This is a genomic window from Alitiscatomonas aceti (assembly GCF_025567195.1).
In the GTDB taxonomy this organism is placed as follows: Bacteria; Bacillota; Clostridia; order Lachnospirales; family Lachnospiraceae; genus Alitiscatomonas; species Alitiscatomonas aceti.
In genome coordinates, this window is the sequence record NZ_JAOQJF010000004.1 from 57,137 (window position 1) to 114,807 (window position 57,671).

The 57,671-nt window shown below is 49.4% G+C and carries 53 protein-coding genes and 1 other RNA gene (2 of these 54 running past the window's edge); 48 read left to right on the forward strand and 6 right to left on the reverse strand.

The annotated features are described in order from the left end of the window. The 15 genes from OCV69_RS02955 to OCV69_RS03025 form a co-directional block, all read left to right on the forward strand. Nucleotides 1-865: the 3' portion of an AEC family transporter gene (locus OCV69_RS02955; RefSeq protein ID WP_158357537.1), read on the forward strand. Its footprint begins 95 nt before the window's first position; only the last 865 of its 960 coding nucleotides appear in the window; the start codon falls outside the window, past its left edge; its stop codon occupies nt 863-865. Nucleotides 866-932: 67 nt separating this feature from the next. Continuing rightward, entirely contained in the window at nt 933-2,681 is a 1,749-nt protein-coding gene (locus tag OCV69_RS02960) for a S8 family peptidase (RefSeq protein WP_158357535.1), read from the forward strand. A gap of 44 nt (nt 2,682-2,725) precedes the next feature. Then, nucleotides 2,726-3,298: a type IV toxin-antitoxin system AbiEi family antitoxin domain-containing protein gene (locus OCV69_RS02965; RefSeq protein WP_158357533.1), complete on the forward strand. Its 573-nt coding sequence runs from the start codon at nt 2,726-2,728 to the stop codon at nt 3,296-3,298. A 14-nt stretch (nt 3,299-3,312) separates the two neighbouring features. Further along, nucleotides 3,313-3,633, forward strand: coding sequence for a hypothetical protein (locus OCV69_RS02970; protein WP_158357531.1), 321 nt, complete (start codon nt 3,313-3,315; stop codon nt 3,631-3,633). A 16-nt stretch (nt 3,634-3,649) separates the two neighbouring features. Continuing rightward, on the forward strand, nt 3,650-4,519 hold the full coding sequence (locus OCV69_RS02975) for a KilA-N domain-containing protein (RefSeq protein ID WP_158357529.1): 870 nt from the start codon (nt 3,650-3,652) through the stop codon (nt 4,517-4,519). A 330-nt stretch (nt 4,520-4,849) separates the two neighbouring features. After that, a complete protein-coding gene (locus OCV69_RS02980; RefSeq protein ID WP_262562964.1) occupies nt 4,850-5,653 on the forward strand; it encodes an AAA family ATPase in 804 nt (267 codons plus the stop codon). 85 nt (nt 5,654-5,738) lie between these two features. Further along, a complete protein-coding gene (locus OCV69_RS02985; protein ID WP_262562965.1) occupies nt 5,739-6,791 on the forward strand; it encodes a hypothetical protein in 1,053 nt (350 codons plus the stop codon). A gap of 226 nt (nt 6,792-7,017) precedes the next feature. Further along, nucleotides 7,018-8,025 (forward strand): deoxyguanosinetriphosphate triphosphohydrolase, encoded by a 1,008-nt coding sequence (locus OCV69_RS02990; protein ID WP_158357527.1) that lies wholly within the window; start codon nt 7,018-7,020, stop codon nt 8,023-8,025. Between the two features lie 17 nt (nt 8,026-8,042). After that, a complete protein-coding gene (gene dnaG / locus OCV69_RS02995; protein ID WP_158357525.1) occupies nt 8,043-9,803 on the forward strand; it encodes a DNA primase in 1,761 nt (586 codons plus the stop codon). Nucleotides 9,804-9,830: 27 nt separating this feature from the next. After that, entirely contained in the window at nt 9,831-10,943 is a 1,113-nt protein-coding gene (rpoD, locus tag OCV69_RS03000) for an RNA polymerase sigma factor RpoD (RefSeq protein WP_158357523.1), read from the forward strand. A gap of 30 nt (nt 10,944-10,973) precedes the next feature. Next, nucleotides 10,974-11,681, forward strand: a complete 708-nt coding sequence (locus OCV69_RS03005; protein ID WP_158357521.1) for a class I SAM-dependent methyltransferase — start codon at nt 10,974-10,976, stop codon at nt 11,679-11,681. Beyond that, nucleotides 11,668-12,468: a Nif3-like dinuclear metal center hexameric protein gene (locus tag OCV69_RS03010; RefSeq protein WP_158357519.1), complete on the forward strand. Its 801-nt coding sequence runs from the start codon at nt 11,668-11,670 to the stop codon at nt 12,466-12,468. The genes OCV69_RS03005 and OCV69_RS03010 overlap by 14 nt, the downstream gene beginning before the upstream one ends. A 19-nt stretch (nt 12,469-12,487) precedes the next feature. Then, a complete protein-coding gene (locus tag OCV69_RS03015; protein ID WP_158357643.1) occupies nt 12,488-14,143 on the forward strand; it encodes a nucleoside kinase in 1,656 nt (551 codons plus the stop codon). A gap of 70 nt (nt 14,144-14,213) precedes the next feature. Then, nucleotides 14,214-14,560: RNase P RNA component class A (rnpB, locus tag OCV69_RS03020), an RNA gene on the forward strand. A gap of 94 nt (nt 14,561-14,654) precedes the next feature. Further along, entirely contained in the window at nt 14,655-16,691 is a 2,037-nt protein-coding gene (locus OCV69_RS03025; RefSeq protein ID WP_158357514.1) for a tetratricopeptide repeat protein, read from the forward strand. A gap of 69 nt (nt 16,692-16,760) precedes the next feature. On the opposite strand, the gene OCV69_RS03030 is transcribed toward OCV69_RS03025, so the two are convergent. The 3 genes from OCV69_RS03030 to pyrB are packed head-to-tail and all read right to left on the reverse strand — an operon-like array spanning nt 16,761 to nt 18,847. After that, complete coding sequence (locus OCV69_RS03030; RefSeq protein WP_158357513.1) at nt 16,761-17,504, reverse strand: sulfite exporter TauE/SafE family protein; 744 nt, start codon at nt 17,502-17,504, stop codon at nt 16,761-16,763. A gap of 3 nt (nt 17,505-17,507) precedes the next feature. Further along, nucleotides 17,508-17,930: an aspartate carbamoyltransferase regulatory subunit gene (locus OCV69_RS03035; RefSeq protein WP_022274031.1), complete on the reverse strand. Its 423-nt coding sequence runs from the start codon at nt 17,928-17,930 to the stop codon at nt 17,508-17,510. Then, nucleotides 17,924-18,847 (reverse strand): aspartate carbamoyltransferase, encoded by a 924-nt coding sequence (gene pyrB / locus OCV69_RS03040; RefSeq protein WP_158357512.1) that lies wholly within the window; start codon nt 18,845-18,847, stop codon nt 17,924-17,926. Before pyrB ends, OCV69_RS03035 begins: the two co-directional genes overlap by 7 nt. A gap of 181 nt (nt 18,848-19,028) precedes the next feature. Here pyrB and OCV69_RS03045 point away from each other — a divergent pair, with 181 nt between their 5' ends. The 7 genes from OCV69_RS03045 to sigK all read left to right on the forward strand — a co-directional run bounded on the left by OCV69_RS03045 (nt 19,029) and on the right by sigK (nt 27,325). After that, nucleotides 19,029-19,841, forward strand: coding sequence for a hypothetical protein (locus OCV69_RS03045; protein WP_158357511.1), 813 nt, complete (start codon nt 19,029-19,031; stop codon nt 19,839-19,841). Nucleotides 19,842-19,986: 145 nt separating this feature from the next. Continuing rightward, the gene (locus OCV69_RS03050) at nt 19,987-20,712 is read left to right on the forward strand and encodes an ABC transporter ATP-binding protein (RefSeq protein WP_262562976.1); all 726 of its coding nucleotides are present in this window, start codon (nt 19,987-19,989) and stop codon (nt 20,710-20,712) included. Beyond that, a complete protein-coding gene (locus OCV69_RS03055) occupies nt 20,709-22,613 on the forward strand; it encodes a COG1361 S-layer family protein (RefSeq protein WP_158357509.1) in 1,905 nt (634 codons plus the stop codon). Before OCV69_RS03050 ends, OCV69_RS03055 begins: the two co-directional genes overlap by 4 nt. Continuing rightward, nucleotides 22,600-23,937, forward strand: a complete 1,338-nt coding sequence (locus OCV69_RS03060; RefSeq protein WP_158357508.1) for an ABC transporter permease — start codon at nt 22,600-22,602, stop codon at nt 23,935-23,937. The genes OCV69_RS03055 and OCV69_RS03060 overlap by 14 nt, the downstream gene beginning before the upstream one ends. A gap of 19 nt (nt 23,938-23,956) precedes the next feature. Beyond that, on the forward strand, nt 23,957-25,114 hold the full coding sequence (locus OCV69_RS03065) for an iron-containing alcohol dehydrogenase (protein WP_158357507.1): 1,158 nt from the start codon (nt 23,957-23,959) through the stop codon (nt 25,112-25,114). A gap of 18 nt (nt 25,115-25,132) precedes the next feature. After that, the gene (gene pepD / locus OCV69_RS03070; protein WP_158357506.1) at nt 25,133-26,563 is read left to right on the forward strand and encodes a beta-Ala-His dipeptidase; all 1,431 of its coding nucleotides are present in this window, start codon (nt 25,133-25,135) and stop codon (nt 26,561-26,563) included. A gap of 123 nt (nt 26,564-26,686) precedes the next feature. Beyond that, a complete protein-coding gene (gene sigK, locus OCV69_RS03075) occupies nt 26,687-27,325 on the forward strand; it encodes an RNA polymerase sporulation sigma factor SigK (protein WP_158357505.1) in 639 nt (212 codons plus the stop codon). 7 nt (nt 27,326-27,332) lie between these two features. Here sigK and OCV69_RS03080 read toward each other — a convergent pair whose 3' ends face one another. Both OCV69_RS03080 and OCV69_RS03085 read right to left on the reverse strand, forming a co-directional pair. Further along, a complete protein-coding gene (locus OCV69_RS03080; protein WP_158357503.1) occupies nt 27,333-27,914 on the reverse strand; it encodes a chromate transporter in 582 nt (193 codons plus the stop codon). Continuing rightward, on the reverse strand, nt 27,898-28,494 hold the full coding sequence (locus tag OCV69_RS03085; RefSeq protein ID WP_022274041.1) for a chromate transporter: 597 nt from the start codon (nt 28,492-28,494) through the stop codon (nt 27,898-27,900). The genes OCV69_RS03080 and OCV69_RS03085 overlap by 17 nt, the downstream gene beginning before the upstream one ends. Before the next feature lie 121 nt (nt 28,495-28,615). Between OCV69_RS03085 and OCV69_RS03090 the strand changes: the two genes are divergently transcribed. From OCV69_RS03090 to tsf, 8 genes are all read left to right on the forward strand, one after another. Then, nucleotides 28,616-29,521, forward strand: coding sequence for a LysR family transcriptional regulator (locus OCV69_RS03090; protein WP_158357501.1), 906 nt, complete (start codon nt 28,616-28,618; stop codon nt 29,519-29,521). 55 nt (nt 29,522-29,576) lie between these two features. Continuing rightward, entirely contained in the window at nt 29,577-30,518 is a 942-nt protein-coding gene (locus OCV69_RS03095) for an alpha/beta fold hydrolase (protein WP_158357499.1), read from the forward strand. 222 nt (nt 30,519-30,740) lie between these two features. Beyond that, complete coding sequence (locus OCV69_RS03100) at nt 30,741-32,276, forward strand: YifB family Mg chelatase-like AAA ATPase (protein ID WP_158357497.1); 1,536 nt, start codon at nt 30,741-30,743, stop codon at nt 32,274-32,276. An 11-nt stretch (nt 32,277-32,287) separates the two neighbouring features. Next, nucleotides 32,288-33,379 (forward strand): DNA-processing protein DprA, encoded by a 1,092-nt coding sequence (gene dprA, locus OCV69_RS03105; RefSeq protein ID WP_158357495.1) that lies wholly within the window; start codon nt 32,288-32,290, stop codon nt 33,377-33,379. A 7-nt stretch (nt 33,380-33,386) separates the two neighbouring features. Further along, a complete protein-coding gene (topA, locus tag OCV69_RS03110; RefSeq protein ID WP_158357493.1) occupies nt 33,387-35,465 on the forward strand; it encodes a type I DNA topoisomerase in 2,079 nt (692 codons plus the stop codon). A gap of 148 nt (nt 35,466-35,613) precedes the next feature. Further along, nucleotides 35,614-36,396: a GTP-sensing pleiotropic transcriptional regulator CodY gene (gene codY, locus OCV69_RS03115; RefSeq protein WP_022273097.1), complete on the forward strand. Its 783-nt coding sequence runs from the start codon at nt 35,614-35,616 to the stop codon at nt 36,394-36,396. Between the two features lie 224 nt (nt 36,397-36,620). Next, nucleotides 36,621-37,355: a 30S ribosomal protein S2 gene (gene rpsB / locus OCV69_RS03120; protein WP_022273098.1), complete on the forward strand. Its 735-nt coding sequence runs from the start codon at nt 36,621-36,623 to the stop codon at nt 37,353-37,355. A gap of 74 nt (nt 37,356-37,429) precedes the next feature. Continuing rightward, a complete protein-coding gene (tsf, locus tag OCV69_RS03125; RefSeq protein WP_158357491.1) occupies nt 37,430-38,371 on the forward strand; it encodes a translation elongation factor Ts in 942 nt (313 codons plus the stop codon). 122 nt (nt 38,372-38,493) lie between these two features. Here tsf and OCV69_RS03130 read toward each other — a convergent pair whose 3' ends face one another. Beyond that, a complete protein-coding gene (locus OCV69_RS03130) occupies nt 38,494-38,847 on the reverse strand; it encodes a helix-turn-helix domain-containing protein (protein WP_022273100.1) in 354 nt (117 codons plus the stop codon). Nucleotides 38,848-39,058: 211 nt separating this feature from the next. On the opposite strand from OCV69_RS03130, the gene OCV69_RS03135 reads away from it, so the two are divergent. The 18 genes from OCV69_RS03135 to wecB form a co-directional block, all read left to right on the forward strand. Next, nucleotides 39,059-39,790, forward strand: a complete 732-nt coding sequence (locus tag OCV69_RS03135) for a CpsB/CapC family capsule biosynthesis tyrosine phosphatase (protein ID WP_262562967.1) — start codon at nt 39,059-39,061, stop codon at nt 39,788-39,790. 24 nt (nt 39,791-39,814) lie between these two features. Continuing rightward, complete coding sequence (locus tag OCV69_RS03140; protein WP_158357489.1) at nt 39,815-40,615, forward strand: YveK family protein; 801 nt, start codon at nt 39,815-39,817, stop codon at nt 40,613-40,615. Then, a complete protein-coding gene (locus OCV69_RS03145; RefSeq protein WP_331485622.1) occupies nt 40,615-41,481 on the forward strand; it encodes a CpsD/CapB family tyrosine-protein kinase in 867 nt (288 codons plus the stop codon). The genes OCV69_RS03140 and OCV69_RS03145 overlap by 1 nt, the downstream gene beginning before the upstream one ends. Then, nucleotides 41,478-42,554, forward strand: a complete 1,077-nt coding sequence (locus OCV69_RS03150; RefSeq protein WP_262562968.1) for an LCP family protein — start codon at nt 41,478-41,480, stop codon at nt 42,552-42,554. The genes OCV69_RS03145 and OCV69_RS03150 overlap by 4 nt, the downstream gene beginning before the upstream one ends. A 58-nt stretch (nt 42,555-42,612) precedes the next feature. After that, on the forward strand, nt 42,613-43,335 hold the full coding sequence (locus OCV69_RS03155) for a hypothetical protein (RefSeq protein WP_158357485.1): 723 nt from the start codon (nt 42,613-42,615) through the stop codon (nt 43,333-43,335). A gap of 78 nt (nt 43,336-43,413) precedes the next feature. Next, nucleotides 43,414-44,820 carry a sugar transferase gene (locus OCV69_RS03160; protein ID WP_158357483.1) on the forward strand — a complete coding sequence of 469 codons (1,407 nt, stop codon included), beginning with the start codon at nt 43,414-43,416 and terminating at the stop codon, nt 44,818-44,820. A gap of 44 nt (nt 44,821-44,864) precedes the next feature. Beyond that, nucleotides 44,865-45,698 carry a glycosyltransferase gene (locus OCV69_RS03165; protein WP_158357481.1) on the forward strand — a complete coding sequence of 278 codons (834 nt, stop codon included), beginning with the start codon at nt 44,865-44,867 and terminating at the stop codon, nt 45,696-45,698. A gap of 16 nt (nt 45,699-45,714) precedes the next feature. After that, a complete protein-coding gene (locus OCV69_RS03170) occupies nt 45,715-46,797 on the forward strand; it encodes a polysaccharide pyruvyl transferase family protein (RefSeq protein ID WP_158357479.1) in 1,083 nt (360 codons plus the stop codon). A 16-nt stretch (nt 46,798-46,813) separates the two neighbouring features. Next, nucleotides 46,814-47,989: a Coenzyme F420 hydrogenase/dehydrogenase, beta subunit C-terminal domain gene (locus OCV69_RS03175; RefSeq protein WP_215655297.1), complete on the forward strand. Its 1,176-nt coding sequence runs from the start codon at nt 46,814-46,816 to the stop codon at nt 47,987-47,989. A gap of 227 nt (nt 47,990-48,216) precedes the next feature. Continuing rightward, complete coding sequence (locus tag OCV69_RS03180; protein WP_158357475.1) at nt 48,217-49,539, forward strand: glycosyltransferase family protein; 1,323 nt, start codon at nt 48,217-48,219, stop codon at nt 49,537-49,539. A gap of 1 nt (nt 49,540) precedes the next feature. After that, on the forward strand, nt 49,541-50,344 hold the full coding sequence (locus tag OCV69_RS03185; protein WP_158357473.1) for a hypothetical protein: 804 nt from the start codon (nt 49,541-49,543) through the stop codon (nt 50,342-50,344). A gap of 40 nt (nt 50,345-50,384) precedes the next feature. After that, a complete protein-coding gene (locus tag OCV69_RS03190; RefSeq protein ID WP_158357471.1) occupies nt 50,385-51,524 on the forward strand; it encodes an EpsG family protein in 1,140 nt (379 codons plus the stop codon). Further along, entirely contained in the window at nt 51,525-52,820 is a 1,296-nt protein-coding gene (locus OCV69_RS03195; RefSeq protein WP_158357469.1) for a flippase, read from the forward strand. It begins immediately after the preceding gene. A gap of 1 nt (nt 52,821) precedes the next feature. Further along, nucleotides 52,822-54,105: a glycosyltransferase family 4 protein gene (locus OCV69_RS03200; protein ID WP_158357467.1), complete on the forward strand. Its 1,284-nt coding sequence runs from the start codon at nt 52,822-52,824 to the stop codon at nt 54,103-54,105. Between the two features lie 13 nt (nt 54,106-54,118). Beyond that, nucleotides 54,119-55,159 (forward strand): polysaccharide biosynthesis protein, encoded by a 1,041-nt coding sequence (locus OCV69_RS03205; RefSeq protein ID WP_158357465.1) that lies wholly within the window; start codon nt 54,119-54,121, stop codon nt 55,157-55,159. A gap of 49 nt (nt 55,160-55,208) precedes the next feature. Beyond that, nucleotides 55,209-55,736 (forward strand): VanZ family protein, encoded by a 528-nt coding sequence (locus OCV69_RS17090; protein WP_416782430.1) that lies wholly within the window; start codon nt 55,209-55,211, stop codon nt 55,734-55,736. Between the two features lies 1 nt (nt 55,737). Then, entirely contained in the window at nt 55,738-56,955 is a 1,218-nt protein-coding gene (locus OCV69_RS03210) for a capsular polysaccharide biosynthesis protein CapF (RefSeq protein WP_158357461.1), read from the forward strand. Between the two features lie 87 nt (nt 56,956-57,042). Beyond that, nucleotides 57,043-57,671 carry the 5' portion of a non-hydrolyzing UDP-N-acetylglucosamine 2-epimerase gene (gene wecB, locus OCV69_RS03215; protein WP_158357459.1) on the forward strand. It continues 559 nt past the right edge of the window, so the window shows 629 of its 1,188 coding nt (coding positions 1-629); its start codon is at nt 57,043-57,045; its stop codon lies off the right edge, out of view.

Genomic DNA, 57,671 nt, shown 5'->3' on the forward strand with positions numbered 1-57,671 from the left:
AATGGATTTCTTATCCAAATTTACTGTGGAGGCTACGATCCCGTTTTACATGTTCTATAACATATATAAGGATGTGGGGACCAGAGAGTCGCTGATCTCCCTGGTGTCAAAGCTTCCGGTGACCTTTGGACTGATCCTTCTGTGCCTGGCCCTGGCGGCGTTTATGGGGGCGCTTTTGAAGGTGGACGGCAAAAGGAGATATACCTTTGTGGCAGCGTCCGGCTTCCCCAATGTGGTGTTCATCGGCTTTCCTGTGATCCAGGCCCTGTGGGGCCAGGGGATCACCTCCATCGGCGTGATCTATTATATCGCCAGCACACTGCTGTTCTGGACCGTGGGGATCTGGCTCCTGAGAAAGGATGGGAAGTCAGAGGCGGCCAGAGAGGGGAGCGCCCTGGCAGGATTAAAGAAGCTGGCGTCCCCGCCGATCATCGGCATGGCCCTTGGCATGGCGGCAGTATTTTTTGAGATCCAGGTGCCGGATTTCGTATTAAAGCCACTGTCCATGATCTCCCAGGTGACCTCGCCCCTGGCCCTTGTGTTCATTGGCAGCGTGATCCGCAATATGGATCTGAAGACCATAACCCTGGGACGGGACCTTTACGCGGCCCTGGCCATGCGGTTTGTGGTGGTGCCTGCGGCCTGCGTGGTATTTTTAAATCTGGTTCCGGTGCCGAAGGAGATGAAAGAGGTATTTTTCATGCTGTCCTCCATGCCGGCCATGGCCCAGATGGGCATTATGGCCAGACAGTATGACAGTGACTATGAATTTGCCTGTACGGTGATCACGGTCACTACCCTGATCAGCATGGTGACGATCCCTGTATTCATGCTGTTAATGCAGCAGTTTGCATTTTTTGCCTGATCCGGGGCCGGACCATATGGGCGGAGGCCTCATATCATAAGGAAATGGATAATAAGGCGGCGTTCATATGAAGGACCAGAAGGCGGAAAATCTGCTGAACCTGGCGCTGTCAGTGCCCGAGGAGGAACGGAAACAGACTGGGGAGCTGGATGTGGGCTATGACCGGGAGACCAGGACCTGGGAGCTGATCGTAAAGTACAGCGGAGACCTGGCGGGAATTGTCAGGGAGCAGTTTCCAGAAGCGGAGCTTAAGGAGCTGTCCGGCGGCTTTGGAATTCTTACGGTACCGGAGGAAGAAGTTCCGGGGATCCTTGAGCTTAAAGAAATTGAATATGCAGAAAAACCAAAGAGGCTGTTCTTTGCCATAAACCAGGCAAAGGCGGCCTCTTGTCTTACTCTGGTACAGCAGGGGCCGGAGGGGCTTACGGGCCGGGGAGTTCTGGTGGGGATCCTGGATTCCGGCATTGATTATTTCCATGGAGACTTCCGCCATGAGGACGGCACCAGCCGGATCCTGTTTCTAAACGATCAGGTGACCGGGAACGTGTATACAAAAGATGAGATCGACGAGGCATTGGGGACCGGAAGCCGGGAGGCCGCCAGAGCTCTGGTTCCGTCAGCAGATCCGGGAGGACATGGAACGGCGGTGGCTGGGATCGCCGCAGGGAATGGAAGGGAAAGCGGAGGCAGGTACCGGGGCGTGGCCTATGAGAGTGATCTGGTGGTGGTCCGTCTGGGGACGCCGGATCCAGATGGCTTTCCCAGGACCACACAGGTGATGGAGGGGCTGGATTTTCTGGTAAAAAAATCCATGGAGCTGGCACGTCCCATGGCGGTGAACGTGAGCTTCGGAAACTCCTATGGCTCCCATGATGGAACGGGCCTTCTGGAGCGGTTCATGGATTCCCTGGCCCTCATGGGGAGAACGGTATTTGTCGTGGGCATGGGAAATGAAGCAGACACTGGGGGGCATACATCGGGGAGGCTGTCTGCCGGGCCAGGGGGGCCATTGGACGGCAGCGAGGCACGAATCCAGCTTTCAGTGGCCCCCTATGAGGCGGGATTTGGGCTGCAGCTCTGGAAAAGCTATGAGGATGCCTTTGAGATCACCCTGTCGAATCCTGGGAAGACCGTGACGGAGCGGATCAGCAGCCGCCTGGGTCCTTATGAGATCCACATGGGAGGGGCCAGGGTGCTTCTTTACTACGGAGAGCCGGGCCCCTTCAGTCTGGCCCAGGAGATCTACTTTGATTTCCTGCCGCCGGGGAATGGAGAGGCTGGCCGGTATGTGGAGAGCGGAATATGGGAAATTACCCTGAAGGCGGCGGAGACCGTGGACGGCCGGTATGATCTCTGGCTGCCGTCCGGCGGCGTACTGAACCGTTCCACCCGGTTTTTAAGGCCGGCCCCGGAAACCACACTGACGATCCCCTCCACCGCCATGCGCCCGGTCTCTGTGGGCGCTTATGACGATACCTCCATGACGTACGCGCCCTTTTCCGGCCGGGGAGATACGAGACAGTACGGGATCCAGAAGCCGGATCTGGCAGCGCCGGGAGTGGGGATCGTCGCTGCCCGTTCCGGAGGCGGCTATGCCCCTGTGACGGGAACCTCCTTTGCAGCGCCCTTTGTGACGGGAGCGGCGGCGCTTTTAATGGAGTGGGGGATCGTGCGGGGGAATGATCCGTACCTGTATGGAGATAAGGTGAAGGCGTATCTGCGGAAGGGGGCGAAAAAGCTGCCTGGGGAGCAGAGCTATCCCAATCCCCGGGTGGGGTATGGGGCATTGTGCGTGAGGGAGAGCCTGCCGGTCTAAAAAATAACCTTGACATGTGTAATAAAAAATGCAATGGAGAAAACATGAGAGAGAATACATATATTAAAATCGGAGCATTGTACAGCAGATACAGAGGTTATGTAGGGACACAAGATCTGCTGTCAGAGGGATTTTCTAACCGGCAGATTTCTGTTTTAGTGGAAGAAGGATATTTAGAAAAAATATGCCATGGACATTACTGGATTGCGGGCAGGCAATACAGAAAACCGTCAGATTATAAATGCATCGAAGTGTGTCTGAGTAATCCCGGCGCGGTTATTTGTATGGATAGCGCACTTTACTATCAGGGAGTATTACCAGCCGAGCCGGATCACTTATCTGTTGCTACAGAACGGACGGACCGCAGTATGATGAAAATGAATTTTATGGTACAAAGACATTACTTTTCAAAGGGAAATTTTAATGTTGGAATAAGAAAAAAAGAAACGGAATTTGGAAGGTATAATATTTATGATATTGAACGTTCGGTTTGTGATCTGTATCGCCTGGGGGGAGAAATAGAAATAGAGATAGTGGACCAGATAAAGAGAAATGCGTGCTTGTATGACCGGTTATTGAAATATGCAGAAAAACTACAGATAAAAAGGGAATTGTAAGAGGGGGATCTACAATGGAGTACATGTATAATGGCCTACAGCTGAAAGGAAGAAATTTACAGGACGATCAAAAAATCAGATTATTAATATATTATATACATCTTCAGACGCTGGTGTCTGAGAAAAAAGAACACGATGAAAGATACGGGAAAAACCAGCTCATAAATATATTTTGGGATAAAGAAAGCAAATGGGAACAAAAAATTTATAGTGGACTGAAAGAATGGGAGAGGAGACATCCAATAACGGGAATCGTACTTTGCACTGTTCTGGGCGGAATCCTTGTCAGTATGGCTGCAGGCGTTCTTTTGGAGGTTATTTTGATATATGTATGAAAAATGGAGATAAAGCATGAAGAATAGGATCATAGATGTTCAAAATGTGAAAATTACTATTTCAAAAGAAGAATCCGATGACTATATTTGCATTACGGATATTGCTAAGGTAAAATCGAATTCCGCCAGAGCAGCCGACGTGGTGAGAAACTGGCTGAGAAATCGTGGAACATTGGAGTATTTATCTGTATGGGAACAACTATATAATCCGGCGTTTAAAGTGTTCGAATCTGAACACTTTAAAAAGCAGGCGGGGTTATTAACTTTTACACCCAGTGTTTCTGAATGGATAGAGAAAACGAATGCGGCTGGTCTTTATGTAAAGCGTGGAAAATATGGAGGAACCTATGCCCATAAAGACATTGCTTTTGAATTTGCATCTGCGATCAATTCAGTTTTTAAATTATTTCTTATAAAAGAATTCCAGCGTTTGAAGGAGGAAGAAAATAATTTAAGACAGATGGAATGGAATGCGAAACGTTTTCTTAGTAAAAATAATTATCTGATCCAAACAGATGCAGTGAAGAATTATATCATCCCTCATAGAGATTTTAAAAAGGATCCACAATGGATCGCATATGCAGAAGAAGCAGATATAGTGAATGTTGCTTTGTTTGGTTTTACAGCAAAAGCATGGAGAGAAATGAATCCGGAACTTGCAAAGAAAAATAATGTCAGAGATTTTGCGACAATTCATGAATTGACAGTACTTTCTAACCTGGAGACGCATAATGCCCATATGATACGAGAAGGAAAGAATAAGGAAGAACGGTTTCAGATATTAAAAGAAATTGCAGAATATCAGCTCAATATATTAAGTACTGCTGAGCAGATAAAAATGGCAGAGACTTGTGATGATCGTACACTCTTCCAGCCTGTTTTATAACAGATATATAACCTCTTTTTTATGCAAATATGCAGCTTTCGGCCGTTTTTAGCGGCAAAAGCTGCATATTTTTCTGCATGTGTGTCAAGATCTGTCTGGTGGACAGATTTTTTCATGACAATATCCTGGAATCCCTGGGAATGCGTGAGGGAGAGCCTGCCGGTTTAAATTTTCATACAATCTGGCAAACAGAAAATTCATAAAAAATAAATATAAATCCTGTCGGGAAAATGGTATGATGAGTGAAGAAAAGACGGGAGAGGGCCGGCAGCAGGAAGGGGCGGCTGGCGCAGGGAAGGAAAAATATAAAAGAATACGAAAGGATCATATATGGATACACGACTGGATCTGAAGCTGTCAGAGGAGCAGGAGCTTTTTATATGCAAGGCATTGGAGGGAAAAAATATTTTAGTGGACGCATGCATCGGCAGCGGAAAGACCACAGCGATCCAGGTGCTGTGCAATCGGCTTCCTGATACAAAAAAGGTCCTTTATCTGACGTATAACAGACTTCTGAAGCTGGATGCAAGAGCAAAGATACAAAAGAGAAATGTCACAGTGACAAATTATCATGGATTTGCATACGCGGCTTTAAAGGCAAATGGGATCTTCGCAGGGGTCTCTGATCTGATCCAGCGGTTTATCCAGGAGAAACCGGCCATCGGCGCCTATGATATCCTGATCATTGATGAGTACCAGGATATCGAACAGGAGCTGGCAGAGCTCTTACAGATGATAAAGGATCGTAAGCCGGGGATGCAGATCATCGCGGTCGGGGACATGGAGCAAAAAATATACGATAAGACGACCCTGGATGTGGAATCGTTTATGAAGGGATTTCTTGAGGACCACCTCAGGCTCAGGTTTACCCAGTGCTTCCGGCTTTCTGAGGATCTGGCGGCCATGCTTGGAAGGGTGTGGAAAAAGGAGATCCGGGGCGTCAACGAAAGCTGCAGGGTGGAAGAAATGACGAAGGAGGAGGTGATGGATTTCCTGGCACAGCAGGAACCGGGAGATATTTTATGCCTGGGAGCAAGGACCGGGGCCATGGCAGGTACACTGAATGCTTTAGAAGAAGCATACCCTCATACGTTCAATAAGACAACGGTCTTACGCTACGATCTCAGACCATGATTCGGCAGGAAAAACGGAACCGAAAGCAGATTCTGCGATCTTTACGACGTATGACAGCAGCAAGGGCCTGGAGAGAAAAATATGTGTGATCTTTGATTTTACAGAAAGCTACTGGAATGTGAGGATATCCAGGCCGCAGCAGTCGTATTCGGTTCTGCGGAATATTTTCTGTGTTGCAGCCAGCAGAGGAAAAAACCATGTTATTTTTGTGAAGTCAGAAGAAGCCATGCTTTCGGAGAAAACGCTTTCAACATTTGTGGAGACAAACCAGAAATTTAAAGATACAGGCATAAGTGAGATGTTCGATTTTAAGTATAAGGAGGATGTGGAGGTCTGCTTTTCAAAGCTGAAGCTGAAAAAGCTGGAAACTTTGGACCCGTCCCCCATAGACATAAAGAGCACGGACGGGCTCATTGATCTGTCTCCCTGTATCGGGATATACCAGGAGGCTGTATTTTTTGAGAATTATGACATAGACGCGGACATACAACTGAGGATCGCATTGAATCCGGAGCTTAAGGGCCTGTATACCGGGGAGGAGCGGAGAAGTCCTCTGGATCAGAAAATACTGTTTCTGGTTTCTCTGGAAACAAGGCAGATACGGTACAGGAAGCAGGTGGCTGCGCCGTTTGTCAATGGGGAGCATAGGGAGAGGATCACTGCCCGTTTAAAAACACGGCTGCATACGGATGAAAAAGCACAGGTGGAATGCCGGCTCCGGTTTTATGGCCAGGAGGGCGGAGAACCCCTGTTTTCTGCCAATGGATTTGCCGATGCAGTGAAGGGGGATACGGTATACGAGCTGAAATTTGTATCGGAGCTGAGGCATGAGCATTTCCTCCAGTGTGCAGTCTATATGGCTGCCCTGGATCTGCCGAAAGGAATCTTGTGGAACACGCGGGATAATACGGCTTACGAAATTGAAATTCCGGACCGGGCCGCCTTTCTGGATGCCGTGACCAGGACGGTCACAAAGGGAATGATAAAAAAATATCATGATCACAGGGCGGTTCAGGAGATGCCCTGGGATGTGAAAAACGAACCTCATACCGGGAAAGCGGAGGAATATGAAAGCGGTGCTGAAAAGAAGGAAAAGCCAGGGAAGAAAAGGAAATTCTGGTTCCAGTTCTGGAAGTGATCCTGCTGTGCCGGCTGCCGGTTTTCAACCTGTCGAAAAAGAAGGAACTAACCCGGTTTATGGATTATTTAGATATCTTTTCTGAAAATTTGCGGATTTTGTAGGAGAATGTTAATAAATAAGTGTTCTAAAATGGCAGTCTTTGTGATATAATAGTATCATCGCTAAAAATATTCTCCAGGTCTGCGCGTCTGCAGCCCCGGCCTTTGCAAAGGAGGCGGTCTGTATCAATATCAGAGAATCCATGGAACAGTGGGAGCGGGAAAATTTAAGTCCCTATGCCTCCTTAAGCAGTGAGACCCTGGGACGGGACCGGGAGGAAGAGCCCTGTGATATCCGCCCGGCCTATCAGAGGGACCGGGACCGGATCCTCCACAGCAAGTCGTTCCGCCGTTTAAAGCATAAGACCCAGGTGTTCCTGGCTCCGGAAGGAGACCATTACCGGACCAGGCTCACCCACACTCTGGAGGTCGCCCAGATCGCCAGGACCATCGCCAGGGCCCTTAAGATGAACGAAAGCCTGACGGAGGCCATCGCCCTGGGCCATGACCTGGGCCATACGCCCTTTGGCCATGCAGGAGAGTACATATTGAATGAGATCTGTCCGGAAGGTTTTTCCCATTATAAGCAGAGCGTCCGGGTGGTGGAGGTGGTGGAGAAAAAGGGAAGGGGACTGAACCTGACAAAGGAGGTCCGGGACGGCATCCTGAACCACCGGACAGCCGGGAACCCGTCCACCCTGGAGGGAAAGATCGTCCGCTTTTCTGATAAGATCGCTTATATCAACCACGACATCGACGACGCCATACGGGGACGGATCATCACCGAGCATGACATCCCCGGAAGGTATACGGAGGTGCTGGGAAATTCTGTGAAGGAGCGTCTCAACATCATGGTCCATGACATTATCATGAACAGTCTGGACCGTCCGGAGATCGTCATGTCCCAGGACGTGCTGGATACCATGGTGAGCCTCCGCCAGTGGATGTTTGAAAACGTATATAAAAATCCGGCGGCAAAGGCGGAGGAGGGGAAGGCCCAGCAGCTGATCGTAAGGCTGTATGAATATTATATGGAGCATGTGGACCGGCTCCCGGAGGAATATTTTATTATGATCGAAAAAAATCATGAAACGAGGGAGCGGGTGGTCTGCGACTACATTGCCGGTATGAGCGACCGCTTTGCCATTGACCTTTTTGAAGAATTATTTGTGCCAAAGGCCTGGAAGGGCTGAGGCGTTGGAGGATATGGATGTATTACCCGGATGATGTGATCGAAGAAGTACGAACGAGAAATGACATTGTGGACGTGATCTCCCAGTATGTCAATCTGAAAAAGAAGGGGGCCAATTATTTTGGCCTGTGTCCCTTCCATAATGAGAAGTCCCCTTCGTTTTCCGTATCGCCGGGGAAGCAGATGTACTACTGCTTTGGCTGCGGAGCCGGAGGAAACGTCATTACCTTTGTAATGGAATATGAAAACTATTCCTTTGTGGAGGCGGTGAAATATCTGGCAGACCGGGCAGGGATCACTCTGCCGGAGGTGGAGTATTCCAAGGAGGCCAGGGCCCAGGCGGATCTTAAGAATACGCTCCTGGAGATCAACCGCCTGGCAGGAAACTATTTTTATTACCAGCTGAAGCAGCCCCAGGGACGGGTCGGATATGAGTATTTCAGAAACCGGGGTCTAAGTGACGAGACCATCCGCCGCTTCGGCCTGGGCTATTCCCTAAAGACACCGGATGACCTGTACCGGTATATGCGGTCCAAGGGCTACGGAGACGGGATCCTGAAAGAGACCGGACTGTTCTATATTGAAGAACGGGGATCCAGGGACAAGTTCTGGAACCGGGTCATGTTCCCGATCCTGGATGTCAATAACCGGCTCATCGGCTTCGGAGGGCGCGTCATGGGCGAGGGAGAGCCCAAATATCTGAACTCCCCGGAAACGAAGCTTTTTGATAAGAGCCGGAACCTGTATGGTTTAAACTTCGCAAGAACATCCAGGGCCGGGTATATGCTGGTCTGCGAGGGCTATATGGATGTGATCGCCATGCACCAGGCAGGCTTCACCAATGCCGTGGCATCTCTGGGAACGGCCTTTACTTCCCAGCATGCTTCCCTTTTAAAGCGGTATACGGACCAGGCAGTCTTAACCTATGACAGCGATGGAGCCGGGACCAAGGCGGCTTTGCGGGCGATCCCCATTTTAAAAGAAGCAGGGATCTCAGTGAAGGTTCTGGATATGAAGCCCTATAAGGACCCGGATGAATTTATGAAGAACCTGGGAAGGGAAGAGTTCCAGAAACGCATTGACAGCGCTGTGGGAAGCTTCATGTTTGAGATCTCGGTGATCCGGAGCCAGTACAATATGCAGGATCCCGAATCCAAGACGGCTTTTTATAATGCGGCCGCAAGAAAGCTTCTGGAGTTTCCGGAAAAGCTGGAGCGGGACGCTTACACCGAGGCCGTGGCCAGGGAATACATGATCCCCCAGGAAGACTTAAAGCGGCTGGTGTCCTCCCTGGGAGGACAGTACGGAACGGGCATCAAGGCTTCGGATCCGGAACGGGAGAGAAAACCCAGAAAAGAGAAGGAGGACGGGATCCGCAGGTCCCAGCGGCTCCTCCTTACCTGGCTCATTGAGAAGCCGGAGCTTTTTGATAAGATCGAAGGGATCATCGGCCCCGAGGACTTTGCGGACGGCCTCTATAAGGAGGCAGCGGCTATGGTCTTTGAGGAGCATAAAAAAGGAAATATGAATCCAGCCCAGATCCTGAATCATTTTATCGAGGGAGAGGAACAATACAGGGAGGTGGCAGCGCTTTTTCACGCCAGTCTTTCTGAATCCTTAAATAATGAGGAACAAAAGAAGGCGTTTTCCGAGACTGTGAAGAAGATCAAGAAAAACAGTCTGGAGATACAGAGCAGAAAAGCAACGGACATCACACAGCTGCAAAAAATCATAAAGATGCAGTCAGAACTGGCATCACTGCAGATTTCACTGGATTAGATCCAGACGCCGGGAAGGATGGGAATTATGGAAGAAAAGATGCTTACGTTTGAAGAGAAACTGGACAGGCTCCTGGAAATGGCAAAAAAGAAGAAGAATGTCCTGGAAGAGCAGGAGATCCTCGATGTATTTGCCAAAGAAGAGCTGACACCGGAAAAGCTGGACCAAATTTACGACTTCCTGGACAATAAGAAGGTGGATGTCCTTAAGATATCGTCGGATGACGACATGGATCCGGACCTGTTTGTAGAAGAAGAGGCCGGAGAAGAAAATATGGAAAATCTGGATCTTTCGGTGCCCGAGGGCGTGGGGATCGAGGATCCGGTGCGTATGTACCTGAAAGAGATCGGAAAGGTGCCGCTGCTGACCTCTGAGGAGGAGATCGAGCTGGCAAAACGCATGGAGCTGGGCGACGAGGAGGCAAAAAAGAAGCTGGCAGAGGCCAACCTCCGTCTGGTGGTCAGCATCGCCAAACGGTATGTGGGCCGCGGGATGCAGTTCCTGGATCTGATCCAGGAGGGGAATCTGGGACTCATAAAGGCAGTGGAAAAATTTGAATACCGGAAGGGCTATAAGTTCAGTACCTATGCCACCTGGTGGATCCGCCAGGCCATTACCAGGGCCATCGCGGACCAGGCCAGGACCATACGGATCCCGGTCCATATGGTGGAGACCATCAACCGCCTGGTACGGGCCCAGAGACAGCTTCTCCAGACCCTGGGACGGGAGCCGTCTCCGGAGGAGGTGGCAAAGGAAATGGAGCTTCCGGTGGAACGGGTGCGGGAGATCATGAAGATCTCCCAGGATCCGGTGTCCCTGGAAACGCCCATCGGTGAGGAGGAGGACAGCCATCTGGGCGATTTCATCCAGGACGATCAGGTGACTGTACCGGCAGATGCGGCCACCTTTACCCTGCTCCATGAACAGCTGATGGAGGTCCTGGATACATTGACGGAACGGGAGCAGAAGGTGCTGAGGCTCCGGTTCGGCCTGGACGACGGGCGGCCAAGGACCTTGGAGGAGGTGGGACGGGAGTTCAACGTCACCAGGGAGCGGATCCGTCAGATCGAGGCCAAGGCCCTGAGAAAGCTCCGTCATCCCAGCCGCAGCAAAAAATTAAAGGATTATCTGGACGAATAGAAAATACAGACTGGAAGGAATGGAACAACGATGAGATTATCAGACCGTCTGGAAACGGTGGTTTCCATGGTAAGGCCGGCAGAGTCGGCGGCAGATATCGGCACAGACCACGGCCATGTGCCGGTGGAGCTGGTGAGAAGGGGGACCGTAAAGCGGGCCCTGGCCATGGACGTGCGGAAAGGCCCGCTGTCCCGGGCAGAGGAATCGGTGGCCATGGCGGGTCTGGAAAACAGGATCGAGACCAGGCTCTCCGATGGACTGGAAAAGCTGTCTCCCGGAGAGGCGGAAGCAGTGGTCATTGCCGGGATGGGCGGAGAGCTGATGATACATATCCTGGAGCAGGGACGCCACATGTGGGACTCTGTGGGACAATGGATCCTGTCGCCCCAGTCGGAGATCCCGAAAATGCGGAAATGGCTCTGGGACAACGGTTTCCCGGTGGAAAAAGAAGAGATGGTCTTTGAGGACGGGAAATTTTATACGATCCTTTCTGTGGGCAGGAAGAGAGAGGATGATCGGGAGGAGCGGCCGGAACGATTTTTTTATTACAGCCAATATCTGATTGATGCAAAGGATCCTGTTTTTCTGAAATATTTAAAGGAAGAGGAAGAAAAGCTCTGCTCCCTGGCAGAAAGCCTGGGTCCTCTGGGCGCACACTCGGAGCGGGCCGCTGCAAAGAAGCGGGAAGCAGAGGAGGATCTGCGGTATAACCGGGAGGTACAGAATGAGATGCAGTGAGATCATAAATATACTGGAGGAGCTGGCGCCCCATCGTATGGCCTGTGAGTGGGACAACCCGGGGCTTCTGGCGGGAAGGAAGGAGAAGGAAGTAAAGAAGCTCCTTCTCTGTGTGGATGCCGACGATGAGGCGGTAGCTCTGGCTGTCCGGCAGGGAGCGGATATGATCGTAAGCCATCATCCGCTGATCTTCAGATCCATAAAGCGGGTGACCGATGAGGACTTCATCGGCCGGCGGCTGGTGGAGATGATCCAGTCGGATCTTTCCTGCTTTGCCATGCACACCAATTTTGATTCTGCCCCCGGCTGCATGGCAGACCTGGCTGCAGAACGGATCGGGATCTGCGGCGGAGAGCCGCTGGAAGCCATGGGAGAGGAGAATGGGGTCCTTTATGGGATCGGAAAGACCGGCAGTCTTAAGACACCTGTGACGGGAATGGAGCTGGCCCGCCGGGTAAAGGAGACCTTCGGCCTGCCCTTTGTGACGGTTTACGGAGAGGGGCTGTGGGAAAAGGAGCAGGTGGTACGGGCGGCTGTCTGCCCGGGCTCCGGAGGCAGCACCATCCAGGCGGCCCTGGAAAAAGGGGCCCAAGCGCTGATCACCGGGGACATCGGCCACCATGCCGGCATCGACGCGGCAGCCCAGGGACTGATGATCATTGATGCCGGCCATTACGGCCTGGAGCATATTTTTATGGACTATATGGAGGGATACCTGAGACAAAGGCTGGGAGACCAGATACAGATTTTAAAAATGCCGCTTCATTTCCCGGCGGCAGTGGTGTAGGATAGGAGGTCTGCTTATGATGATCAAGGTTCATGCATGCGGAAAGACCAGAGAATACCCGGAGGGGACGCCGCTCTTTACAGTGGCGGAGGAGTTCCAGCCGGAGTTCCAGGAGGATATCCTGCTGGCCCGGGTCAACGGGAAGCTGAAGGAGCTCCACAAGACGCTGACGAAGGAGTCCCAGATCGAATTTCTGACCTTTCAGGATCCGGTGGGGAAAAAGACGTATGAGCGAAGCGCAGTTTTTGTAATGCTCAAGGCCTTTTATGATGTGATCCCCAGGGAAAAGATCAAAAAGGTCCAGATGGATTTCGCCCTGGGAAACGGGATCTATGGAGAACTGGAGGGCGACGTGGCCCTGACGGAAGAGCTCCTGGACCGGGTGAAGGAGGAGATGCACGTTCTGGTGGAGCGAAAGCTGCCGATCGTAAAGCGCAGCGTTAACACCGATGAGGCAGTGGAGCTGTTCGGCCGCCACGGGATGCATGATAAGGAGCAGCTCTTCATGTACCGGCGGGCGTCCAGGGTCAATATTTACAGCATTGAAAAATTTGAGGATTATTTTTACGGATACATGGTGCAGAATACAGGGTATGTGAAATATTTTGACCTGATCCCATATCACTCCGGATTCCTGCTCCTGCTCCCGGAAACGAAAGCTCCCCGGAAGGTGGAGAAAAGCGGAAACCATGAAAAGCTGTTCCAGGTGCTGAGGGATTCCTACCGCTGGAGCGATTGCCTGGAGGTCCCCAATGTGGGAACCTTAAACCGGCTGATCTCGGAAGGAAAAGCGGCGGATCTGATCCTGATGCAGGAAGCACTCCAGGAAAAGACCATCGGCAATATTGCCGAGCAGGCGGCAAAGGCCGGGGACAAGAGGCTGGTGATGATCGCCGGACCGTCCTCCTCTGGAAAGACCACCTTCAGCCACCGGCTGGCTACCCAGTTCCGGGCCCTGGGCTATACGCCCCATCCCATTGCTGTGGATAACTATTTTAAGAACCGGGAGGATTATCCCAGGGATGAAAACGGGAAACTGGACATGGAGGCCCTGGAATGTGTGGACATTGAGAAATTCAATGAGGACATGAATTCCCTTCTGGACGGAAAACGGGTGGAGATCCCCAGATTTAACTTTGTGACCGGGACCAGGGAATACAATGGGGATTTTTTAAAGCTGGGAAAGAACGATGTGCTCATCATCGAGGGGATCCACTGCCTCAATGATAAGCTCAGCTATTCCCTTCCGGCAGAAAGCCGGTTTAAGATCTATATCAGCGCCCTGACTCAGCTGAACGTGGACGAGCATAACCGGATCCCCACGGCAGACGGGCGGATCATCCGCCGCATGGTGCGGGATGCCAGGACCAGGGGGACCTCGGCTCTGGAGACCATCCGCCGCTGGTCGTCGGTGCGCCGGGGCGAGGATAAGAATATCTTCCCCTTCCAGGAGCAGGCTGACGTAATGTTCAACTCGGCGCTGGTCTATGAGCTGGCGGTGCTGAAGCTGTATGCGGAGCCCCTTTTATTCAGCATCCCCAGGGATGTGCCGGAGTACGACGAGGCAAAGCGGCTGCTGAAATTCCTGGATTATTTCCTGGGGATCGACAGCGAGATCATCCCGAAAAACTCCATTATCCGGGAGTTTATCGGAGGAAGCTGCCTGAAGGTATAAAGGGATAGAAGAAAATGCCAGAACGGCGGTATGGACATACGAAAAAAATTGTGGTATAGTAAGGAGGTTCTGAGTAAGACAGATGGTCGCTGCTGCATGACCGAAAGGATGCAGGAGAGGAAAGTCCGGGCTTCAAAGGGCAGGGTGCCAGATAACGTCTGGCGGAGGCGACTCCAGGGACAGTGCAACAGAAATAAACCGCACGGCTTGCCGTGTAAGGGTGGAAAGGCAGTGTAAGAGACTACCGCCTCGCTGGTAACAGAGAGGGCACATGTAAACCCCATCCGAAGCAAGGCCGAACAGGGAGCATAAGGCGGCCCGTCTGCTCCCGGGTAGGCCGCTTGAGCTGTCTGGCGACAGGCAGCCTAGATAGATGACCATCCAGGACATAACCCGGCTTACAGTCTTGCTCAGAGCCTTATAAAAGACCGGTGTCAGACCGGCGGAGAATCCCGTTTCCGGGATTCTATTTTTATCCAACAAAAGCAACATTTTTACAGGAGAGCATTCAATGAGTACAAAAATAAAACGGGCGCTTTTCCTTCTGCTGGCCTTTGCCGTTCTCTGTGCGGGGTGCAGCAGAAAGGAGGAAACGGCAAAAGAAGAGAATCCCAAGATCCGGGAGCAGATGGCCCTGGCAGAAAAGTATCTGGGCGAGCAGAAGTTTGATGAGGCCATCGAGGCGCTTCTTGAGGCAGTGGAGCTGGATCCGGAGGATGTGGACGTCTATCTGAAGCTGAGCGAGATCTATGCGGACCAGGAAATGGATATGGAAGCCATGGATATCCTGGAACAGGGCTGGGAGGCATCCCAGGACGAGGTCCTGCGGGACCGGTACGTGGAAGTGTGTACGGAATATGCGGAGAAGTATTTTAATGACGAGGAGTTTGACAGCGCCATTGAAGCCTACGACCGGGCCATTGCCGCAGATGAGACCTGCAAAAAAGCGTATCTGGGACTCCACCAGGTCTACCTGTATCTGGAGGAGTACGACAGCGCCGACGTGGTGCTGGAGGAAGGCTGTCTGGTTACCGGCGATAAGGAGCTGGAGGAGATCCGGTTCAAGAGCCTGACGGAGCTGGGGCAGAAATTTGTGGAGGAGGAGAATTACGAGTATGCCATTCCCTGTCTGGAAAACCTCCTGGAGGCAGGCCGGGGCGATGACAATACCCGCCTTGCCTTAAGCAATGCCTATGCGATGATGGAGGAATATAAGAAATCCATCGAGATCCTGGAGAATCTGGAAAACAAAGAGGATCCGTCCATACAGAGCAGCCTTGCCACGGCCTATGCCCGTTATGGAGAGCAGTGCTTTAATGAGGGAAACAGGGAGGAGGCAGTTACATACCTGACAAAAGCCAGGGAGCTGTCCCCGGATACCATGGATATTTATGTGACCATGATCGCCCTTCATATGGATTCCGGTGATCTGGCGGCAGCAAAGACCGTGGTGGATGAGGCAGTGGCCAAGTTCATGAATGCAGACGCTGCGGCAAACGAGCGGTTTGACGATCTGCTTTACGAGATCTCCGGTTATTATTCGGAAACAGAGGATATGGCCGCAGGCTTAAGCTTCTGGGAGAAGGCGGTGGCCTTAAAGCCGGATGATGAAAGCTACAAGGGCGAGCTGGAAAATTACAGGGCCACGGCAGCCGACGAGGCGGCCATGAAGGCTGGAGAGCTCCTGGAGAACGGAGACGGGCCCGGAGCCATGTCTTATTTCAAGAGGGCCTATGTTTTATCGCCTGCCAGCATCGTTCCGGGCTTTTTATCCAATGAAAACGGAACGTATTACCTCAATGAGGACGGTACCTTCCGGACCGGCTGGTACGACGCGGGAGACGGCGATATTTATTACTTTAATCCTGCCCAGGGAGCGGCCTACGGCTGTTCTGTCATGGGATGGCAGAACCTGGACGGCAGCGAATATTATTTCATGGATGACGGCCGTCTGCTGACCAATGAGGAGACTCCGGACGGATTCATGGTGGGTCCGGACGGAAAGAAGATCGGAACGGTCCCCACAGAAGAGGAGACAGAGGAGGAGACCGAGCCGGAGGCAGAAGAAGAGACTGAGAGCGGCCAGGAGAGCGAAGGCCAGGAGGAGACCTCCCAGGAGACGAAGCCGTCCGGTTCTGGAACCCACAGCGGCAGTCTTAAGTTGAATCCGGAGCTTTTAAATAAAGCCAAGGAGGGAAGCGGAGCCTATGCGGTCAAAAAGGAAGAGCTGTTCTCCGGCGCAGAAGGCGTAAGCCTCACCTTAAATGATGTTTATAAATGCATGAGCCAGTATGGGATGCAGGTCCAGTGGATCCTGGAGGAATCCACCTATGAGCTTGGTATGGGCGATATGGTGATCTGGGTATTCCCGGGCCAGAGCCTGGCCGGAGACGGCGTGGTAGTAAAGGATGCGGAGGAGTACAGGGAATCCCTGCGGAACAAGACACTTCCGGAGGGCACCACCTTTGCAGTCCAGTTTGACGCCAGGGCCACAGGTACCAATGAAACAGTGGATATTGAAAAGATCCGCGAGATCAATGGCCAGTAAATAAAGAAAAGACGTTTTCTGTTCCATGAAAATGGAGGAAAACGTCTTTTTTGTCATAGGACAGCCGGCTTATAAGTGATCCAGGATCAGAGAGAGTCCGGAGACCATCAGAAGGACAGTCACTGACAGCCTGGCTGTCCGCTCCGGCAGCCGCCTGTGGAAAAAGATCCCGATAAAAAGTCCCAGGACCATAAAGGGAGCCAGACAGAGGGCCGTTTTTGCAGCCTCCAGGGTCAGGATCCCTGTGGATCCATAGAGGAACAGGCGGAAGGTGTTTTCTGCCAGAAAAACCATACAGTTGTTGGCCCGGAACTGGCTCTGGTCTCCGGCGGTACGGCTCACATAGGCCACAAGGAGGGCGCTGACCCCAAAAAGCCCGCAGAGGATACCGGAGAGGAGTCCTATGATCACCAGAAGAGCCGGGGACGCGCTTTTTCCAGAGCCGGGGGTTCCGGATCCAGAGGCTTTCCTCTCCCTTAAAAACATTTCCAGACCTAAGAATACCACCACAAAGCCGAAAAGGATCTTTATGCTCCTGGCATCTCCGGTCTTCAGAAAGAACACCCCTGGTATGGAGCCAGCGATCACCAGGAGGCTCAGAGGGACCCAGATCTTTGGCCGGATCCCCTTCCGTTCCGTCCAGGCGATCCACAGATTGGAGGGATAGCCCAACAGAAGATCTACCGGAGAAATATTCACATTGTCAGTGAAAAATCCTGCCAGAGTGCCGAAGACCAGGGTGTTGGCAAAGCCGCACATGCCTTTTACGATATAGGCCGCTGTGACCGCCAGAAAAACAGGGATGGTCAGCATGGCCTAGCTGTGCTTCTCGTCACAGTACTGGCAGCGGTAGACTTCCTTTTCTTTATCAGCCAGATAAAAGATATGGGGAAGTTCCTGCTCCACGGATGTGATGCACCGGGGATTCTTGCAGTGGATCACGTTGACAAGACGGTCGGGAAGGCTTAAGCAGCGCTTTTCCACGATCCGCTCATCCCGGATGATGTTGACGGTGATGGTGTGGTCGATATAGCCCAATACATCCAGGTCCAGGGAATCCAGGGGGCCCTCGATCTTTATGATGTCTTTTCTCCCCATCTTGCTGCTCCGGGCGTTTTTGATGATGGCCACGGTGCAGTCCATTTTTCCCAGTCCCAGATATTTATAGATCTCCATGCTCTTTCCGGCCTGGATGTGATCTAAAACAACGCCTTCTTTGATGCCGCTGATATTTAACATGGTTTTTCCACCTCCAGTAAAGTCATGATCAGAGCCATACGTACATAAACGCCGTACTGGGCCTGCTTAAAATAGGCGGCTCTGGGATCGTCGTCCACCTCCACGGAGATCTCGTTGACCCTGGGAAGGGGGTGAAGAACGAACATATCGGGTTTTGCCAGCTTCATTTTTTCCTGGTCAAGGATATAGCAGTCCTTCATGCGGATGTAATCCTCTTCGTTGAAGAAACGCTCTCTCTGGACTCTGGTCATGTACAGGATATCTAACTCCTCCATGGCGTCGTCCAGGTTGGTGGTCTCACGGTAGGGGATGTGGTTGGCGTCCAGGACGTTTTCCTTGATGTAATCGGGCACCTTAAGCTCCGGCGGAGAGATCAGTACGAAACGGATCCCCGGGTAGCGTACCAGGGCGTGGATCAGGGAGTGGACCGTACGGCCAAATTTCAGGTCGCCGCAGAGTCCCACAGTCATGTCCCCCAGGTGTCCCTTTAAGCTTTTAATGGTCAGAAGGTCGGTCAGGGTCTGGGTGGGATGCTGGTGGCCGCCGTCTCCGGCATTGATCACAGGGATGGAGGATTTGGAGGCCGCCACGTATGCGGATCCCTCTTTGGGGTGGCGCATGGCGCAGATGTCAGCGTAGCAGGAGATCACGCGGATCGTATCGGAAACACTCTCGCCTTTGGCCGCAGAGCTGGAATCAGCCGAAGAAACGCCGAGGACGCTGCCGCCCAGGCTCAGCATGGCGGATTCAAAGCTCAGCCGTGTTCTGGTGCTGGGCTCAAAAAAAAGAGTCGCCAGCTTTTTGCCGTCACATACGTGGGCATATTTGGAGCGATTCTTTTCGATGTCAGATGCCAGGGATAATAACTGATCAGTCTCTTCGACGGAAAGATCCAGAGGACTCAGTAAATGTCTCATGAAATATTCTCCTTTCATTGATCCCGGGCCGGAAAGCTGCCGGCGGACAAGGCCGCGCCGGGTCCTTGGCATTCTGGCCCTGGTACCATCATTATAACGGATAGCCAGGGGAAATTCTACATTTTTTTCAAAAATATGTTATAATATCCTCAAATGAAAATTTAAGTGGATGGAGAAACCAATGAGAAAAACCATGGAGCAGATCGTAATAGAAGGCCAGGCTGCCAGATGCGGGAGCCTGGAGGAGCTGTATCTTTTATGGCAGATGATGCAGCAGATGGAGGAGGAGCCCTTTGGGAGCACGTGCTATGAGGAGATCGACCCCAGGAGCTTTCATATAGACGGCGCTGTGTCCCCGGAGCATTACGATGGGACTCTTTTCATACTGAAGGAGACCAGCATGAAAAAGCAGATCAGAAAGGGCCAGACCATGCCGGTGGTCTCTGATGTCCGGAGAGACCTGCGGACAGGCAGGAGCCCGTCGGGGGAAGTGGAGTACCTGCCTTATCTGAGGGGGATGAAAAGGATCCTGGACGGAGGATCCGCGTCCGGCGATAAAGCCCCTCTTTTGAAAACGGCGGTGATCTACGTGAATAAGAGGGGAGGAAAGGGCGCAGCCGATGATATCAGCATGGATTACGGATTTTATTATTCGGAATTTCTGAAGCGGCAGATCCAGCTCCTGGAGCCCAGGACCATTATCTGCTGCGGTGAGGACATCTTCCGCCTGGTGGCCATGGAGGTGTTCCAGAATAAAAAAACGAAGAAGAACCAGGAGACTTATATGAAATGGAAGGACGTGGTGGCTGGCGATATCCTGCCGGCAGACCGCCGGTTTAAGCCTGTAAAGGATCTGGCCAAGGCCGATATACAGGTGATCCGCATGTGGAACCCGGCGTACCGGGTCAACAACGGCCAGTACGTATCCCTGGAGGAATACCTGCGGGAATTCCAGAGACGCACGGAGGGCGCAAAAATTTGTAAGAATTGTTAAGCAATTCTTTATATCCAATGGGACATGGTTTTTATATAATGATAACAGGCATATAGAAAGAAATATAAGGAGAGGGATGCGCGTGGAAGCGGAGAAAAAGCGGGAAGTGGTGATCCGGGTACGGGATCTCTATAAGGTATACCGCATGGGCGATACGAAGGTCTATGCGTTAAACGGTGTGGATCTGGATATCCGCCGGGGAGAATTCTGTGCCATTACAGGCCCCTCGGGTTCGGGAAAATCCACACTGCTGAACATGCTGGCCGGTCTGGAGCACCCTTCTAAGGGAGAGATCGTCATTGCCGGAAAGCATATAGAAAAGCTGAACGAGAAGCAGCTTGTGACGTTCCGGCGGGAGCGGGTGGGGTTTATCTTCCAGTCCTATAACCTGATCGCCACCATGGACGCAGTGGAGAATGTGGCCCTTCCCCTGTCCTTCCGAGGAATGGGAAAGGCCAAGCGGGCCAAGCGGGCCAAGGAATATCTGAAGCTGGTGGGCCTGGAAAGATTTATGACCCATATGCCCAACCAGATGTCCGGCGGCCAGCAGCAGCGGGTGGGCATCGCCAGAGCCCTGGCGGTGGATCCCCAGATCATTTTTGCAGACGAGCCCACAGGAAACCTGGATTCCAAAACCACCATGGAGGTCTTAAAGCTGATGCAGACCATTGTGCGGGAACGGAACCAGACTCTGGTGATGGTGACCCATGACAACAATCTGGCCACCTATGCGGACCGGATCATCAAGATCATTGACGGAAAGATCGTCAGCATTGAAGAAAACCATAAAGAAGCGGACCTGGAGGCGGCCCGGGAGGAAACGCCCCAGAAGAAAATGACAGAGGAAAAAGAAAGCGGGGAAAATCTATGAGAGAGCGGTTAAAGCGGATATTTATTTTATTTATGGCAGCGGCGGTGCTTCTGGGGGCGGCGCCCTCCACAGCCTTTACAGCCCTGGCAGACGAGAAGGAGACGGAGAACGAGGATCTGGAGATCCCCAAGGTCTTCCATAAGGATGACGATAATGAAGTGGTGCGCATCGTGATCGGGAAAACTCCCTCCATCACCATCGGAAAATCTTCCACTATCTCCATTGCCGTAAAAAATACCACCGATACAGACTGGCTGGAGAGTGAGATCTGGATCGCGCCGGAGGCCGATTACCAGGGATATTACGACGAGATCGAGGACGAGGACGGCGAGATCATCAAGACCATGAACGCCACCTACCCCTTTGAGATCACCGACAGCCTGAATAAGCACTATAAGATCGGCCACATCAACGCAGGGGCTAAAAAGACCGTAAACCTGCGGGTCAATGTAAAAAAGAACCTGAAGGAAGGCTATTATCCTGTAAAGCTGTATATTTCCAAGCGTTCCAGAGGCGAGGACGGCATGTCGGGCGAGTTCCAGAAGACCGTCATGGTATGGGCAGAGACAAAGGAGGCGTCTTCCACCTCTGAATCCGACGAGTCCAGCACCGAGCCCATCGGCTTTGCCCTGGGAGAGAACCAGTCCACACCCCAGGCAAACTACAATGAGGTCATGAATTTTAATATGAACCTCAGGAACACAGGCTACAAGACCGCCTACGACGTGCGGGTGGAAATGGAGCTTTCCGAGGATATCACCAAGTTCCCCTTTGAGATCAACGATGGAAACTATGACCGCTGGATGAACAATATAAACCCGGACCAGACCGTGGAGGTGCCGTACAGCATGGCCATCCGGGAGGAGGCAAAGAGCGGCTATTATCCCATTAAATTTAAGATCCGGTACAGGGAAGAGGAAAACGGGGCGTTCTTAACGCCGGTGGAGGATACCTTTTATGTGCGGGTCATCGGAAAGGACGAGGAGGACGAGCTTTCTGATGACGCCGGAGAAAACGAAAGGACCAAGGCCCGTATCATCGTGGACAGCTTTGAGACGGATCCGGCCAGGATCCTGGCGGGTCAGGATTTTACGCTGAAGGTGAAGATGAAAAACGCATCCAGCGACATTACGGCCTCCAATATCCTTTTCACCTTTGAACCGGAGGCAGTGGAAAACAGTCCTGTGTTCACCACGGCCAACGGCTCCAACTCGGTGGTGGTCAACAGCCTGGCTCCCGGAGCGTCGGAGGTGCTGACCATGAAATTCACCTCCAGCCCCAGCGCCGAGCAGCGGGCCTATAACATCACCATTACAGAGCAGTACGACAGCCCGGAGTTTAAAAATGCCAAGGAGACGGTGAAGATCGCCGTGGCCTTAAAGCAGGAGGCCAGGCTCAATACGGGAACCATCGAGGTCATGCCCGATTCCATCGAGGTGGGGACCGAGACCAACATCATGTTCCCCATCAACAACACGGGAAAGGTGACCCTTTATAACGTGACCGCCATTTTTGAGGCGGATTCCATCCAGCGGGCGGAGAGCTATGTGGGCAATATAAAGCCCGGAGAGAGCGGCAACGTGGATGTCATGGTCGCCGGAGCTGCCCCGACCATGGACGAAGGGAAGATACGCCTTACCATTACATACGAGGACGAAAACGGCGTGGTGACGCCGGTGGAAAAGGAGGTCCAGCTCTTTGTGACAGAGCCGGTGATCATGGACGATCCGTCCATGGACGTGGGAAATATGGACATCCCGGAGCCGGAGCCCACGAAAATGGAGCTTCTTAAGAAATATGCCGTTCCCCTGGGAGCCGCAGCCGCCGTCCTTCTGATACTGGTCGTTGTTCTTATCAAGCGGAAAAAGAAGAAAGCGGGAATGGACGATGAAATTCTCTGATCTGCTCCGGATGAGCATTAACAATCTGAGACGAAGAAAGCTGAGGACCGGTCTTACGGTCCTTGGCGTCGTTATCGGAACCGCCTCCATCGTGGTCATGGTCTCCCTGGGCATCGGCCTTAAGGAGATCACGGTGGAGCAGTACGAGTCCTCGGGAAGCCTTACAAAGATCGAGGTGTACCGGAATTATGGCATGGGCGGCTCGGAAAACGAGGAGGACGGCTTTATCACCGATAAGACCATCGAAAGCTTTAAAGGGATCCCCCATGTGAAGGCCGTCTCCCCGGTGCTCTCCACCTATGTGCAGATGCGCCAGGGCGCGTACGAAGGCTCCTCCAGGATCGAGGGCTTAAGCCGCGAGGCCCTGGAGGAGATCGAGCTGGGGGAGGGACGGCTTCCGGATCCGTCCTCCGGCACCATGGAGCTGGTGGTGGGTCCCATGGTCGCCCAGAACTTCTGGGACGCCAAAACAGGCAGGGGCTTCTGGGAGACGGGAGAGCAGCCGGCGGTGGATCTTTACGGAAAGCCGTTTTTTACCATGTTCCAGAGTTCCGGAGCCGAGGAAAGCGGCAAGCAGAAAAAATATGTGTTTCCTGTCAGCGGACTTGTAAAAAGTGATACTGACGAAAACGGAAATCCGATGTATAATGAATACAGCTATGGCATATACACGGACGTGGAGATCCTGAAGACCCAGTTAAAGCGTATCTATAAAAAGAACCCGATCCCCGGGCAGCCCGTCAATAAAAAGGGAAAGCCCTATAACTATTACGTTTATGACAACGCGTATGTCTATGTGGACGATATGAACAACGTCATGGAGGTGCAGGCGGCTGTAACGGATATGGGATATGAGGCCCACAGCAGCATGCAGTGGCTGGAGCAGGCCCAGGAGCAGATGGATATGATCCAGGCGGTGCTGGGAGGCATCGGAGCCGTATCCCTTTTTGTGGCGGCCATCGGTATCGCCAATACCATGATGATGTCCATCTACGAAAGGACCAGGGAGATCGGCGTTCTGAAGGTGCTGGGGTGCGCCCTGGGAGACATCCGCAGCATGTTCCTCATTGAAGCCGGATTCATCGGGCTCATGGGCGGAGCGGCCGGGCTTTTGTTAAGCTACGGCGTTTCCAGCCTGATCAATAAATTTCTCGGTTCCGGGCTCATGGGCATGGGCGGAGGCGGCGGGGATATTTCCCGCATCCCCATGTGGCTTTCGGCGGCGGCCGTGGGCTTTGCCATTGTCATCGGTATGCTGGCAGGACTGTTCCCGGCCTTAAGGGCCATGAAGCTGAGCCCTCTGGCAGCCATCAGAAACGAATAGGCAGGAAAAGGAGGCATCTATGGAGAATTTTATTTATTCCATCCCCACCACCATTTATTTTGGGAAGGGGCAGATCGAACATGTGTCCCAGGCAGTGCGTCCCTACGGGAAGAAGGCGCTGATCGTCTATGGCGGGGGAAGCGTGAAAAAGAACGGTATTTTTGACCGTGTGACAGAGATCCTTGAGCATGAAGGCATTGCATGGGAAGAGCTGGGGGGCGTGGAGCCCAATCCCAGGATCGAAACAGTGAGAAAGGGCGCAGAGCTCTGCAAGGCTGGAAATATCGAAGTCGTTCTCCCCATCGGCGGCGGCTCCACCATCGACTGTGCCAAGATCATTGCCGCCGGTGCCCTTTATGACGGCGACGCCTGGGACCTGGTACTGGACGGGAAGAAGATCCAGGCAGCCCTTCCTATCGTTGCGGTCCTTACCCTGGCGGCCACCGGCTCGGAAATGGACACGGCGGCCGTGATCTCCGATATGGCCTCCAACAATAAGCTGGGGACCAAGAGCGAACATATCCGTCCAAAGGCGGCCATTATGGACCCCTCCTACACAGAGACCGTCAACGCCTGGCATACAGCCGCGGGCACGGCGGATATCATGTCCCATATCCTGGAATCGTATTTCTCCAATGCCGAGGGATATATGCAGGACCGCATGGCCGAGGGGCTCCTTAAGACCTGTATCCAGTTCGGGATCCGGGCGGTGGAGCATCCCGATGATTATGAGGCCCGGGCCAATCTCATGTGGGCTGGAAGCTGGGCCATTAACGATTTTCTGAAGCTGGGAAAGCTGGTTCCCTGGTCGGTCCACCCCATGGAGCATGAGCTGTCGGCGTATTACGATATCACCCATGGAGCTGGTCTGGCGATCCTGACGCCCCACTGGATGCGCCATGTATTAAACACCAGGACGGTGGAAAAGTTCCGTACCTACGGCGTCAACGTCTGGGACGTGCCGGCGGATCTGCCGTCTATGGAGGCGGCAGAGCTGGCCATCAAACGGACGGCCGATTATTTTAAGGCCCTGGGGCTTCCGTCAAGGCTGTCCGAGGTGGGGATCGACGAAAAATATCTGGAGATCATGGCAGAAAAGTCCGCATCCCGTATGAAGGGAACGTATGTGGAGCTGACGAAGGATGAGATCCTCCAGATCTTTAAGGAAGCCATGTAGGCGGAAGGGAGAAACCATATGAACGTACTGGATCATGAAAAGCTGCATCAGAAATATTTTGAGGAACTCTCCAGGATCCCCAGGGCTTCCTTTAAGGAGGAACGGGTATCAGACTACCTGGAGGACTTTGCCAGGACCAGAGGCCTGGACTATAAAAGGGATACCATCGGCAATGTGGTGATCTATAAGCCGGCGTCTGCGGGCTATGAGGACCACGGCGCGGTGATCCTCCAGGCACATACAGACATGGTCTGCGAAAAGAATGCGGACTGCACCCATGATTTCGACCTGGATCCCATTGATCTTTACATTGAAAACGGGATCTTAAAGGCCAGAGGCACGACCCTGGGAGCCGACGACGGCATGGGCTGCGCCTATATGCTGGCGCTTCTGGATATGGATACGCCCCACCCGGCCCTGGAATGTGCCTTTACAGTCCAGGAGGAGGTAGGCTTAAACGGGGCCTTTGCGTTAAAGACGGAGTATTTTACGGCGAAAAAATATGTGAACCTGGATTTCGGCGGACGCGGAAAGGGAACGTGCACCACCAGCGCCGGAGGCGAGATGGTGGGCCTTAAAAAGCCTGTGGAATATGAGGACTGTGCCCTTCCGGCCTACCGTCTGTTCATCACAGGCTTAAAGGGAGGCCATTCCGGAAGCTGCATCATCCTGGAGCTGGGCAATTCCTTAAAGATCTGCGGACGGATCTTAAAGGAGATCTCCGGAAGCTCGGATCTTCGGATCGTAAGCCTGGACGGCGGCTTAAAGAACAACGCCATTCCCAGGGAATGCGAGGCTGTGTTTGCCAGCGGAGCGCCCAGGGAGCAGATCGAAAGGGCCATGGAGTCCATAACGGCTGAGATCCGGAATGAGCTGAAATTCCAGGAGCCGGAGCTTTCGGTGACACTGGAGACGGCTGCCTGCACCAGGGCCATGAGCGAAGAGACCAGCGCAGACCTGGTGGATCTTATGTACCTCCTGCCCACGGGACTCCGCCACAGGAGCCTTCAGATCGAGAACCTTCCGGTGGCGTCAGAAAACCTGGCGTCTGTACGGTGTAAGGAGGATTACGTGGAGTTCCAGTATTCCCTCCGGGCAGAAAAAATGTCCTGGCGGGACCAGATGGAAAAGGAACTGTGCATCCTGGCCGGTATCTACGATATGACCGTGGACGTATACAGCAAGTTCCCGTCCTGGGAATTCAATCCGGATTCAGCCCTCAGAAATACGCTTTTAAAGGCATATAAAGAGGTGAAGGGGACGGAGATGGAGCTTCTGGCCACCCACGGCGGCCTGGAGTGCGGAGTGTTCTGCGACATGATCCCAGGCCTTGACGTGGTGACCCTGGGAGCCGAGACCGACGGCGCCCATACGCCCCAGGAGCAGATGAACCTGGAATCCTTTGACCAGACCTTCGAGGTGCTGAAGACCTTCCTGGAGCACTTATAAACAGCCAGGGGCCCGGCCCCTCTGCCGGTAAACGTCCGGCATACTGAAAATAAAAATATGTAAAAGCACCTGGAAAGCCGCCTGAGCATAAGATAGATTAATAATGCTCTAAGGTGGCTTTCTTTGAAGACGTTTTTGCAGCCATTAACAGCCAGGGAAGAAAGAGAGTACCTCCGGCAGTACAAAGAGGGTGACCGGGAGGCAAGGAATGTGCTGATCAGCCGGAACATGCGCCTGGTCGCCCATGTCATAAAAAAATACCAGAACTCCGGCTATGAGACCGAGGATCTTCTGTCTGTGGGGACCATCGGACTCATAAAGGCGGTGGATTCCTATAATATGGAGAAGGGCTCGAGACTGGCCACCTACGCGGCCAGGTGTGTAGAGAATGAGGTCCTGATGCTTTTCAGGGCCGGGAAAAAATTTTCCAAAGAGGTCTCTATTTATGACCCCATCGGTACCGACAAGGACGGCGAGACCGTGAGCTTCATGGATATTCTGGAGATGGAAGGGAAGGAGGCAGTGGAGCAGGTCATCCTGAAGGAGGATGTGAGAAAGCTTTACGAGGCCTATGAACAGAATCTGAAAGATACCGAAAAGACCGTGATCCGTCTGAGATACGGCCTTTTCGGCTCTAAGGAGCACACCCAGAGGGAGATCGCCGGGCAGCTGGGGATCTCCAGGTCCTATGTCTCAAGGCTCGAGAAAAGGGCGGTGGAAAAGCTGCGCGAGGAATTCCAGAGGGATGGGTATACGGCGTAGGGGCGGTTTACAGGGCTCCGCACAGGACATAGGCCAGGGTCCCCACGGCTCCGGAGCCCAGGATGATGGAGACGGCCCCCACCTTTCCATGGAATCTTCTTAACAGAAACAGGGACCCGGCAAACAGTATGAGCTCAATGGGGCGCAGGGCTGCCAGGGAGATATTATAAAAGCTGGTGTTGAACAGTGCCAGCATCAGAATGGACATTCCAGCGGAGCCGATCATGGCAACCACCGCCGGGCGCAGGGCCGAGAGCACCGTCTGGACGCCGGAGAAGGAGCGGTATTTATAGTAAAAGTGGGCCAGGGTCAGACAGATGATGAAGGAGGGGATGATACAGCCCAGAGTGCAGAGGACTGCGCCCAGGGGACCTGCCAACCGGGTTCCCACAAAGGTGGAGGAGTTGATGGAGACCGGGCCTGGGGTCATCTCAGCAATGGTGATCAGATCCGTAAACTCAGCCATGGTCATCAGCTTGTGGACGTTTACGATCTGGTCCTGGATCAGCGGGATCGCGGCGTAGCCTCCGCCTACGGAGAACATGCCCACCTGGATGAAGGAGAAAAATAAGCTAATTAAAAGATTCATTTCCGGTTACCCCTTTCTTTTTATAAGACGTAAGGACCGCCTCTGTGATCCCGATGACAAGGCAGATCAGAATGATGATCATGGCGCTGACACCGAAGAAATACGCTCCGCAGAAGGAGAGGACCATGAGGGACGTATAGAACACGGAATGGCTGTTCCAGACGTTTTTTGCCAGATTCCATGTGACGTCCAGGATCACGGCCGCAACGCCTGCCCGCATGACCTGGAGGGCGGCGGCAATATAGAGATTCTGCCGGAATTCTGTGTAAAAGACACAGATCAGGGAGATCACGAACATGGGCGGAAGGATGGTCCCCAGGACTGCGGCCAGGGAGCCGGGGATGCCCTGCATCCGGTAGCCGATGATCACAGAGGCATTGACCGGCAGGGGGCCGGGAGAGGACTGGGTGATGGCCGTGATGTCTAACATTTCATCCTCCTCCAGCCATTTCAGCTCTTCCACAAATTTTTTCTTCATAAGAGATACGATGACGAAGCCGCCGCCAAAGGTGCAGGCGCTCAGGAGGAACATGGATTTAAAAAGGATCCACAGCTGTTCCAGGTTCTTTTTTTGTAACATGATGATTTCTTTTCCTGTTGTTTGATGAGGCCATTATATCCAGATTTTATAAGAAAGTAAAATTATATATATTGATACAACGATAAAAATACGTTATGATAAAAGGGAGGAGGGATGAGGAATGCTGGATTTTCGGATCGAAACGTTCCTGGCGGCCTGCCGGCATATGAATTTTACTGCGGCGGCGGAGGAGCTTCACATTACCCAGCCGGCGGTATCCCAGCATATCCGGTTCCTGGAAAAGAAATACGGCGCAGAGCTGTTTGTCCGGGACGGGAAGCGGCTGGAGCTGACCCGGGCGGGAGAGATCCTTAAACGGACCATGATCACCATGGAAAATCACCAGAGAGCCATGGAAAAACGGATGCGGGAGTCCGGGAACGCTGTAAGGACGCTGACCATGGGCGTGACCATGACCATTGGGGAATATGCGGTCACAGGGCCTCTGGCCCGGTATCTGAACCTCCATCCGGACGTGAATGTATGCCTGCGGTTCGGCAACACGGACCGGCTTTTGGAGGCGCTCCGGGCAGGGGAGATGGATCTGGCCTTAAGCGAGGGGTATATCCGGTCAGAGGAGTTTGATACGGAGCTGTTCCGCAGGGAGTGGTACATCCCGGTCTGTGCTGCCGGACATGCCCTTCCCGCTGGGAAACAGAAGCTTAAGGATCTTCTCGGGGAGCGGCTGATCCTCAGGGAAAAGGGCTCCGGAAGCCGGAAGATCCTTGAAAGGAACCTGGCAGCCAGAAACCTTAAGATCAGCGATTTTATTCATTATGCCGAGGTGGAGAACATCCATACCATGGTGAGCCTGCTGGTCCGGGACTGCGGGATCGCCTTTTTGTACGAGGCTGCGGTGGAGCAGGAGATCCGGCAGGGGCTTTTAAAGGAGATCCGTCTGGAGGACTTTTCCATGGACCATGAATTTCTGTTTTTGTGGAACAAGGGCAGCGTTTTTTCCAGCGAGCTGAAGAAGCTCTGCGAGGAGTGGATCCAGCTGGACAAGGACGCTTCCGGCGGAAGATAATGCCGCTCCGGGATTTGAGACAGGTGATGAAATTTCAGAAGAAAGGGGAAAAGGAATGAGAGAAAGGGAATTTTACCTTCCGTCCAGCGACGGACACTCCAGGCTCCATTGTATGGAATGGCTGCCGGACGGGGAGATCCTGGGAGCCGTACAGATCGTCCACGGGATGATGGAGCATACGGGGCGCTACCGGGAAACGGCAGAATGGCTGGCAGACCGGGGGATCGCCGTCTATGGCCACGACCATCTGGGCCATGGAAGGACTGCGGCGGAAAAAGAGGATCTGGGATACTTTGGAGACAGGGATGGGGAGCTTTCACTGGTGAAGGACGTGCGCAGGCTGACGCTTTATGGAAAAAGGAGATACAGAGGAAAGCGGCTGTTCCTTCTGGGCCATAGCATGGGCTCATTTATGGTGAGGCGGACCCTGACCGTCTATGAGGACGGGCCCGACGGCGTGATCCTCATGGGGACGGGCTCCCAGCCAGAGGGAATGGTATTTGCCGGATGGTGTCTGGCGTCTCTGGTGAGCGCCATAAGGGGGAGCCGCAGCCGGAGCCGTCTGCTCCACGAGCTGTCCCTGGGAAATTATAACCGGAAATTCTGGCCGGTACAGACGGACCACGACTGGCTTACCAGGGATATGGAAAAGGCCAGGAGCTTTGAAGCAGATCCGTACTGCCAGTTCCTTTTTACTGCCGGGGCCTACCGGGATTTTTTCCGGGTGATCCTCATGGACCAGCGGGCAGAACGGCTGGGAAGGATGCGGACGGACATGCCCCTTCTTCTGCTTTCCGGGGACCGGGATCCGGTGGGAGAAAACGAAAGAGGGGTCAGAAAGGTGTATAAGCGGTTTTCAGACGCAGGCTGCCGGGATATTACCCTGGGCTTTTATAAGGACGCCCGCCATGAGCTGTTCAATGAGACCAACCGGGAGGAGGTACGGGAGGATCTTCTTTCCTGGATTCTGGGGCATCTGGAGGAACAGAATAGTTAAAACCGGGCCCGGGGCTGTAGCCGCCCCGGGTTAAAATAAGGCTTGAAATTCCAGCCGGCATCCGGTATAGTAGGAATCAGACAAAAGCTTTCTAAGATGATTTCAAATAAACTCTTTATTCATTTCAAAAGCGATCAGAGAATTTCCATGAAGACCAGAGGACAAAAATATGGAGCATGCCGCAAAGCTGCGGCGTATTTCGGAAAGAAGGGAAGATAAGACTTGTTTGGAAAAGTGAATAGTATTTATCTCCAGGGCATGTGGGGGACCCAGGTGTCTGTGGAGGCGGATGTGAGCGGAGGCCTTCCCGGCTGGTCCTTTGTGGGATACCTGGCCTCTGAGGTGCGGGAGGCCCAGGACCGGGTCCGGACGGCCATCCGGAACCTGGGAGTGGAGCTGCCGCCAAAAAAGGTGACCATCAACCTGTCTCCTGCGGATCTGAGAAAGGAGGGAACGGGCTTTGATCTTGCCATTGCGGCGGCGATCCTGACGGCCTACGGGATCATCCCGGCCCCGGAGGAAACGTGGCTGTTTTTGGGGGAGCTGGGGCTGGACGGCCGTATCAAGGGGATCCCGGGAGCCCTTACCCTTACGGTCCGGGCCCAGGAGCTGGGGTTTACGCGGCTGTTCCTGCCAGAGGAGAATCTGGAGGAGGCGTCCATGATCCAGGGGATCGGCCTGGTGGGAGCTGGGGATCTTAAGAGTCTTATGGAGCTCCTTAAGGGAGCGGGTCCCATAAAGGAGTATGAGCGCCGGGAAAGGCCGGGAACAGACACGGGCCAGGAGAAATACGCCGGGGATTTTTCAGAGGTCAACGGGCAGAAGGTTTTGCGGCGGGCGGCTGAGGTGGCAGTGGCCGGGATGCACAATCTCCTAATGATCGGCCCGGCGGGATCTGGAAAGACCATGGTGGCCCGGAGGCTTGCGACGATCCTTCCGGCAATGACCCAGGAGGAGCAGATCGAAATCTCAAAAATATACAGTGTCTGCAATCTTCTTAGCGGGGAGGAGCCTCTGATCCGGAGACGGCCTTTCCGGGCGCCCCATCATACGGTATCGGCCCAGGCCCTGACCGGCGGAGGGAGCCGGCCAAAGCCCGGGGAGATATCTCTGGCCACCGGAGGGATCCTGTTTCTGGACGAGCTTCCGGAAATGAGCCGGGGGGCCCTGGAGGCCCTGAGACAGCCTCTGGAGGAGCGCCAGGTCACCATCTCCCGGGTTTACGGAACGTGCAGCTATCCGGCTGATTTCCAGCTTGTGGCGGCCATGAATCCATGCAGGTGCGGACACTATCCGGACCTGTCCAGATGCACCTGTACCGCAGGGGAGGTGAGCCGGTATCTGGGAAAGATCTCCGGGCCGCTCCTGGACCGGATGGATATCTGCGTGGAGGCCCAGGCAGTGACCTATGAGGAGATGGAGGGGAAGGCGGAAAATGAGAGCTCGGCATCCATCCGCGCCAGGGTAGAAGCGGCCCGGGCCATCCAGAGAGAGCGGTTTAAAGGGCTTTCCATCCGGTGCAACGGGGAGATGGGAGGAGGACAGATCCGCCGGTTCTGTCCACTTAATAAGGAAGAAAGTGAATTCATGGAGCATATTTTTTTCAGTCTGGGAATTTCAGTCCGGATGTACGGGAAGATCCTGAAGGTGGCCCGGACGGCGGCGGATCTGGATGGCCGGGAGCAGATCCTCACAAAGGATCTCAGCGAGGCCGTATCCTATGTGCGGATCCGGCAGCGGTACTGGAAAAACGGTTAGGGGGGAGGATCATGACAGAAAAAGAATACCTTTATCTGCTCCTTCACGCAGCCGGGACCGGAGCAGTCACAGCCCAAAGGCTGTATGAACATTTTGGCAGCTATGAGCACATATGGAAGGCGGAAAAAAGGGAGCTGGAGCGGTCTGGGCTTTTAAGCCATGGAAGACTTTCCGGGCTTCTGGAAGCCCGGCTGCGGGAAGAAGAGCTCCGGGAGGACTTTGCAGCCCTGGAAAAAAGAGGGCTCCGGTTTATTGCCTGGTGGGAGGAGGGATACCCCGGACGGCTCCTTCCCTTCAGGGACCGTCCGGCGGGGCTGTTCGTCCGGGGAACCCTTCCAGCAAAGGACCGGTTTACGGCGGCCATCGTAGGGGCCAGAAGCTGCACGGAGCTGGGCCGTCAAACCGCAGAGCGGCTGGCCTTCCGTCTGGCGGAGGCTGGCGTCCAGGTGATCAGCGGCCTGGCCCTGGGCATCGACGGAGCGGCCCATAAGGGCGCGCTGGAGGCGGGAGGGAAGACCTTTGCGGTCCTGGGCTGCGGAGCCGACCGGTGCTATCCCAGGGAAAACTATGGATTGTTCCATAAAATGGAAACACAGGGAGGCGTCCTGTCTGAGTTCGTACCCGGAACAAGCCCGCTTCCCATGAATTTTCCCATGAGGAACCGGATCATCAGCGGCCTTTCGGACGCGGTCATCCTGGTGGAGGCCAGGGAAAAAAGCGGCTCCCTGATCACTGCCGACCTGGCTCTGGAGCAGGGGAAAGAGGTATTTGCCGTCCCGGGGCGGATCACAGATCCCCTAAGCCGCGGCTGCAACCGGCTGATCCAGAACGGAGCCGCCGTCTGCCTGGGGCCGGAGGATGTGCTGGAGGCCTTTGGGATAAAATTTGAAAAAAAGACAAGGGCCGATAAAAAAACAGAAAAGAGGCTTGCAAAGAATGAAAATATGGTGTATAGTTTCTTAGATTCGCGGTCCGGAACCCTGGAAGAGATCATGGATGCGTGCGGCTTATCCGTCACGGAAACAATGGAATGTTTGCTGAAACTGGAATTGATGGGAATGGTCCAGGGGAACGGGGATCAATATTATTGCAGAAAGTTGTGAGGTTGGTATGGCCAGTAATCTTGTGATCGTAGAGTCTCCTGCAAAGGTGAAAACTATTAAGAAATTTTTAGGATCCAGCTATGAGGTGGACGCGTCCGGCGGTCATGTACGGGATTTTCCCAAAAGCCAGTTCGGCATTGATGTGGACAACGATTTTGAACCGAAATATATTACGATCCGTGGAAAGGGCGAGGTCCTTGCCAGGCTGAGAAAGGAAGTCAAGAAGGCCGATAAGATCTATCTGGCAACGGACCCGGACCGGGAGGGGGAAGCCATCTCCTGGCATCTGTTAAAGGCGCTGAAGCTGGATGAGGTGAAGGATAAAAAGGTATATCGGATCAGCTTCAATGAGATTACGAAAAACGCGGTGAAAACATCCTTAAAGGAGCCCAGAGCCATTGATATGAACCTGGTGGACGCCCAGCAGGCCAGGCGTATGCTGGACCGTATGGTGGGATACAGCATCAGCCCGATCCTCTGGGAAAAGGTAAAAAGGGGCTTAAGCGCCGGCCGTGTCCAGTCGGTGGCCCTGCGGATGATCTGCGACCGGGAGGACGAGATCGCGGCCTTTATCCCCGAGGAGTACTGGAGCCTGGAGGCGGGACTTAAGGCTCCGGGAGCCAGAAAGCCCATGACTGCCAGGTTCCACCACGACCAGAACGGAAGGACCGAGATCCGGAGCCGTGCTGAAATGGAGGAGATCCGGAGCTTTCTGGAGGGAAAGAAATTCCTGGTGGAGGAGATCAAAAACGGAGAGAGGACCAAAAAGCCCCCGATCCCATTTACCACCAGCACCATGCAGCAGGAGGCCTCCAAGGCCCTGAATTTCTCTACTCAGAAGACCATGCGGGTCGCCCAGCAGTTATATGAGGGCGTGGACGTGAAGGGCCATGGCACCATCGGTCTTATCACATATCTGAGGACCGACTCCACCCGCGTGGCCGAGGAGGCGGACAAGACGGCCAGAGCCTTTATTGAAGAGCAGTACGGCAGCCAGTACGTTTCCCAGCGGGAGAGCGAGAAAAAGGCATCGGGAAAGATCCAGGATGCCCATGAGGCCATCCGTCCTACCAATATTGCCCTGACCCCGACGCAGGTGAAGGAGTCCCTGTCCAGGGACCAGTTCCGCTTATACCAGCTGATCTGGAAGCGGTTTGCTGCCAGCCGCATGGCAGCAGCCGTTTATGAGACCACATCCGTAAAGATCGGTGCAGAAGGAGTCCAGTTCACCATGACGGCCTCCAGGGTGAAGTTTGACGGCTTTATGTCAGTCTATATGGAGGCTGACGATAAGGAAGAAAAGAACCAGCTTCTGGCAAAGCTGGAAAAGGGCCAGGAGCTGGAGCTGGTAAGCCTGGAGGACGCACAGCACTTTACCCAGCCGCCGGCCCATTATACGGAGGCCTCCCTGGTAAAGGCTCTGGAGGAGCAGGGCATCGGACGTCCCAGTACCTATGCTCCCACCATCACCACGATCCTGTCGAGACGGTACATCACCAAAGAAAATAAGAATCTCTATGTGACGGAGCTGGGCGAGGTGGTAAACCGGATCATGAAGCAGTGCTTCCCCAGCATTGTGGACCTTACCTTCACAGCGAACCTGGAATTCCTCCTGGACAGCGTGGGGGAGGGAAACACCAGCTGGAAGACTGTTGTAAGAAACTTTTATCCGGATCTCTGCGAAGCAGTTGAGGAAGCAAAGGAGACCCTGGAAACCGTTCATATTGCCGACGAGGAGTCCGATGAGCTGTGTGAGCTCTGTGGAAGGCGCATGGTCATCAAATATGGCCCCCACGGGAAGTTCCTGGCCTGTCCCGGCTTCCCTGAATGCCGCAACACGAAGCCGTATTTTGAAAAAACGGGAATCCCCTGTCCCAAATGCGGAAAAGAAGTGGTCATCAAAAAGACGAAAAAGGGAAGAAAATTTTACGGCTGCGAGGGCAATCCGGAATGTGATTTCATTTCCTGGCAGAAGCCGTCCAGAGAGAAATGTCCGGAATGCGGAAGCTATATGGTTGAAAAGGGAAACAAGCTGGCATGCTCCAATGAACAGTGCGGTTTTGTGAAAAATAGACAAGACTCATAGGGGGAAATGTGACACCTTTATGAAATAAAGGATAAATATTTCTTAATTAAACGAAAAAGTCTTGATATTCATGAAATATCGTGTTACAATTCTCGTGAAAGAACATTTTTGCTATACGATATTGTGAAGAGAAGGAGGTTTTCGGATAATGAGTGTGGAATTATTGGACAAGACCCGAAAAATTAACAAATTACTTCATAACAACAATTCTCACAAAGTGGTATTCAACGATATCTGTAAGGTACTGAGCGAGATCTTACTGTCAAATATCCTGGTGATCAGTAAGAAGGGAAAGGTTCTTGGAGTGAGCATCTGTCCGGAGGTGGATGAGATCCATGAGCTGATCGAGGACAAGGTGGGCGGCTATATTGATAAAATGCTCAATGAACGTCTGTTAAGCGTACTTTCCACAAAAGAAAACGTAAATCTCGCCACACTGGGATTTGCAGAAGAAAATGTAAAGAAGTACCAGGCGATCATTACTCCCATCGATATTGCCGGAGAGCGTCTTGGAACACTGTTCATCTATAAAGCGGACGAACAGTACGACATTGACGATATCATCTTATGCGAGTACGGCACCACCGTAGTCGGACTGGAAATGATGCGCTCGGTCAACGAGGAGAACGCGGAGGAGACCAGAAAGGTGCAGATCGTGAAATCGGCCATCAGCACGCTTTCGTTTTCAGAGCTGGAAGCCATCACGCATATTTTCGACGAGCTGGACGGAAATGAAGGGATCCTGGTTGCCAGCAAGATCGCAGACCGTGTGGGCATCACCCGTTCCGTTATCGTAAATGCTTTGAGGAAATTTGAGAGCGCCGGTGTCATCGAGTCCCGGTCCTCCGGTATGAAGGGAACGTATATCAAGGTCCTCAACGACGTGATCTTTGACGAGTTAAAGAACCTGAAAAAGACGGGCAACAAGTAATCTGCCTGCGGAATATGGAAAAGAGGGCGCTTCCGGTATCGGACGGCGCTTTCTTTTTTGCAAAAGAATGTGAAAAAACACTTGCACACCGGGAATACTTATGTTATATTTGAAAAGCTGACAATATGCACGTCTGCGGATTCTGAAAATGGTGCTGCCGAAACCGGCGGTCTTTGAGGAAGTCAGATGCAGGCGGAAGAAAAAAACCATATGGAGGAAAGAAAATGAGCGTTATTTCAATGAAGCAGCTTCTGGAAGCCGGCGTACATTTCGGCCACCAGACAAGAAGATGGAACCCCAAAATGGCTCCGTACATCTACACTGAGAGAAATGGTATCTACATCATCGATCTTCAGAAATCCGTAGGCAAGGTTGACGAGGCTTACAAGGCCATCGCTGACATCGCTGCAGACGGCGGCACCATCCTGTTCGTAGGAACAAAGAAGCAGGCCCAGGATGCCATCAAGACAGAGGCAGAGCGCTGCAACATGTTCTATGTAAACGAGAGATGGCTGGGCGGCATGCTCACCAACTTCAAGACCATCCAGTCCAGAATCGCAAGATTAAAAGCGATCGAGAAGATGGCTGAGGACGGAACCTTCGACGTACTTCCTAAGAAGGAAGTAATCGCTCTTAAGAAAGAGTGGGAGAAGTTAGAGAAGAACCTGGGCGGCATCAAGGAAATGAAGAAGATCCCGGATGCGATCTTTGTTGTAGATCCGAAGAAGGAAAGAATCTGCGTACAGGAAGCCCACACTCTGGGAATCCCGCTGATCGGTATCGCTGATACAAACTGCGATCCGGAAGAGCTGGATTATGTGATCCCGGGTAACGACGACGCCATCAGAGCCGTTAAGCTGATCGTGTCCAAGATGGCTGACGCAGTGATCGAGGCAAACCAGGGCGAAGCAGAAGCAGTTGAAGAGATGGCTGCAGAGGAAGAGTCTGCAGAGGCTTAAATCTCAGCAGTGCCGGCCGGGTTTCCGTGGGAATCCGGCCGTTTGAGTATATTCATAAATCGGAGGAAACGAACATGGCAGCAGTAACAGCCGCAATGGTAAAAGAATTAAGAGAAATGACAGGCACCGGAATGATGGACTGCAAGAAGGCTCTTGCAGCTACCGAAGGCGACATGGACAAGGCCGTTGAGTTCTTACGTGAAAAAGGACTTGCAGGCGCAGCTAAGAAGGCTGGCCGTATCGCAGCAGAGGGTATCGTTGTTACAGCCCTTTCCGCAGACGAGAAGAGCGCAGTAGTTGTAGAGGTAAACGCTGAGACAGACTTCGTGGCAAAGAACGAGAAGTTCCAGACCTACGCAGCTGACGTTGCAGCCCAGGCTCTGAACACCAGCGCAGCAGATATGGATGCATTTATGGAAGAGAAATGGGAAAAGGATCCGTCCATGACCGTAAAAGAGGCTCTGTCCTCCCAGATCTCCATCATCGGTGAGAACATGAATATCCGCCGTTTTGAGCAGGTAAAGGAGGAGAACGGTTTCGTTGCTTCCTATATCCATGCCGGCGGTAAGATCGGTGTTCTTGTGGATGTTGAGACAGACGTTGTAAACGACGCTGTTAAGGAAATGGCAAGAAACGTGGCAATGCAGTGTGCAGCCTTAAAGCCCCAGTATACCGACCGCAGCGAGATCAGCGCCGATTTCATCGAGCATGAGAAGAGCATCCTGATGGCGCAGATCATGAACGATCCCAAGGAGGCTTCCAAGCCGGAGAAGGTGATCCAGGGCATGATCCAGGGCCGTATCAACAAGGAAATGAAAGAGATCTGCCTCTTAGACCAGGTTTATGTAAAGGCAGAGGACGGCAAGCAGTCCGTATCCCAGTATGTGGCTGAGGTTGCAAAGGCCAACGGCGCAAAGATCGCTGTTAAGAAGTTCGTCCGCTTCGAGACCGGCGAGGGAATGGAAAAGAAGAACGAGGACTTTGCAGCAGAGGTTGCAAAGCAGATGGGACAGTAAGCTTCCCGTCAAAACAGCATAGAAAGATTTTAAGAGCTCTGGAGGGATCCAGGGCTTTTTTTTTAACGAAAATGGCCCGAACCAGAGAAGATTGATCTGGTGCGGGCTTTTTTCATTTCTGGCTATTTTTCGTCGCAGGCCTTTAAAAAGAGCCGGAGAAGCTCCATGGCATAGGAGCGCTTTTTTTCGCTGCAGTGCCCAAGGAGTTCTTCGACGGCTTCCATTTCCAAAAGCTGTTCCGGAGTCTTTGGTTCGGTGTCTTCGTATCCATAGATGATGTAGTCCATGGTAACATTCAGACTTGAGGATAGAAGGATCAGGGTTTCAATGGACATGCCGCAGCTGCCGCGTTCAATATCCTGGCAGTATTTGTAGGCGCGTCCGATCTTTTCAGCGAGCTCTTCCTGGGTCATTCCTAGAAGAAGCCGCCGCTGCCGGATACGGTCGCCGGCAGCGATCCGGTCGTAAAGTTGCATGGGAGACCTCACTTTCTTTGTATGAATCTGGAATTTTAAACCAACAGCTCAATAGTAGTACCAGAATATAAAAAACTATCACACCTGTTTTAAACATACATTCAACACCTGTTTTAAGCGAAAAAACCTTGAATTTATTTTTATACTGTGGTAGAGTATCTTATGAAAAATATGGAATGCAATGCGCAGACCATGAGAACAGGTGAGATTTTTGCGGGAATTGGACAGAAAAAAGATCATTGATATACATGCGCATATCCTGCCGGGGGTGGACGACGGAGCCAGGGATCTCAAAGAAAGCATCGCTCTGGCTGTCTCAGCAGCCAGCCAGGGGATCCGCGCAGTGATCGCCACCCCCCATTTCTCCAGGCGGGGCGATCCAGATGAATACAGACAGCTTCTGAAAAGCGTGCAGACGGAGATCTGGAAGAGCTGCCCGGATTTTCAGCTGTATCTGGGTCAGGAGCTTTATTATCATGAGGACCTGGGCGACAGGCTTTTGAGCGGACAGGCCCTGACCCTGGCAGACAGCAGCTATATCCTTGTGGAATTCGATCCGGCAGCGCCGTTTTCACGGATGAGCCGGGGGATCCGGAATCTTTGTGGTCTGGGGTATATTCCTGTTTTAGCCCATGCGGAGAGGTACGGATGTCTCCGGGAAAGCGGGATGCTGGAGCGTCTCCGGGAGATGGGCGCATTGTTTCAGGTCAATTATGAAAGCCTTACGGGGCGATGGTATGACCGGGACGTATTCTGGTGCCGGAAGCAGATCAGGGAGCACCGGATCCATTTTTTAAGCACCGATATGCACCAGATGGATCACCGGCCGCCGGAAATAAAGAGAGCGCTGGACTGGCTGGACAAAAATGTGGATGCAGAATACAAAAAAAGTCTGACGGAAGGAAATTCCAGGAGGATCCTGGAGGACGGTGCAGTCAGATAGAATGAACAACAGGGGAAGAATGAGATGAACAGCAGAAATAATGAAATGGAAATCGATCTGCTGGAGCTTTTCCGCGTATGGAAAAAGAAGCTCTGGCTGATCATTCTTGTGACTTTTCTTGGGGGAACTGTGGGCTTTGCGTTCAGTAAGATCGCCCTGACCCCCATGTACACGTCTACATCCATGATGTACGCCGTATCGAAGGAAACGACCCTCACATCCCTGGCGGATCTTCAGATCGGAAGCCAGCTGACCCAGGACTATAAGGTGATCATCACCAGCCGTCCGGTACTGGAGGAGGTCATTGGGGATCTGGATCTGAATATTTCCTATGAAATATTGAAATCGAAAATTTCGATCAATAACCCTGCGGATACCCGTATCCTGGCGATCACGGCTACGGATCCGGATCCGCAGATGGCAAAGGCCATCGTAGACCGGACCGCGTCGGTATCTTCCGGCTACATCGGCGATATTATGGAAATGATCCCCCCAAAGATCATAGAGGAGGGGCAGGTGCCCACCCAGAAGTCCAGTCCCAGCAATACCAGAAATGCGGCGCTGGGAGCTCTTCTTGGCCTGGTACTTACCTGTGGAATCACAGCCATGCAGATGATCCTGAACGACACGATCCAGACAGAAGAGGATGTGGAGCGGTATCTGGATCTGACGGTCCTTGCATCCGTTCCCAGGAGAAATGAGGATGGAAAGGGAGCGGAGGCTGAGCGGAAATCCAAAAAGAAGAAGGCCCGCACTGCGCCCAGAGAGAATCAGGAAAGCCAGAAGCCGGAGGGCAGATCCAGACGGAAGGGGGGAAAAGAGTAATGGAAGATATGCATCTGGAATTGAAACCGGGAAAGACCAGTGATTACGAATATACCGAGGCAGTGAAAACACTGCGTACCAACATTCAGTTCTGCGGAAGCAGCGTAAGGGTCATTATGTTTACCAGCGCAATCCCCAGTGAGGGAAAAAGTGATCTTTCCTTTGCAACAGCGGAGGCCCTGGCCCAGATCGGAAAACGCACGCTGCTGATCGACGCGGACATCCGTAAGTCGATCCTTACTTACCGGTATCAGTTAAAAAACAAGCTGAACGGATTGTCCCAGTTTTTAAGCGGACAGAAAAGGCTGGAGGAGGTCTTATACACCACCAGCACCAGGGGACTGGATCTGATCTTTGCCGGACCGTTTTCTCCCAATCCGGCAGAGCTTCTTGAAGAGGAGCTTTTCGGAGATACAGTGAAAAAGCTCAGGGAAGCGTATGACTATATCATCATCGATACCCCGCCCATGGCCGGACTGATCGACGGAGCCATTGTAGCCAGACATTGTGACGGAGCCGTCCTGATCATTGAGAGCGGAGCCGTCAGCTGGAGAGTAGAGCAGAAGGTGGTGGAGCAGTTAAAGCGTTCCCAGTGCAGGATCCTGGGAGCCGTATTAAATAAGGCGGACTCTGGAAACGGCGGATATTATGGACGGTACGGGAAATACGGAAAGTATGGAAAATACGGCCGGTACGAAAATGCAGAGCATGAGGAGAGCTCGTACAGCCGACTGGAGCCTGCGAAACACACTGCGGCACGGCCCCGGACAGAAATTCCCAACAGCGTCATAGAGCCGGATATGGATGAAGAATATAAAGAACTGGAATGTCCGTCAGCCGCCCCGGAACATGGGGAGTCTCAATGAGCCGGTATAGAAAAGGCCGGAGACGGGCCGCTCTTTTAGGGATCACAGCCGGATGTGTTGGGGCGGCAGTGTTTTTAGGCGTATCTGTGAAGCTGTACCGGGAGCGGAAGGATACAGAGGCAATGATCGAAAGTCGTCATGCCACCTGGGAGCAGAATACGGCAGGGGAGTCTTCTGATCCACCGGAAGCCGCTCCAGATCCGGAAAAAATGCTTTCCGAGGCTGCCGTTTCCTGGAATGGAAAGGAGTACCGGCGCAATACCTATATGAAGGCAGTCCTTTGTATGGGGGTGGACCGGGAAAATACCATGACCGGAGGTGAGGAGCCGGGACAGCGGGGGCAGGCAGATGGGATCTTCCTCGCGGCCTGGGATACGGCGAGAAATGGGCTTAAGATCTTAATGATCCCCAGAGATGCCATGACATACCTGACCCCGGTAAGCTGGGATGGAACCGTCCGGGATGAGGAATACGACCACATTACTCTGGCGTTTTCCTATGGAGACGGGTATGTGAAAAGCTGTGAAAACATGGTCAGGGAAGTGGAAGAGATGTTTAAGGGACTTCACGTGGACCATTACATGGCGACCGATCTTTCCGCTGTGGGAATATTAAACGAGGCAGTGGGAGGCGTTACAGTTACCATTCCAGCGGGACTTTCCGCTGCGGATCCCCAGTTCCAGGAAGGAAGCCGGATCACCCTGAAAGGAGATCAGGCGGAGGCGTTTGTCCGTTACAGGGATACAAAAGAGGATCATTCTGCGCTGTACAGGACGCTGCGCAGCCAGGAGTTTATCACAGGCTTCTTTGACGCGGCACAGAAAATGGCAGAAACCGACAGCCAGACAGTTCCCCGTCTTTTTGAACTGACAGAAGAATATATGATCACAGATATGGCAAAGGACCAGTATATGGGCATGGTGGCGGATATCCTTGCTTCAGAAGATCTGACTTCGGATCATTTTTATGTACTTCCTGGAAGGGCGGTGGTGACGGAAACGTATGATGAATATCATGTGGACGAAGACGCAATGACAGAGCTTCTCCTGGAGCTTTTTTACCGGGAGGCATAAAACGTGTATCGAACAGCGACACGCTGATTCATAAAAATAGGAAGAGGAGAAAATGGAAATGAAAAAGAAATTAGTAAAGACCCTGGCTCTTGCGCTGGCATTATCTATGATCCCGGTCATGGCCTACGGTGCCAGCAGCAGCCCGAAAAACGACGATGACGACAGCAGTTCCTCAGAGTCTGTTTACGAGGACAAGACAGTAGGGGGAGACGGAACCTCGGGAACGGCCATTACCCAGCCGTCCAGACCGTCGGTGGTCGTATCCCCCAATGGACAGCAGACCTCGGTGGGACAGACCTCCAAGGACTCCTCCGGAGTGACCATGAGCCTGGTGGTCAATAAAACGACGGAAGACGGAAAGCAGGTATCCATGCAGTTCGGCGGCGGAGCGGTTGTAGGAGACCAGGTCGTTACCATTGCCACAGGCGCGGCGGAGACAGCGGGACTTCCAGAAGGCGTTGTCAATGTGATCAACCAGTTAAATAAGGGGACTGGAGCAGAGACCGCGATCCCGGACCAGGACATGACTGGCTATAAAAAGCTGGGAAATACAAGAGCGCTGATCGTCAGCTCCCAGAGCACAGGAAAGACCGACGCGGTGGCAACGGAGGTTACGCTCCAGGTCAGCGGGATAAATAAAGAAACCAGAAAACTGGTGGCCGTATATTACAACAACGCAACCGGCCGCTGGGAACGGGCAGAGGCCAGGTTTAATGTGGCCACAGGTGAGGTTACATTCATCGCTCCCGGTTCCTGTACCGTGCAGCTCTGGTGGATCTAAAACGGATCCGGGCGGCTTCACGGCTGGAACCGCCCGGTTTCTTTTTTCTGGTGTACGAGTAAGATAAAGGGGAACAGTATGAAGTTAGAAAACATAAAGCACGATCTGACCCTGCCGGCAGTGAAGGGTCTGAATGTGGCGGCGTTGACGGCGGCCTTCTTTCTGGGATGGAGCCTGTTTTACGTGGGATTTATGGGATCAACAGCTTTAAAATGGACAGGTTATATCCTTTCGGGTTTATTTTTTTTCATGTACGCCCTGTTTGGAAAGGTCTACGACGCGTTTATGATCTCCACAAACCGGATCTCAGAGCTGGTTTACAGCCAGGCTCTGGCGGCCATTATTTCCGATGGAATGATGTATGTGGTCATATGCCTGCTGATGCGCCGCTGGATGAATCCTCTGGGGATCTTCTGTGTTTTTGCGGTACAGATGGTTTTGGCTGTGATCTGGTGCATAGGAGCTCACCGGTGGTATTTTGCCTCATTCCCGGCCCGGCGTTCGGCAGTCGTTTATGATATAAGAAGAGGGATGGACCAGCTGATCCGGGAATATGGGATGGATAAAAAATTTGATGTGCAGCTGAAAGTCCATGCGGAGGAATGCGTAAAAAATCCGGACATGCTGAAAGGAATGGAGGCCGTATTTTTAAGCGGCGTTCACAGCCATGAGCGGAATATCCTGTTAAAATACTGTATCATCAACAGCATCAGCGTTTATGTGATCCCGCGGATCGGTGACATTCTTATGAGCGGGACGAAACCGGTACATATGTTCCATCTGCCGATCTTACGGGCGGAGCGGTACAATCCGCCGCTGGGGTATCTGATCGCAAAACGGACCTTTGATATTGTGGCTGCCGGACTGGCGCTGATCGTGACGTCTCCGATCTTCCTTTTAACGGCAATCGCCATCAAACGGGAGGATGGAGGTCCGGTATTTTATAAGCAGGAGCGCCTCACAAAGAACGGAAAGAAATTTTATATCCATAAATTCCGCAGTATGCGGGTAGACGCGGAAAAGGACGGCGTTGCCAGACTTTCCAGCGGAGAGAACGACAGCCGGATCACGCCTGTGGGACGGATCATCCGGAAGATCCGGGTGGACGAGCTTCCGCAGCTTCTGGATATCCTGGCTGGAAATCTTTCCGTCGTGGGCCCGAGGCCGGAGCGGGAGGAGATCGCCCTGCAGTACGAAAAGGAGCTGCCGGAGTTCCGCTTAAGGCTCCAGGCAAAGGCCGGACTCACAGGTTACGCCCAGGTATACGGGAAATACAATACAACGCCCTACGATAAGCTTCAGATGGATCTGATGTATATTGCGAATCCCAGCTTCATGGAGGATCTGCGTATCTGCTTTGCTACGGTGAAGATCCTGTTTATGCCGGAGAGCACGGAAGGCGTGGCGGAAGGTGCAACGACGGCCATGGGACAGGAAGCGGCGCTGGGGGAGATGGCGGCGACGAAGGTGGAGAAGGAAAAATAGATTAAAATTGTGATTCGGCTAGATAATGGAGGGGAAAATTGATTATGAGCATAGGGGCGTATAAGCAGTACTCAGTTCTTATGGCTGTTTATTATAAAGAAAATGCGAGCTATTTAAGACAAGCTATAGAGAGCATTCAGAATCAAACATTCCCTACAAATGATTTTGTACTTGTTTGTGACGGTCCGCTAAATTTAGAATTAGATGCTGTTATATCTGAAAAGCAAAAGGAAATGGGGAATACATTTCACGTTATACGCTTAGAAAAAAATTGCGGATTGGGAAATGCGTTGAACGAAGGTATTAGACATTGTAAGAATGAGCTGATTGCGAGAATGGATAGCGATGATATTTCTTATCCGGATCGCTGTGTGCGTCAGATGAAAGTTTTTGAATTGAACCCAGAGATTGATATATGTTCAGGAATTATTGAGGAATTTTCAAAGTCTCCAGATATAATATACGCAAGACGCGTGCTGCCAGAGACAAGTGAAGAAATATCGAAATTTGCGATGAAACGTAATCCATTCAATCATCCATGCGTTATGTATAAGAAAACAGCAGTTGAATCATCCGGTTCCTATCAAGATTTTTACCTTCTGGAAGATTATTATTTGTGGATTAGGATGCTGATGAACGGGAGCCAGGGATACAATCTCCAGGAACCATTGCTCTATATGCGTGCTGGATCCGATATGTATAAGCGGAGAGCTGGGTGGAAGTATGCCAGGACGCAGATTGCATTATTTAGGTATATGGAGAATAGGGGATTCATCAATAAAGGTCAATGCTTTATAAGCTGTGTAGTTCGGAGTGGATCATCGTTGGCACCGAATTGGATACGAGAGTTAATGTTTAAAAAGATATTGAGAAAATAAAGAGGAATATATTCAAATGAAGATTGGAATACTTACCTATTACGGTGTACATAATCATGGTGCTGTTTTGCAGGCTAACGCTTTAAAAATGGTATTAGAGTCCAAAGGCCATGAATGTGGTTTCTTGAAATTTGAACGTAGCTATTCTAATATATCCCAGAAACAAGCAAGTAAATATAAGATAGGGATTAACAGTATTGGTTTTTATTTGAGATATTTGATGGATAAAGGCCCTGGAAATGTTTTATATAATTTAAAAAAGAAAAAAACATTGGCAAGGTTCCGGTCGGATAAATTGCCAATATTTGGAGAGTATCAAGATTTTAATGGGGATCTGGTGGTTATTGGAAGCGATGAGGTATTTAGTCTGGAAATAGGTATAAATCCATTTCTTTATGGAAATGGCCTTAAATCAAAGCATGTATTCAGCTATGCTGGATGTTTTGGTCCAACAACATATCATGAGGTTGTACGTCAGAACAAGACAGATATAATTGCCCGGGGTCTAAAAAAAATGGAGGCGGTGTCGGTACGGGATGAAAATTCTTGGAGGATAGTTAAAAAGACCGCTAATATTGATTCTACACTGGTATGTGATCCTGTTATACTATATGGGTATGAAAAGGAGATGAATCAGTTCATTCCATCTATCAAGGAATATATTCTGATTTATGCATATGATAAAAACATGAATGATCCATCAGAATATGGATATATAAAAAAATACGCAGAAAAACATAGTTTTAAAGTAGTGTCTGTTGGATATTATCACAAATGGTGTAAAAATATCAATGCATCTCCAGAGGAATTATTAGGGTGGATCAAACATGCGTCTATGGTTGTTACGGATACGTTTCACGGAACTGTAATGTCTATTATTTGTAATACTCCGGTTGTGGTTAAATTGCGTGGAAACCAGAATAAACTGGAATTTTTACTATCAGAATATGGGTTATTAAATCGAGCTATTGAAGATTTTTCAGCATTAGAAAAAATAGTGGATGTGCCGGAAGATTTTACATATATAAATCAGGTCATTTCTGAAAGAAGAGTAGCTTCCATGGAATTCATTGAAGATGCTTTGGAAAAATGTCAGTAAAAATTGGAGAGATGGAATGCTAGAAAATAATAAAAAAAGATGTACAGGATGTGGAGCGTGTGTTTGGAAATGCCCAAAACAGTGCATTACATGGAATATAGAAGAACTGGGATTTAGGTATCCGGTCATAGATATGTCAGAGTGTGTTAATTGCGGAGTTTGTGAAAATGTTTGTCCAATAGACAAACCAGTTGTCAAGCAGACAGGACAAAGAGTATACGCCGCAATACATAAGGATAAGGAGATCCTTACAAGAAGTACCAGTGGTGGTGCGTTTTCTGCAATCGCTTCATATTTTTTAAAAAACAATGGAATTGTATATGGAGCAGCGATGCAGGAAGAGATGCAGGTCAGACATATTAGAGTTGTAAAAGAAGAGGAACTTGTAGAATTACGAGGATCTAAGTATGTGCAGAGTGATACAGGGATTACCTATCAGCAAGCAGAAGATGATTTGAAAAGTGGAAAAAAGGTTTTTTATTCAGGAACGCCGTGCCAGATTGACGGTTTAAAGAAATTCCTAGGGAAAGAATATGAAAATCTGTTTACTGCAGATCTTATTTGTCATGGTGTTGGCTCTCAGAAGTATTTTGATAAGTATATGGAATTTGCAAGGGAACGTTATGGAGAGATTAAGGAACTACATTTTCGTTCAAAGAAAACATCTGGATGGAGATATGACGGAAAAATAATATATTTGAATTCATTTGGAAAGAAAGTAGAGAAATCATATAGGGATTATAATAATTATTACTATTCATACTTTCTTTTGGGAGATATATTTAGAAGTTCCTGTTATACATGTAAGTACGCGAATACAGACAGACCAGGAGATTTTACTTTGGGAGATTACTGGGGAGTAGAGGCTTTAAAATTACCATTGGATACAGAAAATGGATGCTCATTGTTGATTATAAATAACTCTCATGCAATGGAACTATTAAACGGAATCAAGGATTTAGAATTGATAAACACCACGGTGGAACAGGCGGTACGATGCAATAGACAACTTTCTGCACCTTCCATCCTTACGCTTGACAGAGAAAAAAGAATTGATGAGTATGAAAATCTTACCGGAATCCAGATTCAGAGAAATTATCTGAGGAGTCATAGAAAGATGATATTATATGGAATCATTAAATTAATAATTCCATATAAGGTCAAATTAATTATCCGATCAATGAGAACGTGAGGAGACAAAGTAAAAGTGAGAAATACATTTGTAGATATTATGTGAGGTGTAGCAATGCTACAGGAGCAATATGCCAATCTGATTCAGAAGTATTTAAAGGTATTTGCTTACTTTAGGGAATTGTGCTTTATTTGCATGTTTTTGTGCTGTAGTAATTGAATTGCTGAATCATAATTTAATTCATAAGAAAGCCTTAAGTATAAGTTGAAAGACAAAGGAGAAATCATATGCATCCAAGAGTGATGATTGTAGGAACCGTACCATATAATACAAAATCGACGTCACGCGCTTTTGATGCGTATTTCCATTACTGGGAGAAAGAAAATCTTGCACAGATTTTCTCTAACACGAAGAAGCCGTGTAAAGGTCACTGTAAAACGCTTTTTCAGATAACAGATTATCGAGTTTTGCAATGCTGGCTTAGAAAAAAAATAGATACTGGGGTAATTTTCCACTATGATGACCTTGATACTGAGTGGAAGGATAGTGACCTAGAACTTGGTGATTCGAAGGTAGAGGCTGCTTATAAATTGGGTAGAAAGCACACGCCTCTTACCCATTTACTCAGAGGGGTTCTTTGGAAAAAGCATTTCTGGTGTACAGAAAGGTTGAATAAGTGGCTGGATGCGTTCAAACCTGAATGTGTCTTTCTGGCGTTTTCGGATGATTATTTTATTCCACAAATCGCCATGTATGTTGCAAAGCGATATAATGTACCGATTGTTTCATGTATTGGAGATGATTATTATTTCAATGTCGAGAAAACGTTGAGTCCAGTATATCATCTATACAAATCAACTTATAAAAAATTAATTGATAAGATTCTAACATGGCCGGGAAGTGCGATTTATATCAGCGACAAAATTCGCGACAAATATAATTCGGAATTTGAACTTGGCGGTGAAACGGTGTATTTGACATCAACAGTTAGAAGAAAGCAATTCAGCGCGATAAATTGTGAATGTCCTGTCATTACTTACTTCGGAAATATCAGAATGGGAAGAAATAATTCTTTAAATGATATTGGATATGCGTTAGGTAAGATTAATCCGCAGTATATGTTGGAAGTCTATTCCAATGAGAAAGATGAGCAGATTTACCAGGTATTCAAGGATAATCCAAATGTGAAGTATATGGGCTCTGTCCCTTATACACAGGTTCAGAAGCGTATGAGTCAAAGCGATATAACAGTCATCGTTGAGGGGTTTGAGGAAAAGGATATTAACCTTTCACGTTATTCACTTTCTACTAAAGCCGCAGATGCACTAGCTAGTGGATCAAGTATACTGACTTATGGTTCCATGGAAAGCGGTATTATAGAATATATGCAGACAACAGGTGCATCCATGGTATGTACGGAAAGAAATAGGCTTATAGAATGTATCAAGATATTGATGGCAGATCAGAAATTACAAAAGCAGTATTATGAACAGGCAATTGTAATGACGAAAAAAAATCATAATTTGGAAGCAAGCTGTACGATATCGGAACAGGTTATCTTAGGAGCAATTAATAAAATGAAATGCAAAAATGATATGAGGAAAAAATGATATGAAAAAAAATATGACGATGTTGATTCTGTCATGTGATAAATTTTCGGATTTATGGGATGGTCATATAAAATTATTGGAGAAGAACTGGCCAGATCGGGATATGGATACAATTATTGTGACAGATGCCCCCAGCCATAGAGATTATCCGGGCATCCAGATTCTTTCGGCTGGAACAGAATGCGAATGGTCAGATCGATTAGCTTTTGCTTTACAACAAGTAAAAACCGATTATGTGTTTATCACATTGGATGATTATTATCTAATTAAAAAGGTCTCCGATAAAGGTATTTTGGAATTGGTTACTATGATGGAGAGGGAAAGAATTGATTATATCAGACTTTTTTCTCGTCCTAAAAGAGCAACGGGTAAAGAGTTATACAACTATAAGGGAGTGTTTCAGATCGATACATCGGTCGATTATAGCGTTAATTTATACTCGGGAATTTGGACAAAGAAATTTCTTGAAAGTACTGTACGTGTTCCTAAAAATGCATGGAAGTTTGAGGTAATACTTCACAAGCGTGCTATGGAGTACGGAGCAAAATGTGTTGTTAGCAATAGAGCAGATTTTCAGATTTTAGATGTGGTTCGTAAAGGAAAATTACTCCATAAGTCTGCTGCATATTTCAAAAGACATCCGGACATTTATGATGGGGAACGCGAAGTAAATTCGTGGAGTTATGAAATCAGACTGGGGATTCAGACTATGGCTTCAAGACATTTACCAGGGATGTTGAAGACAAAGGTTAAAGCGTTTATGACAAAGAGAGGAAGGCGCTTTTATAGCGATGAAGTAGAATAGCTGGTTAAGGGCATGAGAATTATAACGAGGATTCAGAAAAATGTATATATATTTATTGTTGGTTTCAGTCGTTCTTTTAGTGCCATTTGTATGCGCCATAATAGAAGACAGGGAAAAAAGAAATACAGCGATTTTATTTTTTTCACTTGCCTTTGTTTTTTTAGTCATGGCTCTAAAAGCCCCTACTGTGGGAAGGGATATACCCGGGTACAAAAGAATATATGAAATAATGCAGTTTCAGCCATGGGATGATTTCAATATTTCATGGATGGAGTGGGGGTATGAACTATTGATGATGGTTTTTACTCATATTTTTCATGCACCATTCCAGGTATTTATGATATGCATATATGGTTATGTGTTTTTTTCATATTATGTATTTTTTAAGAGATATTCTATGGATTATACTACCTCAGTCATTCTGTATATTTGTTTTACCTTTTTCACGTTTGATGCTTCAGCGGTTAGAACAATGATGGGCGTTGCAACTTGCCTGTTTGCGGTCCCAATGGCAGAAAGAAAAGGAAAGGGAAATACAGTATATTTTATTATAATTACATTAATAGCCGCTCAGATTCACAAGTCAGCCTATATATTCTTTGTCGTATATTTTGTTATTAAAATGAGATTTAATATTTATACATCTATATTGTATGTGGGAATACCTATTGGGGTCATGTTTTTTAAAAGCAATATATATATGTATATTAATATGTTTTTTAAAACTGTCCAGGAGTCAAGCACTTCAATTGGAGGAAACCTACTCATCTACATAGTTAATATGTTTATTACATTAGTAATCTGGATTATTTATCAAAAAGAAGAACGAGATTTATATCAATATAAAGCTCGAGCAGGTGCGCATAATGAGCTTAAAAATACCATATACAGAGATACAGATACCTACTTTAATAATAGTGGATTAGCAACGCGATTAATATACATGGGAATTGTACTCCAGTTGTTTTCTTCAGGTACAGTTCTTTCTCGAATGGCACAGTATGTACAGTTTTTTATTTTGATATTGTTACCCAACAATCTAAAAAGGTTAGATGTGAAATTTAGAACTATATTAAAAATAATAATCTACATAGGTGCGATTCTGTATTTCTATAGATACTCTTTGGCGGTTAATGCACTTGATATTGTACCATATAAATTTTTTTGGAGCGCATACTAAATGATAATAAAAGTAAAAGATAAATTGTTTTCAAACAGACTATCCAAGAATGTATACTGGATTTTTTTGGGGAATATACTACATGCAATTTTAGCATTTCTGTTAAATATTTTTGTTGCAAGAATGCTTACACTTAATGATAACGGATTACTCACATATGCCAGTTCCTGGGTTGCTTTTTTTTCATCTGTGGGGACGCTTGGATTCAATGGGATAATAAGTAGAGAATTTTCAAAAAATGAGAGCAAGTTTAATGAATATATCTGGTCTTGTACATGGCTTCGGGTCCTTTTTGCATTAGGTGCAATTGTTACTTTACAAGCTATTGTTAGGATATCAGCACCGGAAGAACAAGTGCTTCACTTGATTGTTCTGTGCCAATCTTTAACAATATTGTTTGGTTCAATGGATCTATTTGTGTACTGGTATAGATATAAAAATAAGGCTGCAATAACAGCTCAGTATCGAATTTGTTCATTTTTGCTTGCGGCTGTTTGGCGTATTTTAGCTATTGGAGTATTCCATAACCTTATTTTTTATGCGATTGGTGTTTCAATAGAAACTTTATTATTTGTTTTTTTTCTCTATAGATTTTATAGACAAAATTATACGAGAAAAATTCAAATAAAAAGCAAAACAATGATACGTATGATAAAAATGTCATATCCATTTGTTTTTTCTGCGATTTTATCCACTATTTATGGGCAGGCAGATAAAATTATGTTAAAAAATATGATGGATAATAATGCTGTCGCACTGTATAATGCATCAACTACGCTGGCTGGATTAGTGGTTATAGTACCAACTACGCTGATTGAGGGCTTCAGACCAGATATTATGGATGCAAAATGTCATAACGAATTGTTATATCAGAGGAGACTTCGTCAATTATACGCGCTTGTATTCTGGACATGTATGGTATATGGAGTGTTTATTACTGTTTTTGCAAAACAGATAATCTTATTACTGTATGGAAAAAAATATTTAGGATCGGCTGATTCACTGGCTTTAATTGTATGGTATACGTCTTTTTCATATTTTGGTGCGATTAATAATGTTTATATGGTAGCAGAAAATAAACAAAAATGGGTTCAGTTTATAACCTTGGGTGGAGCATTGGCTAATGTTGCTTTGAATTATTTTTTGATCCCTGTTCTCGGAATTGTTGGTGCTGCATTATCATCTCTTCTTACGCAGATTTTTGCAAATTTTGTAATGATGATGATTATACGGGATTTAAGGCAAGGATTCAGAATAATGATACAAGGAATAATACTTAAAGAGGTGAGGGAATAATATGGGAAAAATGAGAGTGTTATGGGTTACAGCATCTCCGCTGGGTCCTGCGGCCAGAATCTTGAATATGCAGAATGCAGGTACAAGTGGAGGATGGATTCAAACGATATATGAAGAAATTAGCCGAGATGAAATAGAATTATCTTTCCTTTGCTTTTCAAAAAAAGTTAAAGAGGGCAGAGTTATACATAATACATCCGATGAAGGCGAAAATGCATACTGTTTGAATATGCCAGAAATGTCTTTTGGAATCAAACCTTCCCCAAAAATGTTACATCAGATATCTGATACAATTCAAGAAATTAAACCAGACATAATCCAGATATGGGGTACAGAAACTGTAGCACAAAATGCGGTCGCCTCATGTGCCACAAATATAAAAAAAGTGGTATTCATTCAAGGTTTAATAGGGATACATGCTAGATATTACGGGGGTAGATTAGATGATTTGGGATTAAGAATGCCTCATACACCTAAGGAGTTTTTAGTACATGAAATCAAGAAAAGAAAATTTGTCAGCCAGGTTGAGTTTGAAAAAAAAGAGATACGGGAAGCGGGGAATGTTATCTTAGATAATGATTTCTCTGCTGCATATTCCAAATCAATTGATGAAGGAGTTGGGGTATTTGAATATAGGCTAAATCCGAATCGAGTTTTTGTGGAATATGAATGGTCATTGGAAAATTGTAAAAAGCATAGAATATTCACAGTTTTTGGAGGTGGACCGGATAAAGGACTACATCAGTTATTAAAGGCAGTAGGAATACTTAAAAGGATTTATCCGGATATCGAAGTGTTTATACCGGGAATATTCAATGCAGATGAAAAAGGAAGGCTTAAGGAAGATAAATTTTTATCATCATATGAGCGCTTATTAAGGAGTTTGATTTCAGATCTAGAACTTTTCGATAATATATATTTTTGTGGAAGAATGAATCCAGATGGTATGGCAAAGCAAATTTCCAATAGCCATTGCTTTGTTAACCCGTCAATTATGGAGGTACATGCGGGAAGTTTAAGAGAAGCTATGTTGGTAGGAATTCCTTCTATATCAACATTTTGTGGTAGTGTTGGTGAATTCATGCAAGAAGGAGTCACAGGATATTTGTATAGATATGAGGAGCATGAGGTTTTGGCCTACAAACTTCGAAAGATTTTTGACGACGACGATATAGCACAAAAAATTGGACAGGCAGCCAGAAACAAAATGTTATCTTTTAGAAGAGAAAATCGAGATAGTGAACTTTTTAGTATTTATAAGAAAATTTTAGGAGAAGAAAAATAAGGGGGAGTTTAAAATGTTTCAGGGAAAAACATTGTTAATTACAGGGGGTACTGGTTCTTTTGGAAATGCTGTTTTACAGAAGTTCATTAATACAGATATTAAAGAAATCAGAGTGTTATCCAGAGATGAAAAAAAACAGGATGATATGAGACATAAATTTCAAGCAAGTATGCCTAATTCGGCGGGTAAAGTTAAATTTTTTATAGGTGATGTCCGCGATATTACTTCTGTAAAATACGCTATGCATGGTGTGGATTATATTTTCCATGCGGCTGCTTTAAAACAGGTTCCATCATGTGAGTTTTTTCCGGTAGAAGCAGTTAAAACAAATGTATTAGGTACAGATAATGTGCTATCTGCTGCGATAGAAGAGGAAGTAAAGGCTATTATTTGCTTATCTACAGATAAGGCGGCATATCCAGTGAATGCAATGGGAATTTCCAAGGCCCTTGAGGAAAGAGTCGCTGTTGCCAAGGCTAGAAATGTAGACTCATCTAAAACAAAAATATGCTGCACAAGATATGGAAATGTTATGTGTTCAAGGGGATCTGTTATCCCGCTGTGGATTGATCAGATTAAATCTGGTGGTCCAATAACAATTACAGATCCCAACATGACCCGGTTTATTATGTCACTGGAAGAGGCAGTGGATTTAGTAATATTTGCATATGAGTATGGAGTAAATGGAGATATTCTCGTGCAGAAAGCTCCTGCGTGTACAATCGAAGTACTTGCAAAGGCAGTAGTAGAATTATTTAATCCTAAAACAGAAATCCAGGTGATTGGTGTTCGCCATGGTGAAAAAATGTATGAAACTCTTTTGACTAATGAAGAATGCGCAAATGCAGTAGATCTAGGGGATTTTTATCGGGTTCCTTGCGATAACAGAGATTTAAATTATGATAAGTATTTTAGAATTGGAGATGTGACAAGGAATCCGCTTTCAGAATTTAACAGCAATAATACAGAGCTTTTATCGGTGGAACAGGTAAAAGAGAAATTGCTGAAATTACAATATATTCAAGAAGAATTAAATGGAATTCATCATATCTAAAAGTGAGAATACATGACATATGGGGAGACTCTTTATAGTTACAGTATTGATGATTGGATTGGTAAATTTCGTTCCAGAAGCAAAGCAAAGGATACAAACGTATACATACAAAAAAATTTTAAGTTATATATTGGTAATATATGCCTGCGGCTATCTGTATTTTACATTCTTATCTAGGGAAGCAAACTACCGGGGCGGAAAGAACCTGGTTCTGCTCCGGGCATTCCGTCAGACTTTTTTTGTGGATTTTGATCTGGTGAAAACCTTCCGTGAGCTTTTGACAGGCAGGTTGTCAAGAATTATAATGAAGATGGAAGCCCTGGAAGGGGTCTGGCTGAATGGACTGCTGTTTTTTCCATTGGGCTATCTGGTGCCAGAAATGGGAGCGCAGAGGGGACTAAATGCCAGGATCCTTCCAGTCCTTTTTCTGGGGATTTTCGTTTCAGCGTGGACGGAATGCCTTCAGTTTGCCACAGGGCTTGGATATTTTGACGTGGACGATCTGATTTATAATACAGCCGGGTGCATGGCCGGGATATGGACATGGAGGCGGCAGAGAAAAAAAGGGGTTTTATAGGATGAATATTTTAGTAACAGGTGCTGCTGGCTTTGTTGGAAAGAATCTGGTGGCTGCGCTTAAGAACCTTAAGGCCGGAACAGACCGGACGAGGCCGGAGTTGACGATCAGAGAGATTTATGAATATGATGTGGATACAGATCCGGCGTTGCTGGACGGATATTGTGCGGGGGCGGATTTTGTGTTCAATCTGGCCGGGGTGAACCGCCCGAAGGACAATTCGGAGTTCATGGCCGGGAATTTTGGATTTGCAGATACGCTTCTGGGACTTTTAAGGAAGCATGGAAATACATGTCCAGTGATGCTGGCGTCTTCGATCCAGGCAACTCTCCTGGGAAGGTATGCCGGTTCCGATTATGGAAGGTCTAAGCTGGCAGGAGAGGAGCTGTTCTTCCAGTATGGGCAGGAGACGGGAGCCAGGGTCCTGGTGTACCGGTTTCCCAACCTCTTTGGGAAATGGTGCCGTCCCAATTATAACTCGGCTGTAGCCACATTCTGCAATAACATCGCCAATGACCTTCCGATCCAGGTGAATGATCCGGCAGTGGAGCTGGAGCTGCTCTATATAGATGATCTGGTGGCAGAGCTTTTAGATGGTTTGGAAGGAAGAGAGCATCACTGTATATTTTCCGGTACAGAGGCCATTGCCCAGGCAGACGGGCGCTTCTGCTATGTTCCTGTGACCCATAAGGCGTCTCTGGGAGAGATCGTAGAACTTCTGGAGAATTTCAAAAAGCAGCCGGAAACCTTAGTCATGCCCAAAATTCCGGAAGGTTCCTTTGCAAAGAAGCTGTATTCCACATATCTTTCTTATCTTCCTGAGAGAAAGGTACGGTTTGCCTTAAAGATGAATTGCGATGACCGGGGCAGCTTTACAGAACTTTTGAAAACAGCAGACTGCGGCCAGGTGTCGGTAAACATCAGTAAACCGGGAATTACAAAAGGCCAGCACTGGCATCACAGTAAATGGGAGTTTTTTATGGTGGTCGCCGGTCATGGACTGATCCAAGAACGGAAGGTGGGGCTGGATGAGAATGGAAATCCGTATCCAGTGATGAACTTTGAGGTTTCTGGTGATAAAATTGAAGCGGTTCATATGCTGCCTGGGTATACCCATAATATCATTAATTTGTCTGAAACAGAGAATCTTGTGACGGTCATGTGGGCCAACGAGGCCTTTGATCCAGGACATCCAGATACATTTTTTGAACCAGTATAGCGGGTATGGGTCTGTCAGATGGGGACAGGAATCAGCCCGTCTGTACAGCAGATCAGACTTGAATTTATGTGGAAAGAGGAAGAGAATATGGGAATCAGGACAGATTATTCCAATATACATTTTAAAGAAAATGGGAAATTAAAGCTTCTCATCATTGTTGGGACGAGGCCGGAAATCATCCGTCTGGCAGCGGTGATCAATAAATGCCGCAGATATTTTGATGTGGTGCTGGCCCATACGGGACAAAATTATGATTATAACTTAAATGGGATTTTTTTTGAAAACTTAAAAATCGGGAACCCGGAAGTTTATATGGACGCAGTGGGGGACGATCTGGGAGCCACAGTCGGAAATATTATCAACTGCTCTTATAAGCTGATGACGCAGATCCGACCCGATGCGCTTTTGATCCTGGGAGATACCAACTCCTGCCTGTCAGCCATCGCGGCAAAACGCCTGCATATCCCGATCTTTCACATGGAAGCAGGAAACCGGTGTAAGGATGAATGTCTGCCGGAGGAGACCAACCGCCGGATCGTGGATATTATTTCGGATGTGAACCTGGCGTACAGTGAACATGCCAGAAAATATCTTCATGAGTGCGGGCTGCCCAAGGAGCGTATTTATGTGACGGGTTCTCCTATGGCGGAAGTCCTGCATCAGAATCTTCCGGAAATCGAAAAATCAGATATTCTGGAAAGACTGGGACTGAAGCC

Excerpts from the sequence above, each read along its gene's own strand:
- OCV69_RS02960 (WP_158357535.1), top strand. The coding sequence starts at position 933 with ATGAAGGACCAGAAGGCGGAAAATCTGCTGAACCTGGCGCTGTCAGTG.
- OCV69_RS02965 (WP_158357533.1), top strand. The coding sequence starts at position 2,726 with ATGAGAGAGAATACATATATTAAAATCGGAGCATTGTACAGCAGATAC.
- OCV69_RS02970 (WP_158357531.1), top strand. The coding sequence starts at position 3,313 with ATGGAGTACATGTATAATGGCCTACAGCTGAAAGGAAGAAATTTACAG.
- OCV69_RS02975 (WP_158357529.1), top strand. The coding sequence starts at position 3,650 with ATGAAGAATAGGATCATAGATGTTCAAAATGTGAAAATTACTATTTCA.
- OCV69_RS02980 (WP_262562964.1), top strand. The coding sequence starts at position 4,850 with ATGGATACACGACTGGATCTGAAGCTGTCAGAGGAGCAGGAGCTTTTT.
- dnaG (WP_158357525.1), top strand. The coding sequence starts at position 8,043 with ATGTATTACCCGGATGATGTGATCGAAGAAGTACGAACGAGAAATGAC.
- rpoD (WP_158357523.1), top strand. The coding sequence starts at position 9,831 with ATGGAAGAAAAGATGCTTACGTTTGAAGAGAAACTGGACAGGCTCCTG.
- OCV69_RS03005 (WP_158357521.1), top strand. The coding sequence starts at position 10,974 with ATGAGATTATCAGACCGTCTGGAAACGGTGGTTTCCATGGTAAGGCCG.
- OCV69_RS03010 (WP_158357519.1), top strand. The coding sequence starts at position 11,668 with ATGAGATGCAGTGAGATCATAAATATACTGGAGGAGCTGGCGCCCCAT.
- OCV69_RS03015 (WP_158357643.1), top strand. The coding sequence starts at position 12,488 with ATGATCAAGGTTCATGCATGCGGAAAGACCAGAGAATACCCGGAGGGG.
- OCV69_RS03025 (WP_158357514.1), top strand. The coding sequence starts at position 14,655 with ATGAGTACAAAAATAAAACGGGCGCTTTTCCTTCTGCTGGCCTTTGCC.
- OCV69_RS03030 (WP_158357513.1), bottom strand. The coding sequence starts at position 17,504 with ATGCTGACCATCCCTGTTTTTCTGGCGGTCACAGCGGCCTATATCGTA.
- OCV69_RS03035 (WP_022274031.1), bottom strand. The coding sequence starts at position 17,930 with ATGTTAAATATCAGCGGCATCAAAGAAGGCGTTGTTTTAGATCACATC.
- pyrB (WP_158357512.1), bottom strand. The coding sequence starts at position 18,847 with ATGAGACATTTACTGAGTCCTCTGGATCTTTCCGTCGAAGAGACTGAT.
- OCV69_RS03045 (WP_158357511.1), top strand. The coding sequence starts at position 19,029 with ATGAGAAAAACCATGGAGCAGATCGTAATAGAAGGCCAGGCTGCCAGA.
- OCV69_RS03050 (WP_262562976.1), top strand. The coding sequence starts at position 19,987 with ATGGGCGATACGAAGGTCTATGCGTTAAACGGTGTGGATCTGGATATC.
- OCV69_RS03055 (WP_158357509.1), top strand. The coding sequence starts at position 20,709 with ATGAGAGAGCGGTTAAAGCGGATATTTATTTTATTTATGGCAGCGGCG.
- OCV69_RS03060 (WP_158357508.1), top strand. The coding sequence starts at position 22,600 with ATGAAATTCTCTGATCTGCTCCGGATGAGCATTAACAATCTGAGACGA.
- OCV69_RS03065 (WP_158357507.1), top strand. The coding sequence starts at position 23,957 with ATGGAGAATTTTATTTATTCCATCCCCACCACCATTTATTTTGGGAAG.
- pepD (WP_158357506.1), top strand. The coding sequence starts at position 25,133 with ATGAACGTACTGGATCATGAAAAGCTGCATCAGAAATATTTTGAGGAA.
- OCV69_RS03080 (WP_158357503.1), bottom strand. The coding sequence starts at position 27,914 with ATGAATCTTTTAATTAGCTTATTTTTCTCCTTCATCCAGGTGGGCATG.
- OCV69_RS03085 (WP_022274041.1), bottom strand. The coding sequence starts at position 28,494 with ATGTTACAAAAAAAGAACCTGGAACAGCTGTGGATCCTTTTTAAATCC.
- OCV69_RS03090 (WP_158357501.1), top strand. The coding sequence starts at position 28,616 with ATGCTGGATTTTCGGATCGAAACGTTCCTGGCGGCCTGCCGGCATATG.
- OCV69_RS03095 (WP_158357499.1), top strand. The coding sequence starts at position 29,577 with ATGAGAGAAAGGGAATTTTACCTTCCGTCCAGCGACGGACACTCCAGG.
- dprA (WP_158357495.1), top strand. The coding sequence starts at position 32,288 with ATGACAGAAAAAGAATACCTTTATCTGCTCCTTCACGCAGCCGGGACC.
- topA (WP_158357493.1), top strand. The coding sequence starts at position 33,387 with ATGGCCAGTAATCTTGTGATCGTAGAGTCTCCTGCAAAGGTGAAAACT.
- codY (WP_022273097.1), top strand. The coding sequence starts at position 35,614 with ATGAGTGTGGAATTATTGGACAAGACCCGAAAAATTAACAAATTACTT.
- rpsB (WP_022273098.1), top strand. The coding sequence starts at position 36,621 with ATGAGCGTTATTTCAATGAAGCAGCTTCTGGAAGCCGGCGTACATTTC.
- tsf (WP_158357491.1), top strand. The coding sequence starts at position 37,430 with ATGGCAGCAGTAACAGCCGCAATGGTAAAAGAATTAAGAGAAATGACA.
- OCV69_RS03130 (WP_022273100.1), bottom strand. The coding sequence starts at position 38,847 with ATGCAACTTTACGACCGGATCGCTGCCGGCGACCGTATCCGGCAGCGG.
- OCV69_RS03140 (WP_158357489.1), top strand. The coding sequence starts at position 39,815 with ATGAACAGCAGAAATAATGAAATGGAAATCGATCTGCTGGAGCTTTTC.
- OCV69_RS03145 (WP_331485622.1), top strand. The coding sequence starts at position 40,615 with ATGGAAGATATGCATCTGGAATTGAAACCGGGAAAGACCAGTGATTAC.
- OCV69_RS03150 (WP_262562968.1), top strand. The coding sequence starts at position 41,478 with ATGAGCCGGTATAGAAAAGGCCGGAGACGGGCCGCTCTTTTAGGGATC.
- OCV69_RS03155 (WP_158357485.1), top strand. The coding sequence starts at position 42,613 with ATGAAAAAGAAATTAGTAAAGACCCTGGCTCTTGCGCTGGCATTATCT.
- OCV69_RS03160 (WP_158357483.1), top strand. The coding sequence starts at position 43,414 with ATGAAGTTAGAAAACATAAAGCACGATCTGACCCTGCCGGCAGTGAAG.
- OCV69_RS03165 (WP_158357481.1), top strand. The coding sequence starts at position 44,865 with ATGAGCATAGGGGCGTATAAGCAGTACTCAGTTCTTATGGCTGTTTAT.
- OCV69_RS03170 (WP_158357479.1), top strand. The coding sequence starts at position 45,715 with ATGAAGATTGGAATACTTACCTATTACGGTGTACATAATCATGGTGCT.
- OCV69_RS03175 (WP_215655297.1), top strand. The coding sequence starts at position 46,814 with ATGCTAGAAAATAATAAAAAAAGATGTACAGGATGTGGAGCGTGTGTT.
- OCV69_RS03180 (WP_158357475.1), top strand. The coding sequence starts at position 48,217 with ATGCATCCAAGAGTGATGATTGTAGGAACCGTACCATATAATACAAAA.
- OCV69_RS03185 (WP_158357473.1), top strand. The coding sequence starts at position 49,541 with ATGAAAAAAAATATGACGATGTTGATTCTGTCATGTGATAAATTTTCG.
- OCV69_RS03190 (WP_158357471.1), top strand. The coding sequence starts at position 50,385 with ATGTATATATATTTATTGTTGGTTTCAGTCGTTCTTTTAGTGCCATTT.
- OCV69_RS03195 (WP_158357469.1), top strand. The coding sequence starts at position 51,525 with ATGATAATAAAAGTAAAAGATAAATTGTTTTCAAACAGACTATCCAAG.
- OCV69_RS03200 (WP_158357467.1), top strand. The coding sequence starts at position 52,822 with ATGGGAAAAATGAGAGTGTTATGGGTTACAGCATCTCCGCTGGGTCCT.
- OCV69_RS03205 (WP_158357465.1), top strand. The coding sequence starts at position 54,119 with ATGTTTCAGGGAAAAACATTGTTAATTACAGGGGGTACTGGTTCTTTT.
- OCV69_RS17090 (WP_416782430.1), top strand. The coding sequence starts at position 55,209 with ATGATTGGATTGGTAAATTTCGTTCCAGAAGCAAAGCAAAGGATACAA.
- OCV69_RS03210 (WP_158357461.1), top strand. The coding sequence starts at position 55,738 with ATGAATATTTTAGTAACAGGTGCTGCTGGCTTTGTTGGAAAGAATCTG.